The organism is Thermobaculum sp. T2p (assembly GCF_059335935.1).
In genome coordinates this window covers 57,672-115,342 of the sequence record NZ_JANZYQ010000005.1, presented here as the reverse complement: position 1 = coordinate 115,342, position 57,671 = coordinate 57,672, and the positions used below count along the sequence as shown (strand labels likewise).

The following is a 57,671-nucleotide window of genomic DNA, read 5'->3' as shown; positions in this document are numbered from 1 at the left end:
GGATAGCACGCACCTGCCGTGATCTAGGTGTCAAGACGGTGGGTATTTATTCAGATTCGGACCGTGAGGCTCCCTTTTTAGACTGGATGGATGAGTCCTACTCTTTACACGGACGATCGTCGTCAGAAACTTATACGAATATTCAAAAGATTATCGAGATAGCAAAGAGATCTAGCTGCGATGCGATACATCCAGGTTATGGCTTCCTTTCTGAGAACGCTGATTTCGCTTTGGCCTGCAAGGATGCTGGAATCACCTTTATTGGGCCTTCTCATGACGCTATTTTCAAGATGGGCGATAAGCTACAAGCTAGATCCTTAGCTGCTGAGGCTGGAGTGCCGATATTGCCTGGATACGGCCCATTAGAAAAGCTTAGCGAAGCTGAAAGTTTCGTGGCTGAGCACGGCCTTCCCGTGGTGATTAAAGCTGCGGGAGGTGGTGGGGGCAAGGGATTAAGAGCGGTAAATGCTCTGAGTGAGTTAGCCGGTGCTATAGAGACTGCACAGCGTGAGGGTCTAAGCTATTTCGGTAGCTCTAATGTCTATATAGAGAAGTATCTCCCTCATCCAAGACATGTGGAAGTACAGATATTTGGTAGGTGCGACGGGGAGGTCTTCGCAATAGGTACGAGGGACTGCTCCACTCAGAGAAGAAGGCAGAAGCTTATAGAAGAGGCTCCAGCCCCTTTGATAGATGACTCCACCAGGGCAGCAATGGAATTAGCTGCTGTCAATCTTGCCAAGGCTGTTAGATATAAAAGCGCTGGTACGGTAGAGATGCTGTTGGCACCATCCGGTGATTTTTACTTTCTGGAGATGAATACCCGCTTGCAAGTAGAGCATACAGTAACCGAGATGGTCTATGGTTGTGACCTGGTTGCTATGCAGATACTGACCGCAGCTGGATATCTTGTTGATGTCCCGAGCTCACCTTTAGGTCACGCTATCCAATGTCGGATCAATGCCGAAGATGTAACCCATGACTTTATGCCAGTAAGCGGTCGAATAGGTAAGTTGCATGAGCCTGCTGGCCCATGGGTTAGGGTGGATAGTGGGATTGTCTCTGGTTGTGAGCTTGCTTCCGATTATGATTCTCTTCTTGCAAAGCTAATAGTTTGGGGCAAGGATAGGCGAGAAGCTATTGATAGGCTCCGTCGAGCGCTAATGGAATACGTAATCGAAGGTGTTCCCTCTACATTGGACTTTCATCGTTGGATGGTAAATAGGAAGGAATTCATTGAAGGTCCAGTAAGTACCCACTTCGTTCAGGACCATATGGATGAAATCCGTCTCGCCGGCTCTACCCCGTCTACGCCATCTACAGATTCTCACTCTTACAACGGGGAGACACTGATAGTGGAGGTGGATGGCAGGAGATTCGAGGTAATTCTCTACAGTAGTGGAGAGAGCAAGAGACAGAAGACAAAACCATCTTCCTACAAATTACGAGCCGCTGCGAGTACGGGACTTGCCAGAAGAACGGGCGAAGATACTCTTGTTAGCCCTATTCAAGGTAATTTATTGCGAGTGCTAGTATCAGAGGGTGAGACGGTGTCCGCTGGCCAGCCAGTTTGTATCATAGAGTCGATGAAGATGGAGAACGAGATAGCAGCTCATAAAAATGGAAAGGTTTCCAAGTTGCTTGTTGAACCTGGAAACCCAGTAGTTGTCGGTCAGCCGTTAATGGAAATATCCTCTTAATGCTTATGCTGCTTGTTGAGTCTCATCTTCTATACCTACCCAGTAGTATCCGGGCCGCACGTAATCCACTGCATGAATCGATATGCCCTCTACCTTGACATTAGCATCCGCCTTGTTTACTAGGCAAACATTAGGATGCTGCCCCATCCTCTCTACATATCTTTCGATCGCATTTTTTATCTTCTCTTCAGTAGCAACCTTTTTTGAATCATCAAACCATACAAGAAACATTATCAGCCTCCTTTGTGAACCTACGTTCTATTATAACATAGATGCTTTTGAGCCTTGTAACTTGTCCTTTTTGTCCCCATAATGGTGACCTGTGGATAAATGTGGTTGAAAGTGGGGATAAGTGGGTGGAAATGTGGATAACTTTCCCCCAGGTGGAGCTACGAAGTGTTTCTTGGAAGGTTTGACAACAAGCTGGATGATAAGGGGCGATTGGCTATGCCGGCCAAGTTCAGGGCTAGGCTGGCTGAAGGCTTTGTTGTCACCAGAGGTTTTGAGCCGTGTCTGACGGTTTATCCTATGTCGGAGTGGAAGAAGCTGACTGAGGCTCTCAATAGATTCCCAGTTACTGACCAGAAGGCGAGGATAATTCGAAGGGTGCTATTTGCGCAGGCCTGTGATACTGAGCTTGATAAGCAGGGAAGAATACTTATTCCTGAATACCTTCGCGAGGCTGCTGGCCTTACATCCGAGGTAGTGGTTGCCGGTATGGATACATACATAGAGATATGGGACAAATCCCGATGGGAGGAAATGGAGCGCCAGAGCGAAGAAAATGCCGCAGACATAGCCCAGACCCTAGCGGATTTGGGGATGATGTGAGGTGTTTAGGGTGCACACTAGTGTGCTTCTCGAGGAGTCCATAGCTCTGCTAGATATCCATCCTGATGGTAAGTATATCGATGCTACATTAGGTGCTGGCGGGCATGCGGAGAAAATCCTGGAGCGAAGTTCACCATCGGGGAGGCTGCTAGGGCTGGATGCGGATCCCAGGGCTATTGAGTTAGCTCAGCGGAGGCTAGGTAGGTTTGTTGGCAGATATGTACTGGTGCACACGAATTTTAGGTACATTGAGCAGGTTGCTAACGAGCACGATTTTAACCCGTGTGATGGTGTGCTGTTTGATCTAGGTATATCTTCCATGCAGGTAGATGCGTGGGCTGCTGGTTTCTCCTTTAGAAGGGATGAGCCATTGGATATGCGTTTTGACCCTACCAGTGGTAAGACCGCGGCGGACATTATTAGAGAGTCTTCTGAACAGGAATTAGCTCGCATTATATGGGAGTACGGAGAAGAACCCAAAAGTAGACAGATTGCCAGAGCTATAAAATCCAGTCGCGAACCTATTGTTACTACCGAGCAATTAGTGCAGGCAGTGGAATCTGTTTATAGAGGCAAAAGAGGGAGGATACACCCAGCCACGAGAACCTTCCAAGCTCTAAGGATAGCCGTCAATGATGAATTGGACGCTCTAAGGGAAGGGCTGGCTGGTGCTCTTCGTGTTCTGAGGGTCGGCGGTAGACTTGTGGTAATAAGCTTCCATTCGCTTGAGGATCGCATTGTAAAGCATTTCATGCGTGAGCGTTCGAAAGGTTGTATATGTCCGCCGGAGCAGCTGGTGTGCACTTGTAATCATCATCCTGAGATCAAAGTGCTGACTCGAAAGCCCATAGTTCCGTCTGGGGAAGAGGTAAAGGTAAATCCTCGGAGTCGCAGCGCTAAGTTGAGAGCCGCGGAGAAGTTGTAGGTCAAGATTACTCTGGGAGGTGTTGTTATGGCTGTTATATCTTCTAGGTCGAGGACCTTCAATCCTAGGCCAATTACGGCTGCCAAGGTAAAGAGGCGCCGTTTCCCGATGTACTTTGAGATGGACTCTGCTTCGATGTTTATAGGAGGTGTTACTCTACTTGCGCTCACATGTCTGCTTTATCTAGTACAGACAACTAGGGTATCAGTGTTGGGATACCAGATACAGCAAGTCCAGGCTCAGCAGGCCGAAGCCCAAAGAGAAACAGATAATCTGATCTATCAGATCAGTCTCAAGCAAAGCCTTCCAGAGATAGAACGATACGCTCGAGAGAAGTTGAAGATGCGTCCAATACGCGAATATAAGTACCTCCCGGTTAACGTACGTCCAGAAGACCTCAAATCTGGCGACCATGTTGAGGAGCAGCAACTGCCAGGAGGTCTAGATGTCCACGATTAGGACCTATTCTGACGACCATGGTCTACCTGGCTGGAGACTCAAATTCGTTTTGTGGGTTCTCCTAGGGTTCGCCCTTGTGCTTGTAGGTAGGTTATTCTACCTACAGGTTATACAGGGATCTTTTCTGGCCAGTAAGGCTGAGCAAGCCCATCAGCTTATCAGAGAAATAGACCCACCAAGGGGTAGAATTTACGATCGCAATGGTAAGATACTGGCTTCTAATATAACGGTCTACAGATTGTATGCAACTCCGCAGTATGTCGAGGATCCAGAGGTTGCTGCCCGACAGCTGTCCCCTCTTGTCGGGGTCCCAGCAAAGGAGATAGCTGACAAGCTTACTCAAGATGTGCCGTGGGTATCTATAGCAACCAGGCTTACGACTGAACAGAAAGAGAAGATAGAAGCTTTACATATACCAGGGATAGGTTTCGAACCTCAAACTGCTCGTGCTTATCCCAATGGCTCTTTGGCTGCCCAGGTTCTAGGTTTTACCAATTTTGAAAACGTGGGCTCTTATGGCGTGGAAGGAGAATACAATAATTACCTATCAGGCGAGCCTGGAAAGATGATAGCCGAACAGGATCCTGCTGGTAACTGGATTCCAGTAGCCCAACGCCAGGTCATCCCTCCAAGGCCTGGGGCGGATGTGCAGCTGACTATAGATGCTACGGTGCAATATTATGCAGAGGAGGTGCTCCAGAAAACTGTGAAGGAGCAGAAAGCTAAGGGGGGAAGTATCATAGTTATGGATCCGTATACTGGTGAGATATTAGCGATGGCTTCCTACCCTACCTTCAACCCACAGGAGTTCTACAACGTTAGGAACACTTCGGTGTTTTCAAACCCTGCCATTAGCTCAGCCTATGAACCTGGATCTACTTTCAAGATCATAACTATGGCTGCGGGTCTGGCAGCTGGGGTTATCACTCCCGATACCCGAATCGATGACAAGGGTTATCTCAATGTCTACGGGTACACCATACACAACTGGGATGGCAGGCCACACCCTAACGAAAGCATGACAGAGGTTCTCATGAACTCTGCTAATGTGGGAGCAGCTTACGTAAGCACCAAACTTGGCGAGGATCGATTCTATAGAAAGGTTCAGGACTTTGGCTTTGGTGCGAAGACTGGTATTGACCTGCAGGGAGAAGCAACTGGTATCCTTGTATTGCCATCTAGCAAGAACTGGTCACCAATCAACTTGTACACTAATGCTTATGGCCAAGGTATAGCTGTAACTCCAATACAGCTGATAACTGCTCAGGCAGCGGTGGCCAATGGCGGATTGTTGATGAGGCCTTATGTGGTCTCCAAGATAGAAAGGAATGGGAAGGTAATAAAGGAGAATCGACCGACAGTAGTTAGAAGGGTGTTGTCCAGGCAAGTTGCCGAGACTCTAAAGAGCATGATGAAGACCGTCGTCGAAGAAGGGGAGTATCAGGTTGCTAGAATACCTGGATATTCGGTCGGAGGTAAGACGGGTACCGCTTCTGTACCAGTGAATGGCCAGTATGATCCAAATGTGACTATAGCGTCTTTCATAGGTTATTCGCCTGTCAAGCATCCTAAGTTTATTGCGCTAATCAAAATAGATCAGCCTAAAGGCTCGCGCTGGGGTTCTGAGGTTGCAGCTCCAGCTTTCAAGGAACTAGCTCGCAAACTGTACACATACTACAATATTCCTCCGGATCAGCCAGAACAAATAGAGACTAGTAGTGGTGAACAGGGGTAGTGTTCGTATGAAGTTGCGTGACATAAAAGAGGGGACGAACGGGAAAATACTTTCTGGTTCTACACTCGATCTTGAAAGAGAAGTCGGTGATGTAACCACCGACTCTCGTCTTGTTAAGAAAGGTGATGTCTTTATAGCTATTAGGGGCGAGCGGGTTGATGGGCATGATTATATCCAGGATGCCGTATCAAGGGGCGCTCAAGCGTTAGTGCTGAGTAGAGCCCCATCCATCCAAATCCCAGGGAATGTCCTAGCACTTGAAGTCGATGACACCGTCTTGGCACTTGGCAGGCTAGCTGCCCATTGGCGCAATAAGATGCCTGCTAAAACTATAGGTATCACCGGAAGTGTTGGTAAAACAAGCACTAAGGAGGTAACTGCTTCGATCCTCAGCAGAAAGTTCGTAACTCTTCGTAGCCAAAAGAGCTACAACAATGAGATAGGACTACCTCTCACTCTACTTGGACTAACACCCGAGGTAGAGGTTGCTGTTCTTGAAATGGGTGGTGCCTATAGGATGGGAGAGATAGAGTATCTATGCTCTATAGCTAAGCCTTTCATAGGGGTCGTCATAGTAGTGGGTTATGCTCACATAGGCCGCATGGGGAGTCTTGAGAGGATCGCTGAGAACAAGTCTGAGCTTGTTAGATCTCTTCCCTCTGACGGCTTTGCAATCTTGAATAGAGATGACCACCGCGTCAAGGCTATGGCTGATGTAACTAAGGCACAAGTGGTTTGGTATGGACTCGATGAAGAAGCCTATATACGAGCAACTGATGTCGTAAGTGAGGGTCTGAACGGAATAAGGTTCGTCCTGCACATAGGCGATAGGTCTTATCAGGTTAAGGCACCCCTACTTGGCAGGCATAGCGTGCATACGATATTGGCTAGCGTCGCAGTGGCACACGTGATGGGAATGGAAGACCAGGAGATAGTACAGGCAATCAAGGAATTACCACCTGGTCTTAGGTTAATAGTCAACAGGGGTATCAACGGTAGCACCATCATAGATGATACTTACAACGCTAACCCAACATCCATGCTCGCAGCTCTTAATTTGCTGAATGATATCGAGGGGCATAGGATAGCTGTCTTAGGAGATATGGCGGAGCTCGGGCACTTTACGGAAGAGGGACACTTGAAGGTGGGCGCTAGAGCTGCTGAGGTCTGCGATAAGCTCTATACGGTTGGCGAACTTGCACAGATAATAGCTAGGGGCGCTCTGCAGGCGGGAATGAATCCGGGCGATGTGGTGACCTTGAAAAATTACCAGGAAGCGATAGATGTGCTGAAGAGAGACTTACATGAGGGCGATGTAGTGCTTGTAAAGGCTTCAAGGATAGTCTCTCTGGATAAAGTTGTTGCTGCTCTTACCGTTCAGAATGAGGTGACCCAATGATACCTCTAGTTCTCCTCAGCATGTTTCAGACAGAGGTAAAGCTGGCACGCATCGAGGTGATGCGCGAGGCTCTGCTGCTGTCAGCCCTGACGTTCCTGGTCACCCTAATTATTGGTAGACCTATTATCAATGAACTCAGAAGGCGTGGTATAGGTAAGAAGATCAGGATTGAAGGACCACAGACCCACCTTGTAAAGGAAGGAACACCGACGATGGGTGGGATCATGATTTGGTTAGGAGTGTTCCTCGTCAACGCGATCTTCAACGTAAGATACTGGTGGATCTACGAGAGGCGATCTCTGATACTGCCATTGCTGGTTGTTCTTGCCTGTGGAACTCTGGGTGCTATTGATGACCTGCTCAATTTGAGCGGGGGGAAAAGCAGCGGACTTACAGCTAGATTCAAGTTTCTCTGGCTAATGGTCATAGCAACCGGCGCTGGCATCGTTCTCCACTATTGGTTTGAGCTAGACAGTATGTATATACCATTTTATGGAAAGGTGCCTATAGGTGTTTTCTATATACCCATAGCTATATTTGTCATTGTGGCTACCAGCAATGCTGTGAATCTAAGTGATGGGTTGGATACTCTAGCGGGTGGGTTACTAGCTTTGAGCTTTGCTGCCTACGGCATAATCGCTTTCCTACAGGGACAAAGGTACATAGTCACCCTATGCTTCACAACGATAGGGGCTCTTCTAGCTTTTCTGTGGTATAACGCTCACCCTGCCGAGGTGATAATGGGAGATACAGGGGCGCTTTCTTTAGGAGCTCTGTTAGCTGTTGTAGCACTTATGACTGGCCAGTGGCTTCTTCTGCCTATTATTGGTCTTATGTTTGTAGCTATTACCCTGAGCGTGATCCTGCAGGTTGGATATTTCAAGCTGACAGGAGGCAAGAGGCTGTTCAGGATGGCGCCCTTACACAACCATTTTGAGCTCAAAGGTTGGGCGGAGACTCAGATAGCTATGCGATTTTGGATAGTTGGTGTAGCAGCAGCTTTGGTGGGTGTTGCTCTAGCACTCTCATAGCAAGTTTGAATTTTCTGGAAGGAGATCAATGGCGGATATCAATACCATGGAGAGAACACGCTCAACTCGTACGAGGAAATATGAGGTTACTGAGACCAGAAGTGCTACTCAGGAACAATGGGACAATTGGCTTGAGGAAAGCCCCGGAGGTGGACACATTCTTCAGAGCTACGAATGGGGCGAGCACAAAAGCAGGTATGGTTGGAAGCCAGTGCGCTTGACCTTGAGTGATAGCGGCAAGGTAGTGGGGGTTGGGCAGTTTCTGGTGCGCAGGACACCATTTGTTGGTGGGCATGTTATGTACTGTCCTAAGGGGCCGTGGATACCTTGGGATGACGAGGATGCGGTACGCGCTTTCTTCAAAGGTGTAGTTACGGTTGCCAAACGTGAGAAGGCTCATACGGTAAAGATCGAACCAGAGGTTCTGGAAAAGAATGAGCAAGTCAAAGGTGTCCTCAAGGATCTGGGATTTAGAAAGGCTCGATATGACTTGCAGTTCAAGACCACAATGGTGGTGGATCTTACCCCATCGGAAGATGAGATGTTGTCTCGTATGAAGGGCAAGACTCGTTACAACATAAGGTTGGCTCAGAAGAAGGGTGTGCACATCGTTGAGGACGATACTCCACAGGCATTAGAAGATCTATATAACCTTCACAGAATCACTGCCGAAAGGGATGGCTTTGTTCTCAGACCTAAGAGTTACTACATGGCTGCCTGGACGAAGATGAAGGAAGCCGGCAGAGCACGTTTCTTCTTCGCTGAACACGAGGGTGAAAGACTGGCAGGGATGGTAGTTTACACCTTTGGGCACAAGTACTGGTATATGATAGGTGCTTCAAGTAACCAGAAGCGGAACCTAATGCCCACATACCTATTGCAGTGGGAAGTTATGCGTTGGGCTAAGTCCCAGGGGCTTACCTACTATGATATGGTCGCTATACCTAACCCAGATAATCTAAATGAAAGTGATCCGATGTGGGGGCTCTACCGCTTCAAGAGTGGTTTTGGCGGGGAGATAGTTGAATTCCTAGGTATATATGATCTCCATGTCAACAAGCTCCGTGCTTGGGCTTGGTATAACTTTGAGCCCCTCTATTACAGGCTGTATATGCGCCTCAAGAACGATAACTTCTACTAATACCGGAGCTGTTCGTAGACTTGGCTGCTCGTCTTGCTAGGTTTGCTTTCATAATGGCTGTGGCTTTCGTACTTAGTCGTGTGCTCGGGCTGGTACGAGATCAGGTTATCCTAGCCTTGATTGGCCCTGGAAGGGACTATGATGCCTATCTGCTAGCCCTTCAGGTACCAGATCTTCTCTTCATACTGATGTCGGGTGGCGCATTTAGTGCAGCCTTTATCCCTGTTTTTACCCGATTGGTTCAGAGTCATGGGGATGATGAGGCCTGGGATATGGCTAGTGGGGTAATGTGGACTACTGTATCTATAGCCGTAGTCCTTATACTTTTAGTGTGGGTATTCGCACCTCAGATAGTTGCCTATGGAATTGCCAGAAGATCGCATGACCCTTATGTAGTTCAGAAGACTACAGAGCTATTACGTCTGGTAGTATTCCAACCGCTATTTCTGTTGCTGGCTAGCGTGGCTACCGCAGTGCTCCAGTCGTTTGATCGGTTCCTAGTACCCGCTATTGGTCCCATCATCTACAACATCAGCATAATCGTTTCTACGTTGCTTTTCTCAAGATGGCTGGGGATAGACGCAGTTGCCGTTGGGGTAGTAGTGGGAGCTATTTTGTTCTTTCTTATTCAACTCCCTTTTCTCCTGCAAATGGGACTATCTATGAGATTGCAGCCACCGTTTGCAAACCAACATGTTAGACGTACATTTATCCTGCTTGCTCCTAGAATAGTCGGCCAAGCTGCAGTGCAGGTCAATACCATGGTGGCATTATACCTGGCTGCGGGTTTGGGTACAGGTAGAGTAACAGCATTTAGAGTGGCTTCGCTTCTGTTTGCTCTGCCGGTGAGTTTATTTGGCACGAGTGTAGCTACAGCGGCGTTTCCTGCCTTGTCAAGAGAGGCAGGCGCTATGGATATAGCTGCGTACAAGAGTGTGCTCAAGCGTGCTGTCAAGGGTGTTATATTCTTTATATTGCCTGCTAGTGTAGGTATGATGCTTCTAAGAGAGCCTATTATTGCGCTTTTGTTCGAGCGTGGTAAGTTCACCAGAGAGGATACTTTGCTAACTGCGCAGCCATTCTTTTTCTTCGCTGTCGGGATGTGGGCCTATGCTCTTGTCGATATGCTTCCTCGTGCATTTTATGCTTTGCAAGATACGCTTACTCCTCTAAAGGTAGCTTTGGTGACGGTGTTGTTGGATATACTCGTCTCGTTCATGCTCGTTGGCCCTCTTGGTCTACGTGGGCTGGCATTTGCCTTCTCGCTTGCGACGATAATTCAGGTCCTGGCGCTTTCCTACCTGCTTAGATCACGTGTGGGTGAATGGATCGATTCAGAGATGATAAACTTTTTGCTCAAGTGCTGTGTCGCTACTGTTCTTATGGGTGGACTACTTATTCTCCTTAGACCCTGGGTAGTGAATTATCATCTACTGTCTTTCCCTGATTTCCTTGTTAGGCTACTTATTGTTATTGCCGTTGCTGCAGCTGTTTATCTAGGTATTAGCACTGCTCTGGGGCAAAGTGAGGTGAGAGTAGTAGTCAATATGGTTCTAAGAAAGTGAATGCTTGCTTACAGTTGGGAGATGATAGGTGTCTAAAGAACTGATGAATCTTAGCTTTATAGCAGATAGAGATCTCTGGGATAGATTTGTCTCGTCATATGGGGGTAATTTCTTGCAGAGTTGGGAATGGGGAGAAGTCAAGCGCAGGCATGGCTGGCTTCCCCTTCGACTAGCGCTTATTAAAGATGGTACTCCGGTGTTAGCTGCGCAAGTGCTATTCAGGAAGCTTTTCGGTCTCACTGTAGCTTACGTACCCAGAGGTCCAGTTGGAGAGGCTGAAGGCAAAGACTTAGATAGGTTTATCCACGGGCTACATAAGGTGGCTAGGGCTAATCACGCGATCTTTCTGCGTATCGAACCTCCAGGGGAAGTGCCTTGGGCTCGACTGCTAGATGGTGCCGTTATAAGCGAGAACACCATACAACCCCGAGCAACCTTAACGGTTGATCTTTCTGTTGATGAAGAGGCAATTCTTAGGTCTATGAGATCTAAGACGCGATACTATGTGAGGCAGTCTGAGAAGTTGGGGGTTACCGCCAGGGAAGGTTCTTTGGAGGATGTGAAGGTCTTCTATGATTTGTTGAAGGAGACTTCCAGCAGAGCAAGATTTGGTATACACGCTTATGGCTACTACAAAGATGTATACCAGCAGTTTGTGGAGAAAGATCTCGGTAAGCTCATCCTTGCAGAGTGGCGAGGAGAAGTCATAGCCGGAGTGTTCACGATAGCTTTCGGTGATTATGGAGTATACCTGTATGCTGCTTCAAAAACTGATCATCGGGACAAATATCCTAACTACCTGCTGCAGTGGAAGGCTATGCAATGGTGTGCCATGAAAGGCTGTAAAACGTACGATCTCTGGGGAGTTCCTCTAAAGGCTGCTAGGGAACTTATGAATCCTACGGGTGGTGCTCTGGATATTAGTGGGCAAAATGAGGGTCTATGGGGCGTCTATGGCTTCAAGCGACATTTTGGCAGGAATGCAGTTATATATCCCCCTGCCCTTGACTACCCTTATATTCGACCCTTATACCTTGCTTGGTTTAGGCTAAGGGGAACAGAGGGTGAGTAGCTTGTAGCCAAATACTCTTTCAAGGGAGCTGTATATGGGTGCTAGGATCAAAGAGACTTATAGGGATCTCGAGGGTAAAAAAGCTCTGGTGCTTGGATTAGGCGTACATGGAGGAGCACTTGGAGTAGCTAGGTTTCTTGCTGAGCATGGCGCAGAAGTCACTGTAACGGATTTGAGGCCAGAGAGTGAGTTGGCTGAGAGCTTAGAAGCTTTGAAGGATTTGGATCTTAGATACGTGCTGGGGGAGCATAGACCTGAGGACATCCTCTCAGCAGATTTTATAGTACGCAATCCCGCTGTACCCAGAGAGTCCAAATGGCTCGAACTGGCGCGGGAGAACGGGATTCCTGTGCTGATGGAAATGAACCTATTCTGGCGTTATTGCCCCGCTCCGATTACCGCCATTACCGGCTCTAAGGGCAAGAGCACAACCACTTCCTGGCTAGGGCATATCAGTAAGCTTTGGCGCCCTGATACAGTGGTGGCCGGAAATCTTAGAGTTTCTGCCTTGAGTATGCTGCCTCAGATCACTGAGGATACCCCTGTCATCCTTGAACTATCTAGTTGGCAGCTGGAGGCTTTCGAAGCTGGTGGCGAGGCTCCACATGTAAGCTGTATCACGAATATATCCTATGATCACCTCAACAGATACCCGAGCTTCGAGGCCTACTATAACAGTAAAAGGTGGATATATCGCAACCAGAAGACTACTGATTACGCTGTGTTCAACTACGATGACCCTATTGTGTCAAGTTTCGTGGAAGATTGCCTGGCTCAAGTCAGATGGTTTAGTCGTTCGAGCCATGTTAAGCCAGGTGGTTATATAGATAACGACTATATCTATCTAGTTGATGAGACAGGCAGCACTAGGAAACTCCTCCCCGTGCACGAAATCCAGCTACCAGGAGAGCACAATAGGATGAATGCTCTTGCTGCTGCCGTATTGGCCTCGACCATGAACATACCAGATGAATTTATTGTGAAAGGTCTCAGGACTTTCAAGGGGCTTCCTGATAGATTGGAGCTAGTATCGGTTATTGATGGAGTAAAGTACATCAACGATACCACAAGTACTGTACCAGCATCTACAATCGCTGCTATTAAGGCTATTGAAGGTGAAGTGGTGTTGCTGGCTGGGGGAGCCTCCAAGAATGTGCCCTTTGACGAACTAGCTGATTTTATATGTCAGAAGAGGGTTCGTGTTGTTCTATTGGAGGGCTCTGCTACTTTGGATTTGCAAACAGCAATTAACAAAAGGTGCTCTGAGCTAATAGTTGGAACCTTTTCTAGCTTAGAATCTGCACTAGAGGCAGCAAGAAGTGTAGCTAAACCTGGTCACACAGTTTTGCTGTCTCCTGCCTGTGCGAGCTTTGGAATGTTCAGAAACGAGTTCCATAGGGGTCAATTATTTAAGGATCTGGTGCGCAAGATGGAGTGGAAAGGGAATTAGCATGGCTAACACTACCGTCAGGCCTAGGTTTATAGATGCAGGGCCTATCGATAAGTGGATCTTGGCGCCTGTCGTAGGCTTAGTAGCTCTTGGAACTGTAATGATTTACAGCTCAAGTTTCGTTGGTGCCTACATGAATGGTTTGTCTCCCAACTATTTTTTGGTCAGGCACCTCATCTGGCTTTGTATTGGTAGCTTAGCCTTATTTGTTACCAGCAAGATTAACTACCAGTATTGGCGTAGGTACAGCGTGCCACTTATGATCGTGGCTCTACTGGCTTTAGCCTTTGTCGTGTTTGCTCCCGAATCCATAGCTCCGGAGATAAACGGTGCACATAGGTGGATACGTCTGGGCCCGTTGAGCGCGCAGCCCAGCGAGTTCGCAAAGATAGTTTTCATTATATATGCAGCCGATTGGCTATCCCAAAAGGGAGAGAAAGTACGTAATCTTTGGTATGGGCTCATACCATTTGGTATTATTCTGGGTTTCATAATAGGACTGATAATGCTTGAACCCGACATGGGCACATCTATTGTGTTCGCCATGATAGGTGGAGTAATGCTGTTCTGTGCAGGTGCCAAGATAATGCAACTGCTTGCGGGGGCAGCTTTGGCTTTTGCTGCCTTTCTGGTTCTGATCATAGAGGAAAGCTATAGATTGAACAGATTAACTATTTTCCTTGATCCCTGGAAGGACCCCAATGGCTTAGGATTTCACCCAATACAGTCTCTGTTTACCTTGGGTTCAGGAGGACTGATAGGCGAGGGGCTTGGAGCCAGCAGGCAGAAGTTTGGCTGGCTGCCCGAGGCCCATACGGACTCTATTATGGCGGTAATTGGTGATGAGTTGGGGTTTGTGGGAGCCTTGTTTGTGTTAATTCTCATCATAGTAGTGGCAGTCCACGGCTTTAGGACGGCTCTTAGATCTCCTGATGCTTTCGGATCACTCATGGCCACTGGCATAACTACTTGGATAGTTTTCCAGTCCTTTCTGAACGTTGGCGTAGTCACTCTTACTGTACCTTTCACAGGTGTTCCAATGCCATTTATATCTTTCGGGGGGTCCTCACTAGTTGTATTGATGTCGGCGGTGGGCATCTTATTAAACCTTAGTAAGTACGCTCAGCCTGTGGCTGAGGACAGAAAGGAACTACGTAGACGCAAGTTGCTGTTGCGCAGAGGGATATCATGACGGAGTGGACACTACCTGCAATAGCTCTGTTAGCCCCAATACTAGGAATTGGTGCCTATTATGGGTACCGAAGGACGTTCATGTGTGAGCTTGTAACCGCTTGTGCCCTCATATTCCTTCTGGTGGCTTTTGGTAAATTAAATGAACTCTTCTTGCACTTGATAAGGTTACTATCCGGATTTTTGACGAAGCTTCTAGTAGCGGTAGGTATCCATGGCGCTAATTTAAGGGATATGATCGATGGGATGCCTCAAGCCCTTTTACGAATAGCATTCCTAATAATTTCCCTGTACGCTGCTTATTGGCTGGGAGGCTATTTACGTTCCCCTTCGGAGGAGAGACTTTCTAGATTTCTAGGAGCCCTTATAGGAGCAGTAAACGTGTTGTTTGTGCTAGCTATCGTCGGCCAAAGGGCTGTAGATATCTTGGGTGCAAGGAGAGTACATAGCCTCCTATTGTTTCCTGGTTCGGAGAGAGGATTGAGCATCAAGGTACCACCTTTGCCTGAGCCCTCCATGCTTTCTCAGTGGAGCTATTATGCAGCACTTGCCGTAATAGTGCTACTATTCGTATGGGGTTTGTCCAGATTGTCGAGGTTTAGGGGATAGTCGAAGTGAAAGTTCACTTCGTGGGCATTGGTGGTAGTGGTATGAGCTCTCTTGCCGGTATATTAGTCGGCGCAGGGGAGGTGGTCACTGGTTGTGATCGTGTATTGAACGCTCAGACTGCTGAGTTGGAGCGTAAGGGAGTAACAATTTGGCAAGGTCATGATGAAAGTCACCTTGACGACGTGGATTGTGTGGTAGTGACTAAGCCTGTAATGAATACTTCCGAGGTGCTATCAGCTGTCGAGAAGGGTCTCAAGGTAGTTGATAGGGCAGAACTACTTGGTCACCTGATGAACGGCAAAAGAGGCATCGCTATAGCCGGCACCCATGGTAAGACCACTACAACAGCCCTCGTTGCCGAGATACTGATCAGGAGTGGTGTTGATCCCACTGTATTAGTAGGTGGCGTGCCAGTGGGGTGGGAGATCGGTGGACGCTATGGCAAGGATGAGTGGATGGTTGCCGAAGCAGATGAGTATGCTCGATCTTTTTTATGGCTGCATCCGGAGTTAGCAGTGATAACTAATATAGAACACGATCATCCAGACATCTTCCCCACGGAATGTGAGCTTGTCGATGCTTTCTCCAGTTTTCTCAGGGGTATGAAGTCTGATGGGAAAGTCTTTGTTTGTAAAGAGAGTAGGCTAGCTGTGGAGGTTGTAGAGGGCATAGCATCCGCGAGTCGCTTGTATTACCAGACTTACGGTATTGACGCTGGTTGTGACTGGTCGACTCGAGTAACTAGGAAAGTTGGTGGTGTTACCTATTTTGATATAACTGGTCCCGGCTTCATGCTCGATGGGCTCAAAACCAGCTTACCTGGAAGGCATAACTTGATAAATATAGTTGGTGCTGTGGCAGTAGGCATAAACGCAGGTGCTTCACCTGAGGGCGTAAAATCAGCTATACAAGAGTTTCGCGGTGTAAAGAGAAGGTTTGAGTACAAAGGCGAGTCCAGGGGCGTAATTGTGCTGGACGACTATGCCCATCATCCTACGGAGATAGCAGCAACCATTAGTGCGGCCCGCGAATACTATCCAGGTCGCCAGGTATTTGTAGCATTTCAGCCACATACATATAGTCGTACCAAGACGTTCCTAGCTCACTTTGCTGAAGCTCTCAAACTGGCAGATAAAGTATTCTTGCTGGACGTATATGCTGCCCGCGAGCAACCAGACCCTGACTTCAATCTGGATATATTGGTAAAGATGATAGGTGATAGCGCTGAGCGCGTTGGGAATGTAGAGGAGGCTTCCCACATTATACCTAGGTTCTTAGTTGACAACTCTGTGCTGATTACTATGGGGGCCGGGGATGTAACTAATCTTGGCCCTAAGATCTTGGAAGAGTTCGGAGAAATATAGCTTTGAGTCCTAGTCAAATAGTTACGCCGAAAATAGAGTATGATGAACCCCTTTGGAAACATACCTCGGTCAAGGTCGGCGGCCCTGCAAGGTTATTTACTCGTGTCAAGGGGAGCGAGGAACTACTCAATGCTGTCCGTTGGGCTATAGCAGAGAATGTGCCTTTTATGGTAATTGGGTCTGGGAGCAATATCGTAGTTGCTGACGCAGGTTTTAACGGACTTGTCATAAATTCCATAAGTAGAGATGTGAGAGTCGTCCGGGAAGAGAATGATCAGGTCATAGTCGAGCTTGATGCTGGCACTTTTCTCCCCACTGCTGCTAAGAAGCTTGCTTCGCTTGGGCTAGCTGGCTTGGAGTGGGGAGTGGGTATTCCTGGGACAGTGGGAGGTGCTGTTGTAGGTAACGCGGGTGCCTATGGTGGTGATACAGCGGAGCACCTGGTAGATATTGATGCAATAGATGTCAGAGGGGAGTTTATAACTCTTACTAATGAAGAGCTTGCTTTTCAATACAGGAGTAGTGCGATCAAGCGAGGGGAAATCGAGATTGCGGCGGTAATAAGAGCCCGCTACAGGGTGTTTAGAGCTGATCCAAACCTTATCAACATCAAGATTAGACACTTTCTTATGGAGAGAAAGCGAAAAGAACCGGTGGAGCCGAGTATAGGATCAACTTTTAAAAATCCACCGGGCAATTATGCCGGGGCCATTATAGAATCAGCTGGTCTAAAGGGACTTCGAGTCGGCGGTGCGATGGTATCTCCAAAGCACGCTAACTATATCATAAATACTGGTAACGCTACTGCCTCTGACATAAGAGAACTGGTGGAAATGATTCGAGCTTTGGTATTGGAAAGAAAAGGTATAAGGCTTGAGACAGAGATAGAGTTCAAGGGAGATTGGGAGTGAAGAGGTACAGGTTACTTCTGTTGTTCGGTGGGAGATCAGCAGAACATGATGTATCGGTAGCTAGCGCTATATCTATGATGAAGGCGCTCAAAGATAGCAATATAGATATTCTCCCTTGTGGTATCACTAGAGAGGGGGCTTGGAAGGTTGGTGAGGAGGCGGTCAAGATGCTCGCCTCCTCTACTCTTTTCGCTGGCGATTCAGATGTTGGGGATATCGTCCCTGTAGACTCACAGCCTAGGAGTGTTCCTGAAGCCCTGAGCTTTGTTGATGTAGTCTTTCCCCTGCTGCATGGCCCCTATGGGGAAGATGGCACTGTTCAGGGCTTTCTTGAGTTAGTTAACGTACCATATGTTGGCTCCGGAGTTTTGGGCTCCTCCCTGAGCATGGACAAGATAGCTATGAAGAAGATGTTTGAGTCTGAGGGACTACCGATCACAAGATACTTAGGGGTACTCAGAAGTGACTGGCTCGCCAACCCTGAAAGCATTATTTCTAAGATTGAGTCGGAGCTTGAGTATCCAGTCTTCGTCAAGCCTGCAAATCTTGGGTCAAGTATAGGAATTACAAAAGCTAAAGATAGAAGCTCCTTACTACAGGCACTAGAATTAGCTTCAAAGTATGATCGTAGGCTGATAGTTGAGCAGGGAGTTGATGCTAGAGAGCTCGAATGTGCGGTTCTCGGAAACGATTACCCAGAGGCATCTGTTGTAGGAGAGATACTACCAGGAGATGAATTTTATACCTTCGAAGCTAAGTATATAAGCGAGTCATCTAAAACTATCATTCCAGCAAATATACCATCAAGTATTTCTGATGAAATCAGAGATTACGCAGTTAGAGCCTTCAAGGCTGTGGACGCCGCAGGTCTGGCAAGAGTAGATTTTTTCCTAACTAGGGAAAATAAAGTCCTTGTAAACGAGATAAATACAATACCAGGATTCACACCTATTAGTATGTATCCTAAGCTATGGGAAGCTTCTGGGCTATCTTACCCTGATCTTGTGAGAAAACTGCTGGATCTAGCTATGGAGAGGCACGCTGACAAGCAGCATAGGGTTATCCCTCTTTGGGAGGCTTCATAGTATGACCACTTTTGTATGGTCTATATTGGCAAGTTTGCTAGCTAAGGATAGATCTCATGTCAAGCCGAAGCTAAGCTGGAAGCAAAAGCTTCTGAGACTTTCTCTTGTGCTTGGATTTGTTGGTGCCTTGGTTCTCCTTTGGAAGGTTTATAACTCTGACCTACTGCGGGTTCGTGAAGTTGAGGTTAGGGGGGTAAGCCATCTCACAGAGAGCTATGTGATCCAAAGATCTGGGATATTAGGCGCAAATATTCTGACCTTAAATACCAGCGAGGTAGAAGCTAGACTAAGGGACATTCCATATGTAGAGACTGCTAAAGTCAGTAGAGGTTTATCTAACAAAGTGTATATTGATATAGTTGAGAGGCAACCTGCCATAGTTTGGGTGTCTGGTGGAAGTAAATTTCTTGTGGATAGTTCCGGGAAGGTGCTGGAAGAGGTATCTGCTACACCAAGGATGCCTCTATTGGAGGCTACTACCAAGGATAGTGTGCATCCAGGAAGCAGCTTGGATCCTAAGCTAGTTGCTTCCACCCTCACTCTGTTTTCAGGTCTCCCTGAAGATATCAGGGCTAGTGTGGAGAAGGTCAAATACGCACCAGGTGTGGGATACGAGATAATATCTTCTGCTGGATGGACTGCTGTAGTGGGTGATGATGACAAGCTTGAAGCCAAGGTTGCTATACTGTCCAAGATATTAACTTTGGGTAATGTGTCATTTATTGACGTGAGCACACCTGCAACTCCCTATTACAGGCTGCGAAAAAGTTAAAATTGAGTAAATTTCTTATCACACATGCATTGGAATACATGCTATACTGTCGGCATCCACGATAATAACTTCCATTCGACAACAGTCCTTTAGCCTTTATGGGAGCAGGTTATGCCAAAGCCTAAGGTAATGGTTGGCATCGATATAGGCACCACCAAGGTGTGTACTTTGGTGGTAGAGGTTGCCGAAGGTGCCCCAATGAAGGTGCTTGGCGTAGGGCTCTCTTCAAGCCAGGGCATATCCAAGGGTGTAATTACAGATATCGATGCTGCTACCGAGGCCTTGGCAAGCTCGGTAGATAAGGCAGAGCGACTATCAGGTTATAAGATAGGCTCAGCTGTAGTTGGTATATCTGGGGCTCACGTAAACTGTCTGCAAAGTCATGGGGAGCTCCTACTTCCAGATGGGGGTTATATAAACTCTGGAGATGTAGAGAAGGTTTTGCAATCAGCCCGTCACATAGACCTGCCTCCGCAGAAAGAAGTTCTGCATGTTATACCCCGCCACTACAAAGTAGATGGTAATAATGGTATCAAGGACCCAATAGGGCTTAGTGGCTTTAAACTGGAAGTCGATGCCCATGTGATTGCTGCTCATGTGGGGGCTGTGCAGAACCTGTTGAAGGTGGTCCATAGAGTTGGATTAGAAGTTGACGATCTTGTATTACAGCCGTTGGCAAGCAGTTGCTGTGTGCTTACAGAGCCTGAACGCGATCTGGGAGTTATGCTTATAGATATTGGTGGCGGTACCACCGATGTAGCTATATTTGTTGAAGATGCTATATGGCACACAGCTGTAATACCTCTGGGAGGTAATAACATAACTAATGACCTCTCAATAGTTTTGGGTATAAAGACAGATGTAGCAGAGAAAATTAAGGTAGAATCAGCGGATGTATCTGGCGAGGAGGAGTTGGATTCTAGTTCTCTGCCTGGTTTGGGTTCTACGTTGAGGGTTGAGGGGTTATCTGATGGGGAATACAAGACTATATCCCGAAACCTTGTGAATGAGATAGTTGACTCTCGGATCAGCGAGATTTTTGCTCTGGTCTTGAGTGAGCTAAGACGTAGCGGATATGATGATATGGTGCCAGCTGGTGCCGTTCTAACGGGAGGCACGGCTCAACTTAAAGGCATAGTCGATAAGGCGGAGAAGGTACTTGATATGCCTGTAAGACTAGGAGCCCCCGAGGGGTTGTCGGGGTTAGCAGAAGCCGTACACAATCCGGCTTTTTCCACATCGGTAGGACTCCCATTGTGGCGCTTTAGGTCAGAGGCTGCGGCTTCTAGGTTAAGTAAATTGCCTGAGCGTCGCTCTGGGGCTGCCAAATTGGTAGGCTGGTTCAGAGAATTTTTACCATAAGAATTTTGAATAGAAAGTATTTTTGTTAGAGGAGAAATGCCAGTGGGTCCGGAAGAGAACATTCATAAACTTGTTAGAAGCGATAGCCAGTCATCCTATTCATCCTTTGCCGATAGCAATCGTCTGGCCGTTATAAAAGTCATTGGGGTAGGTGGAGCCGGGGGAAATGCCGTCAGCCGCATGATAGATGCAGAAGTTAAAGACGTCGAATTCATCGTTATGAATACAGACGCACAGGATATTCTTCACTCTGAAGCCGACGTCAGGATATCTATAGGAGATAAGTTGACTAAGGGACTAGGTGCTGGCGGAGATCCGTCAGTAGGAGCGAAAGCGGCAGAAGAGAGCCAGGATGAGATCTATGATGCCCTTAAGGGTGCTGATATGGTTTTCATAACGGCTGGTATGGGCGGCGGTACTGGCACCGGGGCATCTCCTATCGTGGCTCAGATAGCGCGTGATGTTGGGGCGCTTACCGTAGGGGTGGTGACGCGGCCATTCTCCTTTGAAGGCTCTAAGAGGCGAGCTGTTGCAGAGGAAGGTATACAGCGTCTGAAGGAGCATGTGGATACCCTAATAGTTATACCCAACGATAGGATTCTACAGCTGGTTGAAAAGCGTACTACCGTCAAAGAAGCCTTCCACATGGCAGATGATGTACTTAGGCAGGCTATCCAGGGTATAAGTGAACTTATTACAGAGCATGGCAACATCAACTGTGATTTCGCTGATGTTAAGGCTATTATGAGCAATGCTGGATCTGCCCTGATGGCCATAGGTAGAGGAACAGGAGAAAACAGAGCAGTAGAGGCAGCACGAGCAGCTATCGAAAGTCCTCTCCTGGAGCTGTCTATAGAGGGTGCTAAGGGAGTGCTCTTCAACATAACGGGTAGCGAAGATCTGGGAATGCTCGAGCTACATGAGGCCGCCCAACTTATACAAGAAGCAGCGGATCCGGAGGCAAACATTATATTCGGTCACGTTATAGATAATAGGCTGCAGGATGAGGTCAAGATCACGCTTATAGCCACAGGGTTCGATAACGTCAAGCGGGTTCCGAGCAACAAACCGGTATCTATCCAGAAGGAGTCACAAACCCAGAAGCCTCCAGCTCAAGAGGACTATGATATACCGGCATTTCTCCGCCTCAGACAGAGGTAGAGCAAAAGAAATTTTGATTAGGGGGTGATGCAGTCGCATCACCCCCTAATTTTTTAGGTCTTCATAAAGTAAAAAGTGGTTTTTAAGTACTATCCATGTTAGGGTATTTGTCGTATTTAGAAGGAGAGTAGGGTTATAAAGTCATTTCTAGCGATCAGGCTGTATGTTCTTATCCTAGCTATGGCCCTACTAGTTAGTAGTTGCGGCTCAGGCAAAAGAAATAATTCGCAGACCCCACCAATCTCAGTTACCACTACTGCATCTAGACTACTACCACCATCTGCAACTTTGATCACCTTATCATCACCTACCCCTGAGGTAGTACCAACTCCCAAACAGCAGCTTATGCAACCTAGTCCTACTGCTATCTCCGAGACGACCCCGATAGAGCAGGTCAATTCACGTTATGTAGTAGATGTAAGGAAAGTAAATAGGATTATAGGGCGTGGTAAGGTTAGATACTTTTTCTCTCGACCAGATATAAAACCACCTACCGTCACTGTTCGAGCCTCTTCTAAATCCATGGCGCATGATTATATCTTTATAGCACCTAAGAAGGGCCCTGGGCAGTCCGGCCCCATGATTGTTGATAACCAGGGCGAGGTGGTGTGGTTTCTCCCCATGAGAGCTGGTAAGCGTGTTCTAGATTTCAAGGTACAGAATTACAAGGGTAATCCTGTACTTACTTGGTGGGAGGGAGCGTTGGATATGAATTTGGGGAGTGGAAAGGGTGATTTCGTGATAATGAATATGCACTATAGGGAAATAGCTAGAGTTAAGGCAGGAAATGGTTATTATGGGGATCTCCATGAATTTCTGATTACTCCAGAAGGAACAGCCTTATTCTTAATTTATCATCCTGTTACTAAGGATCTGTCGGACTTAGGAGGAGCAAAGAACACCCGAGTAATAGATGGTATTGTACAGGAGGTGGATATAGAATCCGGTAGAGTGCTTTTTGAGTGGCATAGCTTGGAGCATGTAGGGCTAGATGAATCTTATGTTCCTGTGCCTAAGAATTCTGGCCAGCGTTACGATTACTTCCATGCTAACTCTATAGCTCTAGATAAAGATGGTAACTTGTTAGTCTCTGGAAGGCATACATGGGCAGCTTATAAGATCGATCGAGATACTGGCAATATCATTTGGAGGTTGGGAGGTAAGAAGAGCGACTTTGCTTTCGAATCCAAAGCCAAGTTTGCTTATCAACATGATGTGCGTCGCCAACCGGATGGTACCATTACCTTGTTTGATAATGTTGCAGACTCAAGGAAGAATGGGAAGTCTCGTGGGCTTGTTCTTAGGGTTGATGAGCAATCCAAAAGGGTTGAACTTGTAAAGGAGTATATACATCCAGATGGAATCCTATCTATGACCCAAGGTAATATGCAAATTTTACCGAATGGGCATGTGTTTATAGGTTGGGGATCGGAGCCTTTCTTCTCTGAATTTAACCATGAGGGGAAACTTTTGTTCGATGCTCAACTACCAGCAGGTTACGATAACTATCGATCATATAGATTTGAGTGGTCTGGTGAGCCGGAAAGTGCTCCTAGAATTGTCGCGCAGCGTAATCGAGGTCAAGATAAGGTAACTATATACGTTAGTTGGAATGGTGCTACAAATGTCCACAAATGGGAGGTGCTGGCGGGTAATACCCCAGGTAGCTTGATGTCTTTAGGCGTATCTACAAAGATGGGGTTTGAAACAGCTATCCTCCTCAAGACTAATAAACAGTACTTTGCGGTTAGGGCCCTAGATGAAAATGGAAACGTGATAGGGAAGTCGTCAGTAGTCAAGATAACGAACATGGGTAGAGATTAGTCTCTACACATTCCTGTAAAAGTTGGCATCTATCTTTATAAAGAATAGCCCTTAAGGGTACTGGGAACTTATCGCCTACTCTTACTCAAGGACAAAAGCTGTCTTAGTCCTTTCCTAGCTTGCTCGTCAGCGGTTAGTGTTAAGGAATTGATTAGTATCTCCCATTTATCTAATGCAATACCTGTAGTATTTGACACCTCACGAGCTATCGTTGGTCCTTGCTGGTCTAAAAAGTCTGATAATATCTTTAGCTTACTATTTATTATGTTTTGCAATCCCATGTGTTGTTCTGGAACGTACAGCACAGATCTGACCAGCGGCGTGCCGTGCATTATCCACCAAGCTAGGCAGAGGTTTTCTGTGTATTCGTATTCTTTGGTAGTTTCCAGAGCTTCTTTGCCTATGAGTATCCTTGCTAGTTCTACAGATTCTAAGGTTGTTGAGTCCTGCTCGTATCTGTTTTGTATACCGTAGTATTCCTTCATCAGATGATCTACTAGATGTTCGTAGAGAGTGTTATAAAAATCAGGGGATATTTGGTAATAGTCGATCTCGTCAAGTCTCTTTGCACTTACGGCCAGGATATCTGGCGCTTGAGCATCCGTACAGAACATCATGACTCTCATGTTGTCAATATTCTCTTTCTCCAGGGCGAAAGGGGCAATGAGCGCTACTGTAGCTTGGCCTGATTTTATTGCTTCAATTGCTTGCAAATCATCTTTTACCGCTAAGGAACGCATATCATTGGTCAACCAGCCGGACTCAAGCAACCAAAGCAGAGGCATATGAATATGGTCTGATTTAAGTGCTATAGTGATTTCAGTTGTCACCATGAATTTCCTTCCATTCGGTTACAGTTAGCGGTGGTAAATGCTCCTGCGCTCTCTGCTGCTGTACTTTACTCCATTGTTCGAATTGGCTTAGGGGAACTGCTGGTTCCCTTGCTTCAAGAAAGCCAGGACTAGAAGCCCAGTTGAAGTACTCTATGATGTTCCATATTGAGACAGATGCAACGACAAAGGTGGCTATTACTATTGCTACACTTCTAGCCCTATTGTTTTTAAAAACTGCGATTATTTTGTCTAGAGCTAATCCAACGAAAAAGTATATAGAAGGGATCATGCCTATACCCCGTGCCGCATCTGGAGTATTGATAGATAGCACTTGGGTGAAGAACCACGGCACGAGTAACGCTACCCACCAGAGAGTTGAATTTCGGAGACAGAAAAGGGACAGTATCATACCAAGAGCAAATAGTAAAGCTGTTGCTGGGTCCAGTAGGGGCTTACCAAATGGAGAATATCTGAGTCTTGTATCTTTCAGAGGTTGCTCAGGGGGACTATATGCAGGACCTCCCATAACAGACCCATCAAAGAAGAACCTTGCATTGCGTTGGACCTGATAAAGCAGAATACTCCCAACACCATAGTGACCAAAATACCCATCATCAGCTGCGTTGAGCACACTTACCCTTTCAGCTCTTATATTGAATCTGGCAGGATCTGCCGCTATCGAGGGAAGCTGAGGAATAAACAATGCAATAGCAGTAACTACAAGCAGTCCATAGCCAGCAACGATCTTGGCTACTTGCCTTCTATGAAGAACAATGGCTATCGGAGCGTAGGCTATAAGAGATAGTAGGATTGCTCTGCCAGAGAAATAAGAATATAGGCCCAAGGATGTGACGAAACCCGTTAGAATCCACCATTTCCATTGTTTCTTTTCTAAGGCTTTGTGGAAAAGGAGCAATGCCAGGGAGGTAAGTAGAACTACATTGACGTTTTCCCATCCAGAGCGGGAGAAGTTAAGATACCAGATGCTAAAGCTCATTAGTGTAAGCGCTAGTATGGCTGCTAATGGATGAATGTATCTCTTGTATAGAAAGTAAGTGGTAGGTAGCGCTAGCACGCTAAAGAGGGCGCTTGGCAGCCTTAAACCAAAGAGGTCATTCTTGGTGATATAGACAAATATCGAGGCAACCCACATGGAGAAGGCTGGAGATGGCTTCCAATCTAAACCAAACGGTCCAGGTCCGCTGTGGGCTAAGATAGTGTATATAACCCCGAGATTGTCCGCCTCATCGGCCATCAAGTTAGCTGGGAATGATCCTAACCGGTAGAGCCTAACTACAAGGGATATTGAGCAGATAGCTACCAAGACTATGAGATAAATATGCTCTGCCCTTGCGATTCTACTGGAATTAGTGGTGTACGCCTTTGGGTCTTGATTGGTAACTCTTGCTGTCATCTCAATAAGTATAGCAACAGAGGCGGCACTTGCAGATGACAGCTTTGCAGAGACTTGCTGGATCAGTTGATTGCTTATAGCACTAGACTGCTGTCTAGATCTTTGCAACTCTGTTCGTATAGCTATCGACTTTGCAGATAAAAAACTGTGCAGGTAATTGTTGGGTTATCTTTCTGGTAGTTAAATGCTAAGTTTAAATCCCATGAGGCTGATATAGCTTTTGGTGAATGTGAATAATGAGGTTTAAGTCAATACGATAAGTTAGTTCCATCCTACATTTACGGGTATATTATGCGAACTCTATGGAGTAGCAGAAGTAGGCTAAGGAACGATGAGGTGAGTGCTCCTTTGAATCATCCGCCAGAGATAAAGCTTGTGTTAGTGTAATATTTCCCTGCCTAAGCGGGTAGTATCGGGATATTTCTGGGTGAGCCGCCAGGGACTCGAACCCTGAACCCACTGATTAAAAGTCAGTTGCTCTGCCAGTTGAGCTAGCGGCCCAAAAAGAGTATAACAGAAAAAAGAGCATTTGATCATCCCATAGGTAGTATTCTTGTGTGCTTAGTTAGTGATATTTTTCACAAATCCTGTTGTGGAGCTTGCATCCGATGGTATTTGGGTCTTATAATGCGGCAGAGCTTCTTGAGAGCTTCGAAAGCCTTTATAAACCTTCGGGACCTGGGGTTCTCTTTGTAAGGTCATATGAGAGGGGCCTTTCGGTAGGTAAACCAACCTAGTTTTGATACAAACAAATCTATTCTGGAAAGAGAGCGAATATGGCACAGGTATTTCATCGCAGCGCTAATGCCTTTGCACGAGCTAGTATCTTCGGTGTAGTGTTTGCTCTTGCTGTCATCGCGGGTGTTGCATATGTAATGGTCAGGTCTAATTATGCTACCCGCATTGACTTTACTCCAGCTCAACCGGTGCCTTTTAGCCACGCCCACCACGTAGGTGGAGATGGGATAGACTGCAGATACTGTCATACCTCCGTGGAAACTTCCTCTTTTGCTGGTATTCCCCCTACTAAAACCTGTATGAACTGCCACTCTCAAATATGGACCAACAGTCCTCTCTTAGCACCGGTGAGAGAAAGCTACGAGACCGGCAAGCCTATCGAATGGAAGAGGGTATATGATCTTCCCGAATTTGTCTATTTCAACCATAGTATCCACATAGCTAAGGGTATAGGTTGCTCCACCTGTCATGGTCGCGTAGATAAAATGCAGTTAACCTATAAGGCTACCCCGCTAAATATGGGTTGGTGCTTGGATTGTCATGCTAACCCTGCTAAGTATGTTAGGCCTAAGAGCGAAGTGTTCAATATGGAGTGGACTCCACCGGCTAACCAGCTTGAGCTGGGGCATGAGCTGGTGAAGAGGTATGGTATCCAAAGCAAGACTAGCTGTTCTGTCTGTCACCGATAAGAAATAGTTGTTTGGGAAGGTTGGTATGGATCTAGAAACTCTTAAGTCTAAGCTTGGTGATTCTAGAGGCAAGCAGTTCTGGCGTAGCCTAGATGAACTGGCTGACTCTGAAGAATTCAAGCAGTATCTTTACAGGGAGTTTCCTGAGAGAGCATCCGAGTGGCTTAGCTCCATGAGCAGGAGGGACTTTCTAAAGCTCATGGGAGCATCCTTGGCACTGGCCGGCATAAGTGCTTGTGGTCCTCGTCCAGCAGAAAAGATTGTTCCCTACGTTGTTCAGCCTGAGAACGTAGTCCCAGGTAAGCCGCTTTTCTATGCCACATCTATGCCACTGGCATCCAGTGTGATAGGGTTGCTTGTTGAAACTCATGAGGGTAGGCCAACAAAGATAGAAGGAAACCCTGACCATCCTGCAAGCTTGGGTGCTACAGACCATTTTGCTCAGGCATCTATCTTGAACCTATATGATCCTGACAGAGCGAAGACGATCACATATGGCAACAACATAGCTTCTTGGGGAAATTTTGTAGGACAAATTACCCAGGTGATGGATGGTATTAGGAACCGTAATGGTGCCGGTCTAGCTATCATGACTGGTATGGTCACCTCCCCAACTCTAGCTAATCAGATAGAATCACTTTTGAGGGATATTCCGCAGGCAAGATGGTACGTTCATGAACCTGCAGATACCCATAATGCTATAGAAGGTGCACGGGTTGCCTTCGGTCAGGCTCTTCAGCCAGTTTATGATTTCACTAAGGCCGATGTCATAGTAGCTTTGGATTCAGATTTCCTCATGGATCTTCCTGGTAGCGTCCGTTATTCTCATGACTTTGCACAGAAGAGGAGAGTTAGTGGTGAATCTGGTGATATGAATCGCCTGTATGCGATTGAGAGCACCTTCTCTGTTACTGGTGCTAAGGCCGATCATAGGTTGCCAGTTCGCCCCAGCAGGATACCTCAGATCGCCCAAGCTATAGCTTCCAGGCTGGGGCTGAACGTTGAGGGGAGCCTGGAAGGAGAAGAGTCTCGTTGGGTTGAGGCTATAGCCGCAGATCTGCAGGCTCATAGGGGAAGTAGTCTGGTTATAGTTGGTCCATATCAGCCTCCAGAGATGCATGCCTTAGCTTACGCAATAAACCAGAATCTCGGTAATGTAGGGCAGACAGTAAGATTTATCCAGCCCACGGTGTTCCTGCCCGAGCAGGTAAGAACTGTATCGGATCTGGTAAATGATATTAGAGCTGGCAATGTATCTCTGCTGGTGATGCTTGGGGGGAATCCTGTTTACACTACTCCTCCCTCACTAGGCTTTGCTGATGTCTTGCGTCAAGTGGACCTATCGGTATATGTAGGTCTACACAATGATGAGACCGCTGTGTTAAGCGACTGGATGATTCCAGAGGCGCACTATCTAGAATCCTGGAGTGATGCCTTAGCTTTTGATGGCACAGCTTCGATTATTCAGCCTATGATAGATCCCCTCTATGGTGGGAAGACTTATCATGAAGTTATAGCTCTTCTGGCAGGTAACGGCAGTGCTACACCTTATGATTTGGTAAGGCAGTATTGGCAGGACCAGCCACAGATGCGTCAGTCTTTTGAGGAGACATGGAGGCGATCTGTGCATGATGGCTTGGTTCGTGGCACATCCAGGGATGCTCAACAGGTGAGCTTGAGGTCAGGTTGGGAGCAGTCTATAGCCTCTTTGAACCAAGAATCTGCTCAAGGTATGGAGTTAGTATTCCGCCCAGATCCGAATATTTATGATGGACGATTTGCGAACAATGGATGGCTGCAGGAGCTACCTAAGCCTCTCATAAAACTTACTTGGGATAATGCAGCTCTGATTAGTCCCAACACAGCGAAACAGTTGGGTATAAAGAGTGAGGATGTCCTTGAGTTAACTCTAGATGGCAGAAAGCTTGAGATAGCTGCCTTGGTTACACCTGGACATCCAGATGACACTATAACTGTCTATCTAGGTTATGGCAGAACCCATGCTGGCAATGTAGGTAATGGCTATGGGTTTAATGCTTATACTTTGAGATCATCCGAATCGCAATGGTATGCATCCGGCCTCCAGGTGCGGAAGACAGGTGGCAGGTATCTTCTAGCAATAACCCAGGGGCATTTCAGTATAGAAGGCAGAAACATAATGCGCACTGCCACCCTAGAAGAATTTAGGCGTAATCCCCACTTTGTGGAGGAGTACGAGGAAGAGCATGGTACTCCTCCTTCATTCTACCCAGATTACGTTTATAACAGCTATAAGTGGGGCATGGCCATAGATATGAATGCCTGTATAGGATGTAATGCCTGTGTTGTGGCCTGCCAGTCAGAGAACAATATAGCTGTTGTAGGTAAGAAGAACGTTCGCAACTCACGCGAGATGCACTGGCTGCGAATAGATACCTACTACTCTGGTGATTCTTCTAATCCTCATACTTACTATCAACCGATGATGTGTCAGCATTGCGAGCGGGCTCCATGTGAGTATGTGTGTCCCGTAGCAGCTACAACTCACAGTCCTGAAGGTATCAATGAGATGACCTATAACAGGTGCGTTGGTACTAGGTACTGTGCTAACAACTGTGCATGGAAGGTTAGGAGATTCAACTTCCTGCAGTACATCAACAAGAACGTTCCTAGCTTGAAGTTGATGTACAATCCAGATGTAACGGTCCGTGAGCGCGGTGTGATGGAGAAATGCACTTTCTGCGTGCAGAGAGTTAACGCAGCTAGGATCAACGCGGAGATACAGAATCGGAAGATTGGTCCGGATGAGGTTCTTACTGCTTGCCAAGCAGCTTGTCCTACTAATGCTATAGTGTTTGGTGATCTAAATCAGGATAGTCAGGCTGCAAGAATGCAGAAGGATCCAAGGGCATATAAGGTGTTAGGAGAGCTAAACACGAATCCTAGAATCAGTTACCTAGCACCTTTGAGGAATCCAAACCCGCAGTTGGAACAGGAGTAAGCCATGGCGGATCAAGCAACTCAAAACCAATATGTGGTAACCCCTCCCAAAGAACCTCTCGTATCGCCAAAGCACAATCTTACTAGCGTCACAGAGAGGATAAGCTCTATAGTATTTACCCGTACCCCTAAGGGATGGATAGTTGGTTTTACGTTTTTCTTTGCAATGACTATGATACTTCTTGTTTCAGTAACTTGGCTATTCATTAAGGGTGTAGGTATCTGGGGAATAAACACTACTGTAGGTTGGGGTTTTGCGATCATAAACTTCGTTTGGTGGATCGGAATCGGTCACGCTGGAACTCTTATATCGGCCATTCTATTGCTGCTGTATCAAGAGTGGCGAAATGCCATAAACCGCTTAGCTGAGGCTATGACGCTGTTTGCGGTTGTTCAGGCGGGTATGTTCCCGATACTTCACCTTGGTCGTCCATGGCTGTTCTATTGGCTGTTCCCCTATCCTAACACTATGGGTATGTGGCCTCAGTTCCGCAGCGCTCTCATGTGGGACGTGTTCGCGGTGTCTACTTACGGTACGGTATCTTTGATCTTCTGGTATACAGGTCTCATTCCAGATCTTGCCACTATGCGGGATAGGGCTAAACATAGGATATCTAAAGTTCTATATGGGATATTTGCTCTTGGTTGGCGAGGGTCTGCAAGACACTGGAACAACTATCAGAAAGCCTATCTATTGCTAGCAGGTCTATCCACCCCGTTGGTCGTTTCAGTACACAGCGTAGTCAGCTTGGACTTCGCCCAATCGCTGTTGCCAGGGTGGCACACAACTATATTCCCGCCCTACTTTGTGGCTGGTGCTATCTTTGCTGGTTTTGCCATGGTGCTGACCATAGCCATTCCTCTGCGCAGCTTCTACCATCTTGAGGATGTGATTACCATGCGTCACATAGACGCCATGGCCAAGTTCACTTTGCTGACTGGATTAGTTGTTAACTACGGCTATCTATGTGAGGCTTTCACGGCCTGGTACTCGGGAGAGACCTACGAGCAATTCTTCATATACAACAGAATAGTCGGTCCATATTGGTGGGCATTTGCTTCGTTGATGCTTTGTAACGTGCTTGCTCCTCAGGCGCTTTGGTTCCGTAAGGTACGTTATAACTTGCCAGCCTTATTTGTGGTGATGATGTTCGTCAATATAGGAATGTGGCTGGAGAGGTTCGTGATAGTGGTTACGAGCTTGCACAGAGATTTCTTGCCTTCCTCATGGGCAATGTATGCCGGTACAGTTTGGGACTGGCTGACGTTTATTGGAACTATAGGTTTCTTCATGACACTGATGTTCCTCTTTATTAGAGTGCTACCTGCTATACCTATGTCCGAGGTTAAGGAGCTCATAGCTGAAGAGAAAGAGCCTACGGAGATGACTGCATGAGTACGATCATAAGTGGTCCCATATACGGCATAATGGCGGAATTTGAAGATGAACACAGCTTGCTGCATGCAGCTAGGGAGGCTTATAAGGAAGGCTATAGAAATATGGATGCCTATAGCCCAATTCCTGTACAAGGTTTACCGGAAGCTATAGGCGCTCCTAAGAGCAAGGTGCCTTTGATAGTCCTTATATTTGGCCTAACTGGAGCAGTTACTGGGTGGTTGCTTCAGTATTGGGTAACAGTTATTGCTTATCCATTGAATATAGCTGGAAAGCCTTTGGTCAGCTGGCCGATGTGGGTACCCATCATATTCGAGCTGATGATACTGTTTGGTGCCCTTTCTGCTTTTTTTGGCATGCTGGCACTCAACAGATTGCCGGAACCTTACCATCCAGTATTCAACGTCCCTGGCTTCGAGCGTGCTTCTCAAGATAGATTCTTTCTTTGCATTGAGGCTAGAGACCCTAAGTTTGATAGGTTTTACACTAGGGAATTCTTGAAAAGTCTAGGTGCTGTAGAGGTTTCAGATGTTGCTCCATAGGATGTTGCTAGATAAACATAGGTTTGTTCTGTTATTAGTATTGTTGATCAGCAGCACATTAGTTGCTTGTGCTGGTAACATGCGCGAGCAGCCTCATATATATCCTTACGAGGAAAGTGATTTCTTCCCTGATAAGCTATCAGCCCGACAGCCGCCAGCGCATACTATAGCTAGAGGGCAACTGGATGATGATCCCATACTCTATGGGCCCATAGGAACGCCAACTCCCGGTCAAGGCAGTACTTCAGCGAGTCAGGATGTTTATCCTTTCGCTATTACGAAGGAGGTCCTAGAAAGGGGGCAGGAAAGATTTAACATCTACTGTTCTCCTTGTCACGGACGTGCCGGGGATGGTAATGGTATGATCGTGAAGCGAGGGTACAAGCACCCGCCTTCGTTCTATGAACAGAGACTTATAAACGCTCCCGCTTCACACTTCTTTGATGTTATCACCAACGGGTTTGGCGCTATGCCTGATTACAAGGCTCAGGTATCTCCACAAGACAGGTGGGCGATAATCGCTTATATAAGGGCGCTTCAGCTAAGTCATAATGCTACTATCCAAGATGTACCTGCAGATAAGAGGGGAGAGCTTGAGAAGTGAGTCATCATGAAGTTGTTCCTGTGATCGAGACTCCAATACCAGCGCCCTCTGGAATAAAGAGGGCACAGATGATATCGCTAGTTGTTGGTCTGGTTGGGATAGTCTTAGCGCTGCTAGGTCTTGCTTTCGACTCGGACCAGTTCTTCAGATCCTATTTGTTTGCTTATACCTACTGGACCCTTATTGCCTTGGGTTGTCTTGCTTTACTGATGATTCAATACATGACTCAGGGTGTATGGGGCGCTTCTATTCGCAGGTTCCTGGAGGCTGGAGCTAGCACTATCCCTGTGATGGGAATTTTATTCTTGCCATTGCTATACGTGGTGCTTACACATAATGGTGTTGTTTGGCCTTGGGTAGATCCCCATGTAATGGAAGAAAATCATATGCTTCAGTCTAAGGAGCTGTACTTGAACGTACCATTCTTTGTAATAAGAATGGTTATATACTTCGTGATCTGGTCTTTGCTAGCAATATTTCTCAACCGATGGTCGTCAGAGTTAGATCGCAATCCATCTCTAGCGGTCTCTCGTAAGCTTGTCCGAATTAGTGCTCTTGGATTAGTACTGTTTGCCCTTACTACCTTCTTTGCAAGCATAGATCTAGTGATGTCTCTTGATCCTGAGTGGTTTTCTTCCATATTTGGAGCAATATTTGGAATAAGTGGGGTGCTTGGGGCTTTCTCATTGGTGATAATCACGGTCTCAATTTTGACTTCCAGAGGGCCTTTATCCAACGTGATGACACCTGCTCATTTTCACGACTTTGGTAAGCTTCTCCATGCTTTCGTGATCTTGTGGGCATACCTCTCATTTGCTCAGTTTCTTATTATCTGGTCTGCCAACCTTCCATTTGAGGTCGTGTGGTACCAACATAGGATGACTGGAGGATGGCAGTGGGTGGCGTTGATAGTTGCTCTATCAATGTTCTTTATCCCCTTCTTGCTCTTGCTATCTGTGCCTCTGAAGAGGAGTCCCAGGACTCTATCATTGTTGGCTGCCTTCCTCTTTGTTGCGCAGTTTGTTCATGTGATTTGGATAACTATACCTTCTATAGCTCCTAACGAGGGGCATTTCCGCATTCACTGGCTGGACTTTATTCTGTGGCTTGCTATTGGAGGGGTATGGCTGGCACTGTACTTCTGGAGACTGTCTGCTAGATCCTTAATCCCTCTATATGTAGTACCTGTAACACATCCAAGGTGGCATCCGGAGTTGGAGCAAAATGTCGCACAATAGAGATGAAAACCAGATCAATAATTTCAATCTAGATGAGATACCTGAGCCCGAGCATGAAGACAGAGATGTAAATGTTAGGGGTATAATTATAGCTGGTTTGGCCATTGCCTTTGGGGTTTTTGTAGTATTCGTTGTATCCGCGTTCCTTCTCAACTGGCTAACAAGTAGGGGTCAGCAAGTAACTCAAGTTCCTCAGGTTAGCCCTGTCCCTACGCTTCAACCTGCAAACCCTCCTCTACAAGTCAACGAACCTGCTGATCTAAAGGCTCTTAGAGAAGAAGAGGATCAAAAACTCAACACTTACAGGTGGATTGATAGAAGTAAAGGAATAGTACAGATACCCATAGATAGAGCTATGGAGATAATAGCCAATGAAAACCTACGTCATGAGCAAGGTAAGACTTATAATGATGTAGGAAAAGATGCACCTGTAGATTGGCGTTCTGGGAGACCTGTTGAGGCGCAAAGATGAAAGCTCTATGCCGTCTGATGGCTATAGTCTTGGTTTCATTGGTATTGGCGAGTCATGATACGGCTTTGGCTGATGATTCAAGCCAGTGGTCTGGTGCTAGCCCACCACCTTCGTTATTAGATAAAGTGGGTGTAGACCAGAGAATGGGAAATGCAGTCCCGCTAAACCTAACATTCAAAGATGAAAATGGCAAGACTGTACGCTTGGGTGATTATTTCAATAAGGGTAAGCCAGTTGCGTTAACTTTGAACTACTTTGATTGTCCGATGTTGTGCCCATTGGTTTTAGATAGTCTTGCCAACACCATAAAGAATATGGATTTCACGGTTGGAAAGCAGTATGAAATTGTTACCGTCGCTATCGACCCTAGGGAAGGGCCTGCTGATGCTGCCAAGGCAAAAGCTAAGTACTTAGCAAAATATAATCGACCGGAAGCAGCTGCTGGTTGGCACTTTCTAACTGGTACTGAGAGTAATATAAGACGTTTAGCGGACGCCGTAGGGGTGAGGTATGCATATGATGCAAAACTTGATCAATATGCACACCCTGCAGTATTGATAGTACTGACCCCTCAGGGTAAGATCTCTAGGTACTTTATGGGCTTGCCTTCATCTCCTACTGACCTTAAACTGGGATTGATTGAGGCATCAGGTAATAAGATTGGGTCCATTGTAGATCAGGCAGTTCTTTTCTGCTATCACTATAATCCGGTCACTGGTAAGTATGATTTCGTTGTAATGAATCTTATAAGGGCGGGTTTTGTGCTCACAGTTTTGATTCTTGGCAGTTTTGTGTTTTACTGGTGGAGGAAGGAGCACCAGCGAAACAACGGTGAGAAGTCAATGAGAGGAGTGGTCTGAGATATGCGAGGAGCCTCCAACTTTGCGGGGCAGGTAGATCTGCTTTTTTGGTTTATAACTATTCTTGCCGCAATTATCGCTGTCGGTGTCTTCATACTGATAGTCGTATTTGCGGTTAGATACCGAAGGAGATATGCTGGGTATGTTCCTCCAGCAATCGAGGGAAATAACAGACTAGAGATAGCTTGGATTGTTATTCCTACGATTATAGCGCTTGCAACTTTTGCTTGGGCTGCGGTTGTTTATGTGCATATGTATAATCCGCCTCAAGATGCCACGACTATATATGTAGTAGGTCGACAGTGGATGTGGAAGGCTCAACAACCAACTGGTCAATGGGAGAACAATGAGCTGCATGTACCAGTAGGTAAACCGGTAAAGTTGGTGATGACCTCTCAGGATGTAATACATGACTTCTTCATACCTGCATTTAGGGTTAAGCAGGACGTAATTCCAGGTAGATACACAACTATGTGGTTTACTGCTGAGAAGCCTGGTGTTTATGATCTATTCTGCGCCGAGTACTGTGGTACTAGTCATTCTGAGATGATTGGTAAGGTCTATGCTATGTCCCCTCAAGATTACGAGGCTTGGCTTTCTGGAGGAACGACCTCTGCTAGCACCTCTGGTGGGGCTATGGGGGGGTCCCAAGCTTCTTCTCAATCTGCTGGTCAACAGCTTTACCAGTCTCTAGGGTGTGCAAGCTGCCATGGCCAGAATGGCGAGGGCAACATTGGACCTAGACTGGCTGGTTTATATGGAAGCCAAGTACAGCTTTCGAATGGCCAGACAGTTACAGCTGATGATGCTTATATAAGGGAATCCATATTAAACCCTCAAGCTAAGATCGTCAAAGGCTATCAGCCGATAATGCCTACTTTCCAAGGGCAGGTAACGGAGCAAGATATACTGCAGCTTATACAGTTCATAAAGTCTTTAGGTAGCTCACAGGGTGCGGCTCAGGGTCAGGGTAGTACCACTCCGGCTGCGAGCCCTACACCTGCTGTGCAATCAGGGCAGTAGCGTAGTTGGAAGGTGAGGTGGAACAAAATGGCAACTGTAACTAGAACTGTAGATTACGAAAAGCCCATCTATGAAGAGGAGGTTAATTACCTCAATACCGATTACTCATTAAAGTCTTGGTTATTTACTCTGGACCACAAGCGAATAGGAATACTATACCTGATATCAATATCTTTGATGTTCATATTAGGTAGTGCTGCTGCAGGCCTGATTCGTCTTGAGCTGCTCACTCCTCAGGGAGACCTGCTCAATGCTGATGCCTATAATAGGGCGTTCACCATGCATGGTATAATCATGGTCTTCCTGTTCTTGATACCCTCGATTCCGACTGTGTTAGGTAACTTTGTACTTCCTATGATGTTGGGTGCACGGGATGTTGCCTTCCCAAGGTTGAACCTCCTGAGTTGGTACATCTACGTGTTTGGTGCACTTTGGATCTTAGCAGGATTGATACTAGGTGGTGCTGATGGTGGGTGGACTTTCTATCCGCCCTATAGCACAACATACGCTAACAGTCATATTGTTCCTGTAGCCCTGGGCATATTTATTGTGGGATTTAGCTCGATACTTACGGGACTAAACTTCATAGTGACTACCCATAGGATGAGAGCCCCAGGGCTTACCTGGTTCCGCCTACCTCTGTTTGTATGGTCTCTCTACGCTACTAGCTTGATTCAGGTGCTGGCTACTCCTGTGCTAGCGATCACTCTACTCTTGGTGGCAGTCGAAAGAGTGCTTGGAGTTGGGATCTTTAGCCCTCAACTTGGTGGAGATCCAATACTTTTCCAGCACATGTTCTGGTTCTACTCTCATCCAGCTGTTTACATAATGATACTTCCAGGCATGGGTGTGATAAGCGAACTGATAGCTTGCTTCAGTCGTAAGAACGTGTTCGGTTATAAGTTTGTGGCCCTGGCAAGCGTTGCTATAGCAGTGTATGGATTCCTCGTCTGGGGTCACCACATGTTTGTGGCAGGTCAGTCGGTATATGCTGGTATGATCTTCTCGGCCCTTAGTTTCCTGGTTGCTATACCCTCAGCTATAAAGGTATTCAACTGGACGGCTACTCTATACAAAGGCTCCATTTCTTTCCAGACTCCTATGCTGTATGCATTGGGTTTCATAGGCTTGTTCGTAATAGGAGGTTTGACTGGCCTATATCTTGCTGCTCTTGCTACTGATGTGCATCTAAGCGATACGTACTTCGTGGTTGCTCACTTCCACTACATAATGGTTGGTGGTATGATGCTAGCCTATCTTGGAGGCTTGCACTATTGGTGGCCAAAGATGACTGGTAGAATGTATCCAGAGCTGCTTGGGAAACTGTCTGTTCTGATAGTTTTCATAGGGTTCAACTTAACTTTCTTCCCACAGTTTATTGCTGGATTTGAGGGAATGCCGAGAAGGTATCATGAGTATGCATCTCAGTATCAGGTGTTCAACGTCTTGTCTACAGCTGGGGCTAGCATACTCGGTGTGGGTTTTATCCTGCCAGTATTCTATCTGCTTTGGTCTCTAAAGTGGGGTGAAAAGGCTCCTATTAATCCTTGGGGATCTGCAGGTCTCGAATGGCAAACACCAACACCGCCTCCAACCCAGAACTTCCTAGAGACTCCAGTCGTTACTACTGGGCCTCACCACTACTCTCAAGTAAGGGAGGAAGTCGTTGGCTGATAGCACTATAGCTGTAACATCTACACATACCGCTGAGGTTCATCATGAGGACCCGGCACTGAAGCATCAGTTCGATACTCCAGAACAGCAGTACGGAGCATCCATGTTCGGGATGTGGATCTTCCTATCCACTGAAATCATGATGTTCGGTGGCCTGTTCTTGGGTTACATTGTTTATCGTGCTTTATATCCACAAGCATGGCACGAAGCTACCCTACATCAGAACTGGATCATTGGTGGTATAAATACCCTGGTTCTTATTACTAGTAGCTTTACTGTAGCCCTTTCAATATATGGAGCGCAGACTAACAGAAACAAGCTTACTATCTGGTGCTTACTGATAACAATACTTTGTGCATTTCTCTTCCTGGTAAATAAGTATGTAGAATACTCAGCCCACTATCACGAAGGATTGTTGCCTGGTAAGTGGTTCAACTCTGAGGAGTACAGCCGTCAAACTGAGCTGTTCATGCTTTTCTATTTCGTTATGACTGGCCTGCATGGTATCCACGTGTTGATCGGAATTGGAATCTTATCTTATATGGCCTATAAGGCTTGGAAAAATACTTTTCATTCTGGCTATTACACTCCTCTGGAGGTCGCAGGTCTATACTGGCACTTCGTTGATATAGTGTGGATATTCTTGTTCCCATTGCTCTACCTGATGGGAGGAGTGACATTTGGAGGTGGTCACTAATGACTATAACGCATGATGCTGCAGGTGAGCCTGTATTAGAGCATGAAGAAAACGTGGTAGGTCATCTACACCATGTTGTCTCTTGGCAGACCTATCTAGCAGTTTATATCGCGCTAGTTTTATTTACTATAGTTACTGTTCTGGTGGCTACCGTTCACTTAGGTGAATTTAATACAATTGTTGCTATGTCGATAGCTGTTGCTAAGATGCTCTTGGTGTTGTTGTTCTTCATGCACGTTCGCTGGAGTGGATCTGTCTTAAGGATGATCGTCCTAGCGGGCTTCATATGGTTTGGGATTATGGTGATATTAACTATGTCTGATTATGCTAGCAGGCATTGGGACCAGGGCGGATCAGCAGCACCCAATGTGCCGGGAGTAGCGCCAGTTGTGCAGCAGGTCAATAGTGAGCAAACTAACCACTAGTAGATCTTGATCCTTAAGAGAGAAGGAAGTAGCAATTTTCGCATTTGAAAAGTATAATGCTACTCCTTCTCTATTTTTACTTTATTTTTAAAGGTAAGGTGACGCAACGTAATTACGGTCTAATCAACAACATGGGTTTATCTATTCTCGATTGTACACTCGATCCGACGCTCGCCGACCAGATAGCTGCAAACCCAGGATGACCGTGTGTAGCCATTACCACTAGGCTAATCTCCGATTTACTAGCTTCTCGAGCTACTACCTCAATGGGATCTCCCCTTAACACTTCAGATTTGACTTCTATTTCATGAGAAATTTTGTGTTTGATGTCATCTAAATACTGAGTGGCTTTCTCTCTCTGTAGTTCTAAAACTGCTGAGGTAGCCAAGGGCAAAATTCTAGCTGTAGCGGCCGTATCACCTCTTATAGTTCCAACGGTAGGCACTACAAGTAGTAGTAGTAGCTTACCCTTCAATATACGAGCTACGTCAACAGCTAAGGGTAAAGCTCTTTCAGATTGTTCCGTGCCATCAAGAGGCAGAAGTATAGTATCTATAAATGGAATGTCTGCCTTAGTGCCATCTGCCCTTAAAAGCAATATAGGAGTATAAGTAGCACGCAGTACCTGTTGCCCAATACTGCCTAAAATTAAACCTCTTATTCCCTGTCTGCCATGCGCGGTTAATATGACTAGATCCGCTCCTAGTTCTTTTACATGTTCTGCTATACTTGCAGCTATATTACCCTCGGGTACCGTGTGAATATGAATATCTACAGGAATTCTAGAAGGAAAGGTATTCCTAATCCCTTCTAGGTAAATCTCTGCCGCTTGAGGATCCTTAATATGGGGCTCTCCATGAACTGTTTTTGGTGGACTTTTCTCTAGAACATGAACCAATATCACCTTCGAACCGGCTTTTTCGGCGAGCAGTAAGGCCCATGGAATGGCTGCTTCGGCCATTTTAGACCCATCTAATGGAACAAGTATTCTGTCAAACAAATCAGCGCCCTCCTGTGGGATGTTATCTCACTATTCCACTGAAGGTTTCATAAAGCAGAAGTAGATTTAGACTTATTATAAGTGCAGCAACAATACTAGCTATACAAATGGTGAACTTTCTATTTACTAAATGATCACCCATAATACTCTTTTTGCTGGTAAAGATCAGCAAAGGTACTAGAGCAAAGGGTATACCAAAGGATAGGGTTACTTGGCTGATAACCAATGTTCTTGTAGGATCTAAGCCAAGAGCTATCACAACGAGTGCAGGTAACATGGTTATCAGTCTTCTTAGCCAGATTGCTATTTTCCTGCTTATGAACCCTTGCATTATTACTTGGCCAGCCATTGTTCCCACGGCCGATGATGATAAGCCAGAAGCAAGTAGGGAGATGGCAAATATTGTGCTAGCAGCTCCCCCTAACAATGGAGTAAGAGTTTCATAGGCTTGCTCTATGCTTGCTACATCACTTCTGCCTGTATGAAAGAATGTTCCCGCTGCCATTACTAGCATCGAGGCGTTTACAAAGCCAGCTATTCCCATAGCTACTACAACATCTATAATCTCGAATCTGTAAATTCTTTTGGCTTGTTGTACATTACGCGGGATTATTCGGTTTTGTGTAAGAGAAGAATGTAAATAGATGACGTGTGGCATTACAGTAGCTCCGAGTATGCCGCTTGCGAGGAGGACGCTTTCGGTATCGGAAAATCTAGGTTTTAGTAAAGATTGTCCTATCAATCCTACATCAGGCTTTACAAGAAAGAGCTCAATCACATAGCACACAGCTATTACAGCTAAGAAAGCAGTGATTACAGCTTCTAATGGGCGAAACCCGTAACGCTGTAAACCTAGTATAAGGAAGGTAGCTATTCCTGTCAGGATCCCAGCTAAGAATAAATCTATCCCAAACAACAAGTGAAAGCCTAAGGCCGCCCCCAAGAATTCGGCTAAGTCTGTAGCCATAGCGACTACCTCAGCCTGGACCCACATAAACCACACAATAGGCTTCGGTGCATGATCTCTTATGGCTTCAGGGAGGTTTTTGCCCGTGGCTATTCCAAGCTTGGCAGAGAGCGATTGTATTAACATAGCCATGATGTTGCTGAGCGCTATGACCCATATAAGTAGGTATCCATACTGCGCTCCTGCCTGGATATTAGTAGCGAAGTTACCAGGGTCTACATATGCAACTGAGGCTATAAATGCTGGCCCCAAAAAGGGCAACAATTTTGCTAAGGATAATCTGCGACTTTTGCCTTCTAATACCTCCATGGAGACGCTTACTGTACCCTGTCCCTTTCTTGCAACTTCGTATGGACTGCTGTGTTCATCACTCATTGTTTCTCTCCATGGAGGTGGAATCAGATGAGGGAGAAACAAATATATCCTTTGAAAGAGAAGGACTAAGGTAGTGTTCTCTATCCCCTATCTTGACAATCAGACCTCCTTCAAAGGGTATCTTCCTTAATACTTTCGCTTCCTGACCAGGTGTTAGTCCTATATCCCTTAGATAAGTTAGCTTCTCACGGGAGTTAGTCTTTACTTGCCTAATGATTACCGATGCTGGACAAATCAGCTCATCTATAGGAATCTGGTTGTTAATATGCCTCTCTTGGTTTTGTGTGAGGCTGCCCTCTGTACTGGGTATTATTTCTCCGTGCGGATCCGTCTCTGGTTTGCCCAGAACAGCAAACATCCTCTCTTCCATCTGCTCCGATATGTAGTGTTCTAGCTTTTCTGCTTCTTCATGTACCTCTTCCCATCCATAGCCGAGCATCTTATGTAGGTAAAGCTCTATAAGCCTATGATGTCTAACGATCTCGAGTGCTACTCTCTCGCCTTGGGTGGTAAGTTTGGCTCCTTTATAAGGCTCATGACTAACCAGGCCCATTCTGTCCAGCTTGACTAACATCTTGCTAGCTGATGCTGGCGATACCTCCAGGTAATCAGCTATTTCTTGTGTGTTTGCCACCTCTTTACTAGAGCCTTCTTCATGGGTAAGCATATAAATAGCCTTTAAGTAGTCTTCTATGGCCTCTCCTAACCTGGACATTTTTATTACCTCTCCGAATTTTAGCCTCGGTTAAATTATATTTTGGTTTTCTCTAATAAACAAGTATTGTAGGGGGAGAGACAATCAAAGGGCGGCTAATAAATTTTTCTTGACCGTATCAAAGAAAACTAAGCCCCCAAGTGATCTAATCACTTGGGGGCTTAGACTCGAGCCTGGGTGGTTTATATGGTTACCTGCGGCATAGAGCCAGGGTGCCTAGAGCTCCAAGACCTACCAGCATGGATAGACCAAGGGCCATACCGGCTACTGGTAGGTTGCTATTATGTGCCATACCACCAGCACCAGTTGATGGCATACCAGTCTTGAAGTTGTAGACATGTAGCATCACGCTGTCATCATTGTCCTTGGTGGTATCTAGGACTATCGTTCCGTTGCTGGCGCTTACCAGGGTGTTGGCATCCTGATTGGCTCCAAGAGCCTGTGGTGTGAACAGTAGGGCACCAAACATATGTCCTGCAGGTGGCTGGCTCTCGGTGATAGTTACTTTACCTTTAGCAACACCACTAATTACGTAATGGGAGATATCCACACAAGTATCAGCGGATACCTTTCCATCTCCATTTACATCTGTCTTCAGATCAGTTTCGCACAGCTTAGCTGGCATGAACTTAGCATCATCCAGATTATAGGTATGGCCAGCACTGTCCATTACCGTGAAGTTGAAGTCTACATGCCCTCCATTGACTGCTCCAGCTGGACCGTTGTCTCCAGGCCTGGTAACTACAGGACATGTGAGGACTTGATTCAAGAATGATCCGAGCGCATTGAAGTCGTCAATATTCTTGATATTTTCTGGACAAGCATGCTTCATAATGGCGATGCTGCCAGTAGGAGCTTGCCCACCGCCGGCAAATGCTGATACCGACAGTCCTAGTGCAAGTGCAAAGGCTGCCACTATGGCTATAAGTCTTTTTACCATTTGGGTTACCCCTCCTTCCAGCTTTTTTGATTCAGGTTTCTTCCTGCCACCCTAGGCTCTTTGTACCTCTAATAGATGTACGCATGAGCTATCGGGATGGATTAAGACTAGAAGGAGATTTTTATACTTGGTTATGGTTTATTTTGCGCTCAGAAAAAGTCGGGATGCTTTTCTGTTGCGGGATGGTAGAATTGATGAGAATGTAAATAATATTACCGCTGTAAGCACAATGGCTCCACCGGGTGCTAGGTCCAGAATATAAGAAAAAGCTAGACCAAAAATTGTGGATGCCAGGCCAAAACAAATAGAGTATATAGATGCTTGCTTAAAGCTTCTAGCTACTTGTAATGCGGAAGCAACGGGTATAACTAGCATACCGGCTACAAGCAGCACGCCCACCACCCGTAAGGCTGAGACAACAGTTATGGCTCCTAACAGGACGATAAGATAATTTAGTAGGTTTACTGGTAGTCCTGATACTTTTGCTATATCTTCGTCATATGTAAGTGTGAAGAGCTCTTTGTAGAGCATAATAACTATAACTATTACACAAGCACCTGTAATGCCGATTATCAGAAGATCTGTATCGGTTATGGTTAGAATGCTGCCAAAGAGGTAAGTGAACAGGCTTAGGTTCATGCGTCTAGCTAAGCTAGTTAGTACTACTCCTAGGGCAATGCCTGAGTAGAATACTATAGCAAGTGCCAAATCACCATGCTCTCTGCGCCAAGACCTTAACTTCTCTACTCCCAAAGCACCTGCAACGGCGAATATAGCTGCTCCGAGTATAGGATTTAAGCCGGCCAGCCAAGCTGCGGCTACCCCTGCAAACGCAGCATGCCCTAACCCATCTCCTATCAGAGATAACCTACGCAGCACTAAGTAAAGACCAACTGTGGGGCAACTTATGCCCACAATGATTGAAGCTATCAACGCTCTTTGCATGTAGTCTTGGCTTAGTGCAAATATGATGTCCTGCATGTTTTCTCTAACCGTGGTGATGATCGGAAGCTGCTATTGCTTCCAGAATCTGCTGTTGAGCTGCTAGATGTACATCCATTTCTTCTGGAGTGCCCTCAAATATAATCCTTTTGTTGAATATGATAACTCTGTTTATATATCCTTTTATCGTGTCTAGGTCATGTGAGATGTTGATAATTGATAGTCCTTGTTCATATCTCATGCGGTTTAGTAGTTCCATAATGCTGTGTCTGGTCTCTGGGTCCACGCTAGCGGTAGGTTCATCAAGCAGTAGTAGATCGGGATCACAGGCTAATGCACGTGCCAGCATCACTCTTTGGTATTGTCCCCCGGATAGTTCGCCAACGACATGTCTACTTAAATGATCTATTTTCAACTCTTCTAGGATCGACTGCACTTTGCTCCTATCAGCTTTGTCTAATCGCCTGAAGAACCCTTTCCTTCCCACCCTCCCAGATAGGACTACCTCTTCAACTGTTGCGGGAAAACCAGGCCTCACCGAAGACACTTGGGGCATATAACCTACTCTTGGCCACTGATTGAATCTCTCTATGTCTTGCCCAAAGATCTCAATCTGCCCACTATCAGGCTTGATCAAACCGGCTATAAGTTTTAGAAGTGTTGATTTGCCAGAGCCATTAGGCCCTAATATGGCAAGGAAGTCGCTCTTACTCACAGAGAAGCTGACATCCTCTACTACTGGTGAGGACGTATAGCTGAAGGTGACATGATCTAGTCTTAGGATAATTTCCGGGTTTTGTAAGTTTACTTGCATCCTAATCCTTCCCTCAGGGCCTGTAAGTTTTCCTTCATTATCTCGATGTAGTCTTTACCTGCTTTCTCCTGCTCAGGTGTAAGGCTCTCTATGGGATTGAGAACCATGGTTTTTGCTCCTACCTCATTTGCAATAGTTTCTGCCACTCTTGGGTCTACTAGCGTCTCGAAATATATCACTTTAGCTTGATACTTCTTTGCCAGTTCTACTATCTCTTGCATCCTCCTTGGAGAGGGCTCTGATTCTGGGGATATACCTGTTATAGGTACTTGGGTTAGATTGTATCTTCTAGCTAAATATCCAAAAGCAGCATGGCTCGTAATGAAATACCTTGTTCTACAATTATTAAGTCCCATCTCGAACTCAGAGTTTAGCTGGTCAAGCTGTTTGGCGTAGTTAGAAGCATTCTCCTCGTAGTAAGCTTTATTTCTTTGATCTATCTGGCTTAGTGTGTCCCTTATTTCATAGGTTATCTGCTTCATCAGAATCGGATCGAGCCAGACATGGGGATCAAGCGTCAGATCTTCCGAGGTGTGCTCTTCGCCGTGGTCATGTTCTGATCCTTCAGCTTGAGATGCGGGTATGGTTTGCAGACCTTTGGTTACATCCAGCTTTACAATCTCAGAATCAATATCTCGTAACGCTTCTTCAAGCGCCGGTTGAAAACCACCTCCTATGTACACAATGAGCTTAGCAGATCTTAGGGTATTTATATCCCCTGGCGTTAGTTCCATGTCATGGGGCTCAGATCCGGCAGGAACCAAATTCGTAACTTGTACTTTGCTCCCTCCCACCTCACGAACTACCTCATATAGAGGATAAACAGATGTGACTACTTTGACTCCTGTGTGTTCAACAGGACTGTTGCCTTGTGAACCGCAGGATACTATTAGAAATATTATCGCTAATAATAGGGGTATAAATCTTCGCATGTTTCCTCACGATCTACGGGTTTGAGAAGCTGTGCGACATGATTCGCACAGCCCGGAGATTTCTATTGAATGAGATCTAAGCTCAAAACCAAGTTGTTCAACAGCCTTCTCTAGGGCTTTTTCAAGGTTATCGCTGTTTACCTCACCTATCTTCCCACATTCGGTACATACTATATGGTGGTGGTGAGGAGGACCGCAAACAATATAACCATCCTTGCCTTCGGATAGCTTAGCTTTGTCTAAAGCTCCCAGTGTTAGTAAAGTGTCAAGCGTTCTAAATACAGTTGCTCTGCCGATATCAGGAAATCTTTGGCTCACTTCTTCCAGTATCTCAGCGGTTGTGAAGCTCTCTCGCTTACTTATTAGGGATACAATCTTTGCCCTGGATGGGGTATTCTTGTAACCAGCATTTACAAGAAGCTTTCTTAGAAGTAGTTCTCTATTTCTCATCTCGAGATAAATGATACTAGTATTATTTATCTCTGTCAAGCCTTAACAGAAACTATAATTCTCATATAGCTTACGCATTAGCTTTGTTTGTCTGACAGGCTATTAAGCAGTTAGGGAGGAATTTGCCTAGATGCAAGTTACTTCAAAGGATGTTGAAAGTAGATCATATAAGTCTTGGAGTATTCTGGATGTTATAGTTGTGTTTTTCCTTGGTTTATTTCTTGGGGTGTTAGCCGCTGTTATTGGGCTCTTAGTATCTGAGCTGTTCTTGAATTCTAAACTGTCTGGGGCTACCGAGTTTGTTCTCCTTACATTTTTACTCTATCTTGGTTTTGCTCTTAGTATATGGCTCTGGATGATAAAGCTTAGAAGAGTATCTCCAAAAGATCTGGGGTTCAACGCCGTTTCCATTAGATCTATATACTTAATGTTTCCCGTCTTCATATTTATGTGGTTTGTAAACATCATAGTTGCTTCTGCTACGTCCGCTTTCATAGGTCCATATGATAATCCTCAGACTAAGGAAATAGCTCGCGTTATATCTTCACCAGCCGACTTAATTGGAGTGATCTTTGTTATAGCAATAGTCGCACCAATTGTAGAAGAGACTGTATTTAGAGGCGTGTTATATCGTTATTTGCGACCTCGTTTAGGAGTGTTTTTGTCGATAATAATTACTTCGTTTATATTCGCAATAGTGCATTTCATACCAGTTATACTGCCCTTGTTATTTGTTGCTGGGTGTTTTCTGGCATGGGTATCCGAAAGATACAACAGCCTATATCCTTCTATGTTTCTGCATTTCTTGAACAACTTTACAATGGTGATTCTTATTTATATCACTATGAGAGGCTAATAAAATGGTGTGTCCCGTCGACAGCTTACACATATTGGGACACACCAAGCGTGAGAGGAAGGATTGCCTGCAGTGTCTCTATGAGCAAAATCTGTGCCAACTTGGACTTGAAATTAGCAGGGTATAGTTGGTTATTCTAAGCTAGCTGGAATATGACTTGCTTTTACTTGTTTCGCTTAGTGATAGTCCTTACCTTACAGTTGAAGGAGGAAAGTCGATGCCACTGAAGAACATAAATAATGTCGAATTCGAGTTTATTGACCACAATAGTAATTGTCCCCACTGTGAAAGATATAGGACGAGAATTGCGGAACTAGAGGCTATTATCTCTGCTATGGAGAATTATCTGATTACTATAGACACCCGTAATCAAATTAAATACAAGCGCCTGACCTCAAAGTGTTCGGATAATTCATACCTAATGTCTATTAGAGGAAAAGAGATGGATATTGCTAGGTTAGAGAGTGTAGACCCCGCTCTATAGTAAGCATTGTATCAAGCATATGACTATTATGTCATATGCTTTTTTGTTGCTCGTATTGTTTGAATTTGTAGATGGAGGTAATTGAGGTGGAAGAGGAGCTAAGGGATGCTTTAAGACGCCTGACCCCAAGAGAAGCGGTCAAAATCAAGATTGACCCTCTAGGTTGCATAAAGATGGCTCAGGCAGCGGCTCGAGGAGAGCCTACCGAATTATCTCCTCAGGCGGTAAGATATCTGAATCTGCTAGTAGCCTATATTGAACAGCATGGTCCAGAATCAGTTCGGGATCTGGCTTCTAAGTGGCGTTTGGAGATGCACCATAATTGCTAACATCCGCATCTGAAGGGCTGCTTGTTGCTGCCACAACTAGCAAAAGCACAAACAGTCCGCTTAGTCCTATAAGGATCATCGCAGCTCTTAGCGACACGCTGTCAGCTATCAACCCTACTACTGGTGGACATAATATGAAGCAGGCATAAACAGCCGCCATGGAGATGCCAGCTATTGCTCCGCTATCTATATTAGGAGCAACTTTATGCCCCAATCCTAGAGCTGTAGGTATTACTCCTGCAGACCCTAAGCCAGTGAGTACAAATCCGAATATTGCTGTCGGGATGCTGTGAACAAATAGGAGTAGATTAGCTAACAACAGCAATATTCCTGAAGTGACTAGGGAAACTCTTTCTCCAAATCTCATTACGAAGGGCGCGTTAGCTAACCTCCCTAGAAGCATGGCTCCATTGAAAGCTGCTAGTGCCGCACCTCCAGTACTTGTACTGGCTCCTAGTTCCTGGAGATAAATGACTGTCCAAAGATTGGCCACACTCTCTCCCATTACGCCTAGACTGCACATTAGAGCTATAAGGCTCAGCTTTCTATGTTTCGATAACAGAGCTAATATCTGAGATAACCCTGTACTTTCTGATTCTATGTCACTCGGAGGGTACTTGATATTAACAGTTGCCAACAAAGCGAGAATTCCGAATAGCCCTACCAATAACAGTACTAATCGGTAGCTCCATCCTAGGCCTATAGCCCAACCAGTTGCAAAGGAGCCTAACATTGCTCCAGCAGCAAACCCTGCGTGCATGATGTTGAGGGCATGCTTCTTGGTGGCTTTTTCCCAATCAATTGATGCGGCGTTGATGGATAGATCCATTAGCCCGTCGCCTACTCCTAGGGTCATCATCACTAATGCAAGCTCAGGGAGGTTACTTACTACTGATAGGAGTAGAGAGCCCGCTGCTAGACAGATTAGTGCTGTGATGCCAACCAGTTTCTTGGCAACTCTTAGAGTTATACTTCCTCCTGCTAGTAAGACAAGCATGCCCAGAAATGCAGGGATTGCTTGCAGTCCCCCAAATACACCCTTGCTAATAGCAAGCTCTCGGATTATCAGTGCCCATAGGACTCCTAGGCCTCCCAGGTTGATACCGAAATAGGCGAAATGAAGCAATAATACTATGTAGGCTCTAGTTGGACTCCAAGAATAACTCTGTATTGTTTGAATTCGTGCGTTCTGTCCCAAGAGTTCTCTCCATACCGGGGGGCCAAATTTATTTAGTCATCTAACCTGTTTTCTGGAAGGTTTACTGGCAGTGGAGCAGGTCTTTGAGGGCGGGAAGAGATATGTACGTGACGCTCTTTAGAGGACGCTTGATAAATGGAGTGCATCACCTCAAGTACATGGTAGCCCATATCGGCCGTAGCTCTGTGAGGCCTGCCACTTCGTATGGCATGAGCCATATCTGCTACGCCAATACCTCTCTCATTCTCCGTCCTAGGATAGGCTAGAGGTATCTCTTGCCACTCAGATTTGTTCCTGAGCTTAAGTAGTGGGGTGCCTCCAAAACCATTAGGATCAGGGACTACTAGCGTGCCATAGGTACCATAGATCTCTATGTTCGGTAACCTTGAACCCCAAACATCAAATGTGGTGATCATGGTTGCTATAGGGCCACCTTCCAGGTCCAAAACGCTTGCTACATATGTAGGAGTCTCTACGCTAATTCTCTCACCGTAACGTGCCTTGCTGGTGATGATTCTTTCTTGAGATGTAATTCTTGCTGATCCTGTAACTCTGGTCGCAGGGCCTATTAGATTGATTAGAGCTGTTATGTAATAGGGGCCCATGTCAAACAAGGGGCCGGCCCCCTCCTTATAGAAGAATGCCGGGTCAGGATGCCAACTCTCTGGGCCACTAGCCATCATGAATGCTGATGCGCCAACTATGTCCCCTAGTATTCCATCCTCTATAAGCTTGCGACATGTTTGCTGAGCACCGCCGAGGAAGGTATCCGGTGCGCAACCTACCCTAAGTCCTTTCTGTCTTGCTAGCTCTAGGATCTTCTTGCCCTCGTTGAGGGTTGTAGCTAGAGGCTTCTCACTATATACATGCTTTCCAGCTCTCAGACAAGCCATAGTGATACCTGCGTGCGCCGCAGGTATGGTCAGGTTTATTACCATTTCGATTTCGGGATCTTCCAGTAACTTGTCTACTGTATAGACCTTAGGTATTCCGAACTCTTTTGCTCTAGCTTCAGCTCTCTCAAAGATCATGTCCGCGCAGGCCACGATCTCGTACATTTCGTACTTCTGGGCGTTTTCCATGTAGACAGAGCTTATAGTACCACAACCAATTACTCCAACCTTTACTGGATCAGACAACTTGGGAGGCCTCCATATTAAGAAGTTTCTAAGCAATAGCTATCTTACCTTGATAAAAGATAAGTACGCTAGTGTGTTAGTGTTGGTAATTAAAGCTAGTCTTGAGTTCTATTGCCTTCCCCGATCGTGCAGAATCATATACGCCTTGTATTATCTCTATAACATGCCGAGCGTGTTCCGCACTTATTTCAGGATCTTTATCTTCGAGCACACAGTCAGCAAGGTGCAGTATATCTCCCGCTATATAATGATTGATTCCCTTGGCCTCAGCCCCTGATATCTCTGGCGCTCCCACGTGAGCCAAGACCTCCTCAAAACCTAACCTGTTCCTATCACTTCCCTTCACCCATAGTTCATAAGAACCAGTGGCACAGCCCCCATAAATGATTGCTCCGTCATCTCCGTATATCTCCATAGATGGAACCTTTGAGCATCCTCTTATGAAATGAGAGCTTATTACGAAGAAGCAGTTGTTATCGAACTCTAGGATGAAGTGTGTATTGTCGTCCATTTCTACCTTAATCTCTTTTGACTGCCAAAAGCGGATAGGTAGGGATATACCCGATACAGCTGTTACCCTTCGCGCGGGGCCAAGTATCCAAGTGATAGCGTGCAGATCATATACCGCCGAGTCTCGAAGAGGTCCTCCACCTGGTTTGTAATACCAAGAAGGGTCAGCGTGTTCGAGTTCTGAACCTGGCTGCCTGCGTATATCATCTTCGTGCCTAGCACCTCTTTGTGCTCTTCCCCAGCAGATTTTCCCTAGCTTACCTGTATGTATATGTTCTCTTATCTCTTGCATCGCGAGAGATCTTAGATGATTTCCAGGTGCAGCTGCTACCTTAACACCAGCGGTATGCGCAGCATCTATAAGAGTGTTGGCCTCCTGTACGGTTAGTGTCATCGTTTTTTGTATATATAAATGCTTGCCGGCTTCTATCGCTGCTAGTGCGTTTGACAAATGGCTGGGCACCGGTGTAGCTATAACCACGATGTCAATATTTTTGTCTTGAGCTAGCTCTTCAGCAGATTTGTAGTATTTCGGAATATTGAACCTATTAGCAATCTCTTTGGCTCTATCCTCGATGGTATCAGCTATTGCTACTAGTTTGATTTTCTGTTCTACCTGAGGATCCAACAGGTTGGGAATTATGTCGAAGACGGTTACAATTCCACAGCCTACTATCCCCACCCCAAGTGCGTAAGCCATGGTTTCTCCTCCTGCGTTCTAAAATATATGCTACAATCTGAAATTGGCAATCATCTTCTCTAAGTTTTGGATGATTCGGTCTTCCTTGTCATCAGACTTAGCATCGGGTATAAGTCCTCTAGAATCTAGATCTCGTACGTAGTCTGGAATCCAGTCTGATAGTGTTATCTTGGGATTGAACTCCGGAATGTCCCTTCGTATCTTGTCGAGGCTATAGATACGATTCCATCTCGATTCAGAAGCAAGTAACCAAGTACCTTCTGGCCATACCTTGATAAGCAGCTCTGCTGGAGCATCTATGAGGTTTGCCTTCTGTCCCAGTGCCCATGCGATCTCTTCATGATAATCACGCCAAGTCTTCATGTCCCATCGAGTTATAATGTAGCTCTCGCCTATGCACCTTTCTCTCCCCACCGCTGCAGCTATCCCCAGGCCGACGTCATCGGAATGACAGTGAGCCCATATAAGGTTTCCTTCGTGAGTAACGAGTATTGGGAGTCCTTTCCTTACCCTATCTATCCATATACTCCCACCTCCAAGTTGACGAACTATCCCATCCTGGTAACCCCAAGTCTGTGCTGGCATAAAGATCGTTACAGGAAAACCATATTCCTTGTATGCTTTCATGAATACGTTATCAGCAGCGACTTTATTGCGAGAGTATTCTATAACTGGGTTTCTGTGTGTGTTTTCATTTATCGGATATTCAGCTGGCTCCCCTCCGAACACTGCTACTGTTGATACATGAATAAAATGCTTTACGCCTCTAAATGCTCTAAGGTCACTTTCTGCCTCTTCTGGGGTGTAACATATCATGTCTATAGCTGCATCGAATTTATTTTCTTGCATTGTCCTCTCAAATGCATCTAGATCATGTCTGTCCCCATGGATGACCTTTACTTCCTTGGGTAGAGGTCGCTTTGTTATACCCCGATTGAACACAGTTACATCATGTCCGTATTCTAATAGATACTTAATAACACCTGTGCTGATGTTTCCAGTTCCTCCAACTACTAGTACTCGCATAATCGAACTCCTGTCGAGATAATAGGTGTGTGGCATACCACATGCCAATAGTATATTCTTGCAGGCTAAATAAGTAAATAGCTTGGTGCTAGGCGAAATATAAGCTGATTCTTAATATTGTTAATTGAAGTGAAATAACTTGACTATTTATATTAGATTTTGCTAATTATTCTTTATGGCCAAGGGATTCTCAAATCCAAGGCGCGTACATCTCTGGAAAGGAGGTGATGCGTATGCTGAGGATTTGGGATCCAATACTTGATTTAGAGGCTATAAGGGAATCCATTTACAGAACTTATAACAATAGATCTACACTTGGTGGCCAAGCAGCCTATCCATTAGATCTGTTAGATGAGAAGGATAACTATATTGTTAGAGCTTCTCTACCTGGGTTTCGCCCTGAGGACATTAACATAAAGGCGGATAATCAAGGAATATTGATTACAGCTCAGACTGGTCGAAGTGGTATGCAACAACGTTACATACTTCGCGAACGACCTGAAAAGAACTCTTTTATAAAGAGAATTAGACTACCAATAAATATTGATGTCGATAATATAAAAGCTAAGTTACATAACGGAGAGCTCACTATAGTCTTGCCCAAGATTCGCAGGGAAAGAACTCAGACAATAAAAATAACATCTAGTTCCAAGTAGGAATCTGATACCAATTGCCGGCAACTTCATAGTTGGTACCTTTTGCCCATCTGTCTACCCTGGCCTTAGCAGAGTAGGCAGGTGGGACTTTCCCTTATAGAGGGAGGAGATAGTCCGATAGCGACACTAACGAAAGGGGGATATTTTTTGCCTTTGGTATGTAATAGAAAGGGCTAGATTCCACATTGTGTTGCGAATCTAGCCCCTAAGTGGGCGAAACAGGACTCGAACCTGTGACCTCACGGATGTGAACCGTGCGCTCTAACCAACTGAGCTATTCGCCCTCAGATAATAAGATACCAGAACATGAATTTATGGAGCAAGTACGACTCTAGGGAAAAGACCGCCTTGAGGACTTGAACCTCAAACCCCGTCGGTCGGTGCTTGCCGCAATCGTTTGCGATCCGCTGCAAGTCTTTGACCCCGCTCTACCCTTGAGCTAAACGGCCTTTTCCCTTGTCTTACTAGCGGATAATAACATCAAATAGTTTCTTTGCCAAGATATTTGATAACAAATCAATCAAATCTACACATATCCTATTGCTGTTCCGTCAATCCCAAAAACACTTTTTGTTCTTGGTGATTGCATAATAATTTGCTTGTTGTAGAAATCTAGATCTCTGTTGACATGTACATATGGTATTAGTAAACTTCAAGGTCGTGTCTTCTTGTAGGTGTCTGGTAATTAGGAGGGGTTTATGCGTCGTCTCACCACACTGGTACTGGTTATTCTTCTTGCTATAGTTCTTATTCCTTCCAATACCTTCGCAGCCCAAAGAATGGATGGAATACAAAGGGGTAAGGGGCATGGTAAGGTACTGGATAATCGCAAGCCTAACCCCTTAGCTGAGAAACAGTTCAAAATGCGGCAGAAGGGCTTGCAGAAGCTCATTCAGTCACAGGCTAGTGGCAATCTTAGCTCTATGGCACATGGTAAGAACAAGGTTGTAAAGCTGGCTAAGGGCCAATATGTTGAGCTCGCTAGAGAAGATACGGACCATATATTCACGATCCTGGTAGAGTTTGGTGGAAGTGAAGGTCCTATACACAACCAGATCCCTGAACCAAATAGGAGAGAAGATAATTCTACCTATTGGGTTCAGGACTTCAACCGTGACCACTACGACCAGATGCTTTTCTCGACAACGCCAGGTGTTGTATCTATGGCGAACTACTATCTTGAGCAATCATCTGGTCGTTACACGGTGGATGGTACTGTAACCGACTGGGTCAGAATTAATGCTAACGAGTCGGATTATGGTAGACCTGAGCCTGGTCAAACCTCTGGAGATAGCAATACTGTCTATAGAATCATAAGGGATGCTATAAGCCAGTGGGTTGCTGATCAGAGGGCAGCTGGTAAAACTCCTCAACAGATTCGAGACTACCTTTCACAGTTTGACGTCTGGGATAGATATGATCATGACGGGGATGGGAACTTTGATGAGCCAGATGGCTACATCGATCACTTTCAGATAATACATGCTGGCGAGGGTGAGGAAGCCGGCGGAGGTGCTCAGGGAGCTGATGCCATATGGAGTCATAGATGGTATGCTAATTGGCCTGGTATAGGGGTGGTTGGCCCTTCGCCTGATGCACTTCTGGGAGGATATGAGTTTCCGGGAACAAATATCTGGGTTGGTGACTACACTATAGAGCCCGAGAATGGTGGTGTTGGGGTTTTTGCTCATGAGTTTGGTCACGATCTAGGTCTGCCAGATGAGTATGATACTAGCTATCTAGGAGAAGCTAGTTCGGCTTTCTGGACGCTTATGTCTGCGGGTTCCTGGCTCGGTGAGGGTAAGGATAGCATAGGTACGAAGCCGGGGCATATGAATGCTTGGGATAAGTTGATGTTGGGATGGCTTAATTATGATGTTGCTATCTCAGGGCATAGATCTTCACATCGTCTAGGTCCAGCTGAATACAACACCAAGGCTGCGCAGGCGCTTATAACTGTGCTACCTAAGAAGCAGGTCACTACTGATATAAACGCTCCTTACTCAGGTTCCTGGGAATGGTGGAGCGGCTCTGGCGATAATCTTGATAATACTCTTACCAGACATGTTGATCTCTCAGCTGTGGATTCTGCATCTCTTCAAGCGTATCTGTGGTACGACATTGAGGATGGATGGGATTACGCTTATGTACAGGCGTCCGATAATAACGGTTCAACATGGACGAACCTGGAAGGTAATGTAACGACTAATGATGATCCCAATGGTCAAAACCTAGGTAATGGCATAACAGGTAATTCTGGAGGCTGGGTACTAGCAAACTTCGATCTCTCTCAGTTTGCAGGTAAAGATATACTTCTCAGGTTCAGGTATGTCACCGATGGTGCTGTACAAGGTAAAGGGATGACTGTTGATGAGATCAAGATAATAGGAGATGGAAATATAATCTTCACCGACGGGGCCGAGGAAGGAGACAACGGCTGGGATGCTAACGGGTTCTCGAGAATTCAAGGCTCCATCACTAGAAGCTACAACCACTACTATATAGCTGAATATAGGAGATATCTCGGTTACGATACCGCCCTCAAGACTGGTCCATACAACTTCCCAGATCCTAGCAGGAACTGGGTAGAACACTACCCATACCAGGATGGCTTGCTTATCAGTTATTGGGATACCTCTTTCAACGACAATAACGTGGGACAACACCCGGGCCAGGGTTTGATCCTACCTATTGATGCGCATCCTGAACCCCTCCTAAGGAAGGACGGCACGCCATGGAGGACCAGGGTTCAGGTTTATGATGCTACATTCGGGCTGCAGAGAACTGATCCAATAGCGTTGTCGTATCTCGACTCGTCAGGTCGTCTGGTGAGGGTAAAATATCCCTCGTTGCCTGCAGCACGAACCTTCAATGATCTGAATACTTACTGGTATGCTAGCAAACCTGATGCAGGTGTGAAGGTGCCGAAGACTGGTACCGTTATCCAAGTAGTTGGTACGAGTAACCACGGCAACTTCATGCAATTGCAGGTGAAACCTGCTAGAAGATGATAAAGTAATGTGTAAGGGGGCATCTTTATGATGCCCCCCTTTTTTATGCTACTCTTTCTTAGCCTTTACTATGGAGGTGTTTATGAGCTTAGAGATGGAGTCTCCTAGGATAGTCTTTGCTGAGGAAGAGCGTAGTAGCACTCAGGTTAGGTTGCAGATCGGTGACTTAGTAGTCTCCAAGGCAACAATTATTCCCCGTATCATGCGTATTGGTAGATCGGTTGTCAGAGTAGACGGTATAGGAGGAGTAGAGACACATGAACAATATCGACACAAAGGTTACGCACGGAGAGTGCTAACTGAAGCCGTCAGTAAGATGAAATCCGGGGATGCAGCCTTGTCAATTTTATGGGGGATACCCAACTTTTATCACCGATTTGGATTTGTATCTGCTATCCCTGCTCATATTATGTCCTTAGATGCATCTGTGGAGCACGATGCGATTCCCGATGGGTGGAGTGTAAGGCCATTTAAGTGGGAAGATATAGGTTCTCTAGCCAGGTTACATAATGAGTTCATCAGGAATTCAGTAGGCCCTCAGCTTAGGGGTGATAGTCCTCCCTATAGCCCAGCTTGGAATCAGCTAAGAGAAGGATCTAGACATGAATGCAAGGTATTACTAGATGACAGTAATACTATAGTAGCTTATGCTTGGGCTTGTTCCAGTGATGTTTGGTGGACGGACTTTCTGCCTAGACAAGATAAGAATTCCCTTATGTTAGCTGAGGTAGTTGCTGCTGATGAGTTGGCAGCGGACGTAATCTTGGGTGTGTGTATGGATTGGGCTAGATCAAAGAATTTACCTCGAATAGACGTGGCTACTCCCCCTACGGGCAATGTGGCAGCAGCAGGCATGTTGTTAGGTGCTAGGTTTACAATTCAATACCATCGATGTGAAGAGATTATGATTAGGTGTCTTGACCCTTATAGGTTACTAACGCAGATGGAGCCAGAGTTGGAATATAGATGGCTATATTGCAAAGACCAACCCGATAAGTTTAACTTAGGTATATTTACCGACGAAGGCAATGTAACTGTTTCTCTGGGCAGGGATGGTGTGCATATCTTTGAGGGGGTCCATGATGAGCTCGATGGGAAGGTGTTCATGGCTCAACATGATCTTGCTAGGTTAAGTCTAGGAGCTTATCCCCCTTCTGTAATCTTGTCTCGTTTAGATCCGAAGCCTAAAGGCAAAATTGCAGAGGTGCTAGAAAAAATATTCCCATTTACTGGGGCATTTGTTTGCCCACCTGACTCTTTGTAGGATACTAGGAAGTCTTCTGGAATAGCATGTAAAACCTTATTATATTCTTACAGTGCAAACTTTGTCTGTACTGTAAGCGGTATATTGCTACATGTATAATTCTGAGATACCTTATGAAATTTGAATTTAGAGGTGAGGAAGCTGGTCAAGAAAGAGATAGATCTCCATATGCACACAGATAGGTCGGATGGA

General features: G+C 45.8%; 55 protein-coding genes and 2 tRNA genes (2 of these 57 cut by a window edge). 39 read left to right on the top strand and 18 right to left on the bottom strand.

Going from position 1 to position 57,671, the window contains the following annotated elements:
• Positions 1-1,700, top strand: the 3' portion of a protein-coding gene (locus tag N2245_RS02545; protein ID WP_494535157.1) for an acetyl-CoA carboxylase biotin carboxylase subunit. 46 nt of this gene lie to the left of the window's left edge; the window shows 1,700 of its 1,746 coding nt (coding positions 47-1,746); the start codon falls outside the window, past its left edge; its stop codon occupies positions 1,698-1,700.
• Positions 1,701-1,703: 3 nt separating this feature from the next.
• On the opposite strand, the gene N2245_RS02540 is transcribed toward N2245_RS02545, so the two are convergent.
• Positions 1,704-1,931, bottom strand: a complete 228-nt coding sequence (locus N2245_RS02540; protein ID WP_494535156.1) for a hypothetical protein — start codon at positions 1,929-1,931, stop codon at positions 1,704-1,706.
• Between the two features lie 165 nt (positions 1,932-2,096).
• Between N2245_RS02540 and mraZ the strand changes: the two genes are divergently transcribed.
• The 18 genes from mraZ to ftsZ all read left to right on the top strand — a co-directional run bounded on the left by mraZ (position 2,097) and on the right by ftsZ (position 21,763).
• Positions 2,097-2,531 (top strand): division/cell wall cluster transcriptional repressor MraZ, encoded by a 435-nt coding sequence (mraZ, locus tag N2245_RS02535; RefSeq protein WP_494535155.1) that lies wholly within the window; start codon positions 2,097-2,099, stop codon positions 2,529-2,531.
• 1 nt (position 2,532) lies between these two features.
• Positions 2,533-3,456, top strand: coding sequence for a 16S rRNA (cytosine(1402)-N(4))-methyltransferase RsmH (gene rsmH / locus N2245_RS02530; RefSeq protein WP_494535154.1), 924 nt, complete (start codon positions 2,533-2,535; stop codon positions 3,454-3,456).
• A 27-nt stretch (positions 3,457-3,483) separates the two neighbouring features.
• Positions 3,484-3,915: a hypothetical protein gene (locus tag N2245_RS02525; protein WP_012875555.1), complete on the top strand. Its 432-nt coding sequence runs from the start codon at positions 3,484-3,486 to the stop codon at positions 3,913-3,915.
• The gene (locus N2245_RS02520; RefSeq protein WP_494535153.1) at positions 3,902-5,650 is read left to right on the top strand and encodes a peptidoglycan D,D-transpeptidase FtsI family protein; all 1,749 of its coding nucleotides are present in this window, start codon (positions 3,902-3,904) and stop codon (positions 5,648-5,650) included. The genes N2245_RS02525 and N2245_RS02520 overlap by 14 nt, the downstream gene beginning before the upstream one ends.
• Positions 5,651-5,657: 7 nt before the next feature.
• Positions 5,658-7,049 carry a UDP-N-acetylmuramoyl-tripeptide--D-alanyl-D-alanine ligase gene (locus N2245_RS02515; RefSeq protein ID WP_494535152.1) on the top strand — a complete coding sequence of 464 codons (1,392 nt, stop codon included), beginning with the start codon at positions 5,658-5,660 and terminating at the stop codon, positions 7,047-7,049.
• Positions 7,046-8,080, top strand: a complete 1,035-nt coding sequence (gene mraY / locus N2245_RS02510; protein WP_494535151.1) for a phospho-N-acetylmuramoyl-pentapeptide-transferase — start codon at positions 7,046-7,048, stop codon at positions 8,078-8,080. Before N2245_RS02515 ends, mraY begins: the two co-directional genes overlap by 4 nt.
• A gap of 28 nt (positions 8,081-8,108) precedes the next feature.
• Entirely contained in the window at positions 8,109-9,221 is a 1,113-nt protein-coding gene (locus N2245_RS02505) for a lipid II:glycine glycyltransferase FemX (protein ID WP_494535150.1), read from the top strand.
• A 20-nt stretch (positions 9,222-9,241) separates the two neighbouring features.
• Entirely contained in the window at positions 9,242-10,786 is a 1,545-nt protein-coding gene (murJ, locus tag N2245_RS02500; protein WP_494535149.1) for a murein biosynthesis integral membrane protein MurJ, read from the top strand.
• Positions 10,787-10,814: 28 nt separating this feature from the next.
• The gene (locus N2245_RS02495) at positions 10,815-11,858 is read left to right on the top strand and encodes a lipid II:glycine glycyltransferase FemX (RefSeq protein WP_494535148.1); all 1,044 of its coding nucleotides are present in this window, start codon (positions 10,815-10,817) and stop codon (positions 11,856-11,858) included.
• A gap of 34 nt (positions 11,859-11,892) precedes the next feature.
• A complete protein-coding gene (gene murD, locus N2245_RS02490) occupies positions 11,893-13,308 on the top strand; it encodes a UDP-N-acetylmuramoyl-L-alanine--D-glutamate ligase (protein WP_494535147.1) in 1,416 nt (471 codons plus the stop codon).
• A gap of 1 nt (position 13,309) precedes the next feature.
• The gene (gene ftsW, locus N2245_RS02485; protein ID WP_494535146.1) at positions 13,310-14,500 is read left to right on the top strand and encodes a putative lipid II flippase FtsW; all 1,191 of its coding nucleotides are present in this window, start codon (positions 13,310-13,312) and stop codon (positions 14,498-14,500) included.
• The gene (locus N2245_RS02480) at positions 14,497-15,108 is read left to right on the top strand and encodes a hypothetical protein (RefSeq protein ID WP_494535145.1); all 612 of its coding nucleotides are present in this window, start codon (positions 14,497-14,499) and stop codon (positions 15,106-15,108) included. The genes ftsW and N2245_RS02480 overlap by 4 nt, the downstream gene beginning before the upstream one ends.
• 5 nt (positions 15,109-15,113) lie before the next feature.
• Positions 15,114-16,472 (top strand): UDP-N-acetylmuramate--L-alanine ligase, encoded by a 1,359-nt coding sequence (gene murC / locus N2245_RS02475; protein WP_494535144.1) that lies wholly within the window; start codon positions 15,114-15,116, stop codon positions 16,470-16,472.
• Positions 16,473-16,474: 2 nt separating this feature from the next.
• Positions 16,475-17,383, top strand: coding sequence for a UDP-N-acetylmuramate dehydrogenase (murB, locus tag N2245_RS02470; RefSeq protein WP_494535143.1), 909 nt, complete (start codon positions 16,475-16,477; stop codon positions 17,381-17,383).
• Positions 17,380-18,468, top strand: a complete 1,089-nt coding sequence (locus tag N2245_RS02465) for a D-alanine--D-alanine ligase family protein (RefSeq protein WP_494535142.1) — start codon at positions 17,380-17,382, stop codon at positions 18,466-18,468. The genes murB and N2245_RS02465 overlap by 4 nt, the downstream gene beginning before the upstream one ends.
• A gap of 1 nt (position 18,469) precedes the next feature.
• Positions 18,470-19,240: a cell division protein FtsQ/DivIB gene (locus tag N2245_RS02460; protein WP_494535141.1), complete on the top strand. Its 771-nt coding sequence runs from the start codon at positions 18,470-18,472 to the stop codon at positions 19,238-19,240.
• Positions 19,241-19,351: 111 nt separating this feature from the next.
• The gene (gene ftsA, locus N2245_RS02455) at positions 19,352-20,602 is read left to right on the top strand and encodes a cell division protein FtsA (protein WP_494535140.1); all 1,251 of its coding nucleotides are present in this window, start codon (positions 19,352-19,354) and stop codon (positions 20,600-20,602) included.
• Positions 20,603-20,662: 60 nt separating this feature from the next.
• Positions 20,663-21,763 (top strand): cell division protein FtsZ, encoded by a 1,101-nt coding sequence (gene ftsZ, locus N2245_RS02450; protein ID WP_494535225.1) that lies wholly within the window; start codon positions 20,663-20,665, stop codon positions 21,761-21,763.
• A gap of 116 nt (positions 21,764-21,879) precedes the next feature.
• Here ftsZ and N2245_RS02445 read toward each other — a convergent pair whose 3' ends face one another.
• Positions 21,880-22,059, bottom strand: coding sequence for a hypothetical protein (locus N2245_RS02445; protein WP_494535139.1), 180 nt, complete (start codon positions 22,057-22,059; stop codon positions 21,880-21,882).
• Between the two features lie 49 nt (positions 22,060-22,108).
• On the opposite strand from N2245_RS02445, the gene N2245_RS02440 reads away from it, so the two are divergent.
• Positions 22,109-23,587 (top strand): arylsulfotransferase family protein, encoded by a 1,479-nt coding sequence (locus N2245_RS02440; RefSeq protein ID WP_494535138.1) that lies wholly within the window; start codon positions 22,109-22,111, stop codon positions 23,585-23,587.
• A gap of 68 nt (positions 23,588-23,655) precedes the next feature.
• Here N2245_RS02440 and N2245_RS02435 read toward each other — a convergent pair whose 3' ends face one another.
• From N2245_RS02435 to N2245_RS02425, 3 genes are all read right to left on the bottom strand, one after another.
• Positions 23,656-24,420 (bottom strand): hypothetical protein, encoded by a 765-nt coding sequence (locus N2245_RS02435; protein WP_494535137.1) that lies wholly within the window; start codon positions 24,418-24,420, stop codon positions 23,656-23,658.
• On the bottom strand, positions 24,407-25,942 hold the full coding sequence (locus N2245_RS02430; RefSeq protein ID WP_494535136.1) for a glycosyltransferase family 39 protein: 1,536 nt from the start codon (positions 25,940-25,942) through the stop codon (positions 24,407-24,409). The genes N2245_RS02435 and N2245_RS02430 overlap by 14 nt, the downstream gene beginning before the upstream one ends.
• A gap of 320 nt (positions 25,943-26,262) precedes the next feature.
• Positions 26,263-26,335: transfer RNA gene (locus tag N2245_RS02425), tRNA-Lys, on the bottom strand.
• Between the two features lie 275 nt (positions 26,336-26,610).
• On the opposite strand from N2245_RS02425, the gene N2245_RS02420 reads away from it, so the two are divergent.
• Genes N2245_RS02420 through N2245_RS02365 form a run of 12 tightly spaced genes read left to right on the top strand, consistent with a single transcriptional unit; the run spans position 26,611 to position 39,171 of the window.
• Positions 26,611-27,261: a cytochrome c3 family protein gene (locus N2245_RS02420; protein WP_494535135.1), complete on the top strand. Its 651-nt coding sequence runs from the start codon at positions 26,611-26,613 to the stop codon at positions 27,259-27,261.
• A 25-nt stretch (positions 27,262-27,286) separates the two neighbouring features.
• Positions 27,287-30,241: a TAT-variant-translocated molybdopterin oxidoreductase gene (locus tag N2245_RS02415; protein WP_494535134.1), complete on the top strand. Its 2,955-nt coding sequence runs from the start codon at positions 27,287-27,289 to the stop codon at positions 30,239-30,241.
• A gap of 3 nt (positions 30,242-30,244) precedes the next feature.
• Positions 30,245-31,636: an NrfD/PsrC family molybdoenzyme membrane anchor subunit gene (gene nrfD, locus N2245_RS02410; RefSeq protein ID WP_494535133.1), complete on the top strand. Its 1,392-nt coding sequence runs from the start codon at positions 30,245-30,247 to the stop codon at positions 31,634-31,636.
• The gene (locus N2245_RS02405; protein ID WP_494535132.1) at positions 31,633-32,178 is read left to right on the top strand and encodes a DUF3341 domain-containing protein; all 546 of its coding nucleotides are present in this window, start codon (positions 31,633-31,635) and stop codon (positions 32,176-32,178) included. Before nrfD ends, N2245_RS02405 begins: the two co-directional genes overlap by 4 nt.
• Positions 32,165-32,782, top strand: a complete 618-nt coding sequence (locus N2245_RS02400) for a c-type cytochrome (RefSeq protein ID WP_494535131.1) — start codon at positions 32,165-32,167, stop codon at positions 32,780-32,782. The genes N2245_RS02405 and N2245_RS02400 overlap by 14 nt, the downstream gene beginning before the upstream one ends.
• Positions 32,779-34,020, top strand: a complete 1,242-nt coding sequence (locus N2245_RS02395) for a hypothetical protein (RefSeq protein WP_494535130.1) — start codon at positions 32,779-32,781, stop codon at positions 34,018-34,020. The genes N2245_RS02400 and N2245_RS02395 overlap by 4 nt, the downstream gene beginning before the upstream one ends.
• A complete protein-coding gene (locus tag N2245_RS02390; protein ID WP_494535129.1) occupies positions 34,007-34,492 on the top strand; it encodes a hypothetical protein in 486 nt (161 codons plus the stop codon). The genes N2245_RS02395 and N2245_RS02390 overlap by 14 nt, the downstream gene beginning before the upstream one ends.
• Positions 34,489-35,352: an SCO family protein gene (locus N2245_RS02385; RefSeq protein WP_494535128.1), complete on the top strand. Its 864-nt coding sequence runs from the start codon at positions 34,489-34,491 to the stop codon at positions 35,350-35,352. Before N2245_RS02390 ends, N2245_RS02385 begins: the two co-directional genes overlap by 4 nt.
• Before the next feature lie 3 nt (positions 35,353-35,355).
• A complete protein-coding gene (coxB, locus tag N2245_RS02380) occupies positions 35,356-36,375 on the top strand; it encodes a cytochrome c oxidase subunit II (protein ID WP_494535127.1) in 1,020 nt (339 codons plus the stop codon).
• Between the two features lie 27 nt (positions 36,376-36,402).
• On the top strand, positions 36,403-38,049 hold the full coding sequence (gene ctaD / locus N2245_RS02375) for a cytochrome c oxidase subunit I (RefSeq protein ID WP_494535126.1): 1,647 nt from the start codon (positions 36,403-36,405) through the stop codon (positions 38,047-38,049).
• Positions 38,042-38,746 carry a cytochrome c oxidase subunit 3 family protein gene (locus N2245_RS02370; protein ID WP_494535125.1) on the top strand — a complete coding sequence of 235 codons (705 nt, stop codon included), beginning with the start codon at positions 38,042-38,044 and terminating at the stop codon, positions 38,744-38,746. Before ctaD ends, N2245_RS02370 begins: the two co-directional genes overlap by 8 nt.
• Positions 38,746-39,171 (top strand): cytochrome C oxidase subunit IV family protein, encoded by a 426-nt coding sequence (locus N2245_RS02365; RefSeq protein WP_494535124.1) that lies wholly within the window; start codon positions 38,746-38,748, stop codon positions 39,169-39,171. Before N2245_RS02370 ends, N2245_RS02365 begins: the two co-directional genes overlap by 1 nt.
• Positions 39,172-39,283: 112 nt before the next feature.
• On the opposite strand, the gene N2245_RS02360 is transcribed toward N2245_RS02365, so the two are convergent.
• The 8 genes from N2245_RS02360 to N2245_RS02325 form a co-directional block, all read right to left on the bottom strand.
• The gene (locus tag N2245_RS02360) at positions 39,284-40,171 is read right to left on the bottom strand and encodes a universal stress protein (RefSeq protein WP_494535123.1); all 888 of its coding nucleotides are present in this window, start codon (positions 40,169-40,171) and stop codon (positions 39,284-39,286) included.
• A 22-nt stretch (positions 40,172-40,193) separates the two neighbouring features.
• Positions 40,194-41,513 carry an Nramp family divalent metal transporter gene (locus N2245_RS02355; RefSeq protein ID WP_494535122.1) on the bottom strand — a complete coding sequence of 440 codons (1,320 nt, stop codon included), beginning with the start codon at positions 41,511-41,513 and terminating at the stop codon, positions 40,194-40,196.
• Positions 41,506-42,228 (bottom strand): metal-dependent transcriptional regulator, encoded by a 723-nt coding sequence (locus tag N2245_RS02350; protein ID WP_494535121.1) that lies wholly within the window; start codon positions 42,226-42,228, stop codon positions 41,506-41,508. Before N2245_RS02350 ends, N2245_RS02355 begins: the two co-directional genes overlap by 8 nt.
• Positions 42,229-42,418: 190 nt before the next feature.
• Entirely contained in the window at positions 42,419-43,168 is a 750-nt protein-coding gene (locus tag N2245_RS02345; protein ID WP_494535120.1) for a hypothetical protein, read from the bottom strand.
• A gap of 138 nt (positions 43,169-43,306) precedes the next feature.
• Complete coding sequence (locus N2245_RS02340; protein ID WP_494535119.1) at positions 43,307-44,149, bottom strand: metal ABC transporter permease; 843 nt, start codon at positions 44,147-44,149, stop codon at positions 43,307-43,309.
• Positions 44,150-44,156: 7 nt separating this feature from the next.
• Positions 44,157-44,924 (bottom strand): metal ABC transporter ATP-binding protein, encoded by a 768-nt coding sequence (locus N2245_RS02335; protein WP_494535118.1) that lies wholly within the window; start codon positions 44,922-44,924, stop codon positions 44,157-44,159.
• Positions 44,915-45,856: a metal ABC transporter solute-binding protein, Zn/Mn family gene (locus tag N2245_RS02330; RefSeq protein ID WP_494535117.1), complete on the bottom strand. Its 942-nt coding sequence runs from the start codon at positions 45,854-45,856 to the stop codon at positions 44,915-44,917. The genes N2245_RS02335 and N2245_RS02330 overlap by 10 nt, the downstream gene beginning before the upstream one ends.
• A gap of 6 nt (positions 45,857-45,862) precedes the next feature.
• Positions 45,863-46,345 (bottom strand): Fur family transcriptional regulator, encoded by a 483-nt coding sequence (locus N2245_RS02325; protein WP_494535116.1) that lies wholly within the window; start codon positions 46,343-46,345, stop codon positions 45,863-45,865.
• Between the two features lie 91 nt (positions 46,346-46,436).
• Here N2245_RS02325 and N2245_RS02320 point away from each other — a divergent pair, with 91 nt between their 5' ends.
• The 3 genes from N2245_RS02320 (at position 46,437) to N2245_RS02310 (ending at position 47,975) form a co-directional block, all read left to right on the top strand.
• Positions 46,437-47,162: a CPBP family intramembrane glutamic endopeptidase gene (locus tag N2245_RS02320; RefSeq protein ID WP_494535115.1), complete on the top strand. Its 726-nt coding sequence runs from the start codon at positions 46,437-46,439 to the stop codon at positions 47,160-47,162.
• A 217-nt stretch (positions 47,163-47,379) separates the two neighbouring features.
• Positions 47,380-47,646, top strand: coding sequence for a hypothetical protein (locus N2245_RS02315; RefSeq protein WP_494535114.1), 267 nt, complete (start codon positions 47,380-47,382; stop codon positions 47,644-47,646).
• 86 nt (positions 47,647-47,732) lie between these two features.
• Entirely contained in the window at positions 47,733-47,975 is a 243-nt protein-coding gene (locus tag N2245_RS02310; protein ID WP_494535113.1) for a hypothetical protein, read from the top strand.
• Here N2245_RS02310 and N2245_RS02305 read toward each other — a convergent pair.
• The 4 genes from N2245_RS02305 to N2245_RS02290 form a co-directional block, all read right to left on the bottom strand.
• Positions 47,941-49,173: an MFS transporter gene (locus tag N2245_RS02305; RefSeq protein ID WP_494535112.1), complete on the bottom strand. Its 1,233-nt coding sequence runs from the start codon at positions 49,171-49,173 to the stop codon at positions 47,941-47,943. The genes N2245_RS02310 and N2245_RS02305 overlap by 35 nt on opposite strands.
• A gap of 32 nt (positions 49,174-49,205) precedes the next feature.
• A complete protein-coding gene (locus tag N2245_RS02300) occupies positions 49,206-50,312 on the bottom strand; it encodes a Gfo/Idh/MocA family protein (protein WP_494535111.1) in 1,107 nt (368 codons plus the stop codon).
• A 76-nt stretch (positions 50,313-50,388) separates the two neighbouring features.
• The gene (locus N2245_RS02295; RefSeq protein ID WP_494535110.1) at positions 50,389-51,522 is read right to left on the bottom strand and encodes a Gfo/Idh/MocA family protein; all 1,134 of its coding nucleotides are present in this window, start codon (positions 51,520-51,522) and stop codon (positions 50,389-50,391) included.
• A 30-nt stretch (positions 51,523-51,552) separates the two neighbouring features.
• On the bottom strand, positions 51,553-52,548 hold the full coding sequence (locus tag N2245_RS02290) for an NAD-dependent epimerase/dehydratase family protein (RefSeq protein ID WP_494535109.1): 996 nt from the start codon (positions 52,546-52,548) through the stop codon (positions 51,553-51,555).
• A 233-nt stretch (positions 52,549-52,781) separates the two neighbouring features.
• Here N2245_RS02290 and N2245_RS02285 point away from each other — a divergent pair, with 233 nt between their 5' ends.
• A complete protein-coding gene (locus N2245_RS02285; protein WP_494535108.1) occupies positions 52,782-53,204 on the top strand; it encodes an Hsp20/alpha crystallin family protein in 423 nt (140 codons plus the stop codon).
• 210 nt (positions 53,205-53,414) lie between these two features.
• Here N2245_RS02285 and N2245_RS02280 read toward each other — a convergent pair.
• Positions 53,415-53,488 (bottom strand) — tRNA-Val (locus N2245_RS02280).
• A 414-nt stretch (positions 53,489-53,902) separates the two neighbouring features.
• Between N2245_RS02280 and N2245_RS02275 the strand changes: the two genes are divergently transcribed.
• From N2245_RS02275 to N2245_RS02265, 3 genes are all read left to right on the top strand, one after another.
• Positions 53,903-56,215: an immune inhibitor A domain-containing protein gene (locus N2245_RS02275; RefSeq protein ID WP_494535107.1), complete on the top strand. Its 2,313-nt coding sequence runs from the start codon at positions 53,903-53,905 to the stop codon at positions 56,213-56,215.
• A gap of 82 nt (positions 56,216-56,297) precedes the next feature.
• Positions 56,298-57,479 (top strand): GNAT family N-acetyltransferase, encoded by a 1,182-nt coding sequence (locus tag N2245_RS02270; protein WP_494535106.1) that lies wholly within the window; start codon positions 56,298-56,300, stop codon positions 57,477-57,479.
• A gap of 168 nt (positions 57,480-57,647) precedes the next feature.
• Positions 57,648-57,671: the 5' end (the start) of a PHP domain-containing protein gene (locus tag N2245_RS02265; protein WP_494535105.1), read on the top strand. Its footprint extends 804 nt past the window's final position; the window shows 24 of its 828 coding nt (coding positions 1-24); the start codon lies at positions 57,648-57,650; its stop codon lies off the right edge, out of view.

What these genes read in the sequence shown, in the direction of transcription:
- N2245_RS02540 (WP_494535156.1), bottom strand. Translation starts at nt 1,931, where the DNA reads ATGTTTCTTGTATGGTTTGATGATTCAAAAAAGGTTGCTACTGAAGAG.
- N2245_RS02525 (WP_012875555.1), top strand. Translation starts at nt 3,484, where the DNA reads ATGGCTGTTATATCTTCTAGGTCGAGGACCTTCAATCCTAGGCCAATT.
- N2245_RS02520 (WP_494535153.1), top strand. Translation starts at nt 3,902, where the DNA reads ATGTCCACGATTAGGACCTATTCTGACGACCATGGTCTACCTGGCTGG.
- N2245_RS02515 (WP_494535152.1), top strand. Translation starts at nt 5,658, where the DNA reads ATGAAGTTGCGTGACATAAAAGAGGGGACGAACGGGAAAATACTTTCT.
- mraY (WP_494535151.1), top strand. Translation starts at nt 7,046, where the DNA reads ATGATACCTCTAGTTCTCCTCAGCATGTTTCAGACAGAGGTAAAGCTG.
- N2245_RS02505 (WP_494535150.1), top strand. Translation starts at nt 8,109, where the DNA reads ATGGCGGATATCAATACCATGGAGAGAACACGCTCAACTCGTACGAGG.
- murD (WP_494535147.1), top strand. Translation starts at nt 11,893, where the DNA reads ATGGGTGCTAGGATCAAAGAGACTTATAGGGATCTCGAGGGTAAAAAA.
- ftsW (WP_494535146.1), top strand. Translation starts at nt 13,310, where the DNA reads ATGGCTAACACTACCGTCAGGCCTAGGTTTATAGATGCAGGGCCTATC.
- N2245_RS02480 (WP_494535145.1), top strand. Translation starts at nt 14,497, where the DNA reads ATGACGGAGTGGACACTACCTGCAATAGCTCTGTTAGCCCCAATACTA.
- N2245_RS02460 (WP_494535141.1), top strand. Translation starts at nt 18,470, where the DNA reads ATGACCACTTTTGTATGGTCTATATTGGCAAGTTTGCTAGCTAAGGAT.
- ftsA (WP_494535140.1), top strand. Translation starts at nt 19,352, where the DNA reads ATGCCAAAGCCTAAGGTAATGGTTGGCATCGATATAGGCACCACCAAG.
- N2245_RS02440 (WP_494535138.1), top strand. Translation starts at nt 22,109, where the DNA reads ATGCAACCTAGTCCTACTGCTATCTCCGAGACGACCCCGATAGAGCAG.
- N2245_RS02435 (WP_494535137.1), bottom strand. Translation starts at nt 24,420, where the DNA reads ATGGTGACAACTGAAATCACTATAGCACTTAAATCAGACCATATTCAT.
- N2245_RS02420 (WP_494535135.1), top strand. Translation starts at nt 26,611, where the DNA reads ATGGCACAGGTATTTCATCGCAGCGCTAATGCCTTTGCACGAGCTAGT.
- N2245_RS02415 (WP_494535134.1), top strand. Translation starts at nt 27,287, where the DNA reads ATGGATCTAGAAACTCTTAAGTCTAAGCTTGGTGATTCTAGAGGCAAG.
- nrfD (WP_494535133.1), top strand. Translation starts at nt 30,245, where the DNA reads ATGGCGGATCAAGCAACTCAAAACCAATATGTGGTAACCCCTCCCAAA.
- N2245_RS02405 (WP_494535132.1), top strand. Translation starts at nt 31,633, where the DNA reads ATGAGTACGATCATAAGTGGTCCCATATACGGCATAATGGCGGAATTT.
- N2245_RS02400 (WP_494535131.1), top strand. Translation starts at nt 32,165, where the DNA reads ATGTTGCTCCATAGGATGTTGCTAGATAAACATAGGTTTGTTCTGTTA.
- N2245_RS02390 (WP_494535129.1), top strand. Translation starts at nt 34,007, where the DNA reads ATGTCGCACAATAGAGATGAAAACCAGATCAATAATTTCAATCTAGAT.
- N2245_RS02385 (WP_494535128.1), top strand. Translation starts at nt 34,489, where the DNA reads ATGAAAGCTCTATGCCGTCTGATGGCTATAGTCTTGGTTTCATTGGTA.
- coxB (WP_494535127.1), top strand. Translation starts at nt 35,356, where the DNA reads ATGCGAGGAGCCTCCAACTTTGCGGGGCAGGTAGATCTGCTTTTTTGG.
- ctaD (WP_494535126.1), top strand. Translation starts at nt 36,403, where the DNA reads ATGGCAACTGTAACTAGAACTGTAGATTACGAAAAGCCCATCTATGAA.
- N2245_RS02365 (WP_494535124.1), top strand. Translation starts at nt 38,746, where the DNA reads ATGACTATAACGCATGATGCTGCAGGTGAGCCTGTATTAGAGCATGAA.
- N2245_RS02355 (WP_494535122.1), bottom strand. Translation starts at nt 41,513, where the DNA reads ATGAGTGATGAACACAGCAGTCCATACGAAGTTGCAAGAAAGGGACAG.
- N2245_RS02350 (WP_494535121.1), bottom strand. Translation starts at nt 42,228, where the DNA reads ATGTCCAGGTTAGGAGAGGCCATAGAAGACTACTTAAAGGCTATTTAT.
- N2245_RS02345 (WP_494535120.1), bottom strand. Translation starts at nt 43,168, where the DNA reads ATGGTAAAAAGACTTATAGCCATAGTGGCAGCCTTTGCACTTGCACTA.
- N2245_RS02340 (WP_494535119.1), bottom strand. Translation starts at nt 44,149, where the DNA reads ATGCAGGACATCATATTTGCACTAAGCCAAGACTACATGCAAAGAGCG.
- N2245_RS02335 (WP_494535118.1), bottom strand. Translation starts at nt 44,924, where the DNA reads ATGCAAGTAAACTTACAAAACCCGGAAATTATCCTAAGACTAGATCAT.
- N2245_RS02330 (WP_494535117.1), bottom strand. Translation starts at nt 45,856, where the DNA reads ATGCGAAGATTTATACCCCTATTATTAGCGATAATATTTCTAATAGTA.
- N2245_RS02320 (WP_494535115.1), top strand. Translation starts at nt 46,437, where the DNA reads ATGCAAGTTACTTCAAAGGATGTTGAAAGTAGATCATATAAGTCTTGG.
- N2245_RS02315 (WP_494535114.1), top strand. Translation starts at nt 47,380, where the DNA reads ATGCCACTGAAGAACATAAATAATGTCGAATTCGAGTTTATTGACCAC.
- N2245_RS02295 (WP_494535110.1), bottom strand. Translation starts at nt 51,522, where the DNA reads ATGGCTTACGCACTTGGGGTGGGGATAGTAGGCTGTGGAATTGTAACC.
- N2245_RS02290 (WP_494535109.1), bottom strand. Translation starts at nt 52,548, where the DNA reads ATGCGAGTACTAGTAGTTGGAGGAACTGGAAACATCAGCACAGGTGTT.
- N2245_RS02285 (WP_494535108.1), top strand. Translation starts at nt 52,782, where the DNA reads ATGCTGAGGATTTGGGATCCAATACTTGATTTAGAGGCTATAAGGGAA.
- N2245_RS02275 (WP_494535107.1), top strand. Translation starts at nt 53,903, where the DNA reads ATGCGTCGTCTCACCACACTGGTACTGGTTATTCTTCTTGCTATAGTT.
- N2245_RS02270 (WP_494535106.1), top strand. Translation starts at nt 56,298, where the DNA reads ATGAGCTTAGAGATGGAGTCTCCTAGGATAGTCTTTGCTGAGGAAGAG.